This is a genomic window from Burkholderia sp. B10 (genome assembly GCF_004368385.1).
GTDB classification, from domain to species: Bacteria; Pseudomonadota; Gammaproteobacteria; order Burkholderiales; family Burkholderiaceae; genus Burkholderia; species Burkholderia vietnamiensis.
In genome coordinates this window covers 1-57,671 of sequence record NZ_PQMX01000002.1, presented here as the reverse complement: position 1 = coordinate 57,671, position 57,671 = coordinate 1, and the positions used below count along the sequence as shown (strand labels likewise).

Here is a 57,671-nt window from a genome sequence, read left to right as displayed (position 1 = left end):
GCCGATCTGATCCAGCCGAACACGCGGCTGATCTGGATCGAGGCGCCGGGCTCGGTGACGATGGAAGTGCCCGACGTGAGCGCGATCACGTCGGTGGCGCGCGCGCGCGGCATCGTCACCGCGATCGACAACACCTATTCGGCCGGGCTCGCGTTCAAGCCGTTCGAGCATGGCGTCGACATTTCCGTGCAGGCGCTGACCAAGTATCAATCGGGCGGCAGCGACGTGCTGATGGGCGCGACGATCACCGCGAACGCCGAGCTGCACGCGCAGCTGAAGCTCGCGCGGATGCGCTGCGGGATCGGCGTGTCGGTCGACGATTGTTCGCTCGTGCTGCGCAGCCTGCCGAGCCTGCAGGTGCGCTTCGACGCACACGGCAAGAGCGCGCTCGCGCTCGCGCAATGGCTGAAGACGCGCCCGGAGATCGCGACCGTCCTGCATCCGCAATTGCCCGATTGCCCGGGGCACGCGTCGTTCATGCGCGACTTCACCGGCGCCGGCGGGCTGTTCTCGGTGGTGTTCGACGAACGCTACGACAGCGCGCAGATCGATCGTTTCGTCGAAGCGCTCGAGCTGTTCGCGATCGGCTGGAGCTGGGGCGGCGCGTGCAGTCTTGCGATGCCTTACGACGTCGCGTCGATGCGCACGAACTGGCCGCATCGCGGCACGCTCGTGCGGTTCTACGTCGGCCTGGAGGACGAAGGCGATCTGCGCGCGGACATCGAGCGCGCGATGCAGACAACGCTCGGCAGCTGACGCAGCCGCAGCAACCGGCGCGGAAAACGAAACGCCGGCGCGATCGAGTATCGCGCCGGCGTTTTCGTTTCTGCCGCGTGCCGCTCAGAACAGCCGCAGCAGCCCGTCCAGCCCGACGTGATCGAACGCGACGGTCGCCGCCTCGCGCACCACGGGCTTCGCATGGAACGCAACCGACAGCCCGGCCTCGGACATCATCTTGAGGTCGTTCGACCCGTCGCCCATCGCGATCGCGCGACCGGGCTCGAGGCCGAGCGACGCGCAGGTCTCGCGCAGCAAGCGCGCCTTCACGTCGGCGTTGACGATCTCGCCGAGCACCTTGCCGGTCAGCTTGCCGTCGACGATCTCGAGCGTGTTCGCATGCGCGTAGTCGAGGCCGAGGCGCGCCTTCAGGCGTTCGGTGAAGAACGTGAAGCCGCCCGACACGAGCAACGTTTTCAGGCCCGCGGCCTTCACGCCGGCGAGCATCGTCTCGGCGCCCGGCGACAGTTGCAGCCGTTCTTCGTACACGCGCTCGAGCGCATGCGCGTCGAGCCCGGCGAGCAGCGCGACGCGGCGCGTCAGGCTCTCGTTGAAGTCGCGGATCTCGCCGCGCATCGACGCTTCGGTGATCTCCGCGACCTGCGTTTTCAGCCCGCAGAAGTCGGCGATCTCGTCGATGCATTCGATCGTGATCAGCGTCGAATCCATGTCCATCACGACGAGCCCGAAATCGCCGAGCGTGCGCCCGGCATCGACGAAGCCGAAGTCGAGCGCGTGCGTGCCGCAGTACGCGTCGATATCGAGCCGCTGCGCGGGATTCGCGTTTTCGATGCGCAGCGCGTGATCGTCGGTCTGCACGATGCGGGTGCCGCGCGACAGCGCGAGCAGCGGTTTGTGATGGGCGTCCGACAGCGGCGCGAGACTCTGGATGACGAGGTTGTGGGTCATGACGGAATGATTGAAAGCGAATGAAACGCGTGTGCGGCCGCGGCGGCGCCGGCGTGCGGCGCTGCTGCGTCGAGAACGCGCCATTGTATCCGGTTGGTATCCGGCCGGGCCGCGATCGGCTTGGGGCGCTATTCCACTATCTCCGTTCCGAGCGGTCCCAGTACGGCGGGTCGCCAAAGTGTTCGGCCAGGAACCCGATGAACGCGAGCGTCTTTAGCGGCACGTGCGCGCGGCTCGGATAGACGGCCCAGACGGCGACGTCGTCCGCGAACGGGTAGTCGTCCAGCACGGTGACGAGCGCGCCGCTCGCGAGCAGCGGGCCGACGTCCCAGGTCGACTTGATCGCGATGCCGAAGCCGTCGACGAGCGCTTCGCGGATCGCCTCGCCGTTGCTCGCGACCAGCCGCCCGCCGACACGCACGGTCAGCGGCCCTTGCGGCGTGACGAACGACCAGTCGCGCTGATCGCCGAGGATCACGCATTCGTGCTGCGCGAGCTCGGCCGGATGGCGCGGCGTGCCGCGCTCGGCCAGATACGCGGGCGAGCAGCACAGCACGCGCCGGTTCGCTGCGAGCCGGCGCGCGACCAGCGTCGAATCCTTCAGCGCGCCGAGCCGGATGGCGACGTCGTAGCCGTCGTCGACGAGGTCGACGATCTCGTCGGACAGCCGCAGGTCGAGCGACACGGACGGATAGCGGCGCAGGAACGCCGGAATCACCGGCGCCACGTGCTGACGGCCGAACGACGACGACATCGACACCTTCAGCCGCCCATACGGCTCGCTGCGCCCGTGGCCGACGCAGGCGCGCGCGGCGTCGGCGGCCGACAGCAGCGCGTCGGCGCGGGCCATGAACACCTCGCCGTCCTGCGTGAGGCTGATGCGGCGGGTCGTGCGGTGCAGCAGCCGTGCGCCGAGCTGGCGCTCCAGCTGCGCGATGCGCGCGCTTGCCACTGCCGCCGACACGCCGAATTCGCGCCCGGCGGCGCTCACGTTCGCGAGCAGCGCGGCACGCACGAACAGGCCGACGTCGAGCAGATCGAGCGGCTTGTCGGGCGCCGGGACCGGATCGGATGACATTGTTCGGATATTCCTGAAAATGTTTAAGGAAATATAGCGGTTTTCTCGAAGGATAGCGGGGTCTACGATCGTGGTCATGGGGCTGCGCCGCGGCCCGCCTGATTTCCGTGGAGGATGTTCGAGATGAAAGCCGTTGGACTGACCCGTTACCTGCCGATCGACGATCCGCAGGCCCTCGTCGACGTCGAATTGCCGCAACCGGTGCCCGGTCCGCGCGACCTCCTCGTGAAGGTCGAGGCGATTTCGGTGAACCCGGTCGACACCAAGGTGCGCGCGCCGAAACCGCAGGTCGAGGAAGCGCCGCGCGTGCTCGGCTGGGATGCGGCCGGCACCGTCGTCGCGGTGGGCGCCGACGTCACGCTGTTCCGGCCCGGCGACGCCGTGTTCTATGCGGGCAGCATCACGCGCCCGGGCGCGAACAGCGAATTCCATGCGGTCGACGAGCGGATCGCCGCGCGCAAGCCGGAGTCGCTCGATTTCGCGGCGGCCGCCGCGTTGCCGCTCACCGCGCTGACTGCCTGGGAGGCGCTGTTCGACCGGCTGCGCGTGTCGCCGCAGCGAGCGGACGCCGGCAAGTCGGTGCTGATCATCGGCGGCGCGGGCGGGGTCGGCTCGATCGCGATCCAGCTGGCGAAGACGCTCGGCGGGCTGCACGTGATCGCGACCGCGTCGCGGCCGGCGTCGGCGGAATGGGTCCGCTCGCTCGGCGCAGACGACGTGGTCGACCATTTCGGCGACCTGCCGGCACAGTTGCGCGAGATCGGCCGTCCGAACGTCGACTACGTGCTGATCTTCAACGACACCGACCGTCATTTCCCGGCCGCGGCCGAAGTCATCCGGCCGCAGGGCGGCATTTGCACGATCGTCGAAAACGCGAAGCCCATTCCGGTCGAGCTGCTGAAGGCGAAGAGCGCCGCGTTTCACTGGGAGTTCATGTTCACACGCGCGATGTTCGAGACGCCGGACATGATCGAGCAGCACAAGATCCTCAGCGAGGTCGCGCGGCTCGTCGACGGCGGCACGCTGCGCACGACGCTCGGCGAACAGCTCGGCACGATCAACGCCGCGAACCTGCGGCATGCGCACCGGATGCTCGAGGGCGGCCGCGCGATCGGCAAGCTGGTGCTCAGCGGCTTCTGAGCGATCCGCGCGCGAAGCGCGTAAGGCAAGCGGCGTCGCGAGCGCAAGCGGGGTAACACCCGATGCGTTCGCGCCGCATCGCGTGCCGCTTGGCGGTAGACTGGCAGCGCATCATGCATCGAAAACCGCGCGGCATATGCGTGCCGCCGCAAGACAAGGAGGTCAGCATGAGCCAACGCAGCTGGTCGGCCGCCGCATCGTGGTCGGCCGTGTTCGCCGTGGCGTGCGTCAGCGCGAGCGTATTCGCGGCGCCGCCGGTGAAGGGCAGCCTGACGGGCGGCGGGACGGGGCAGCTCGAATATACGGTCAAGGTCGACTCGAAGACCTTCGGCAACACGCAGGAGACCCGCAAGATCCGTTCGGGCGAAACCGACGACTTCAACTGGAAGTCGGTGCCGCCGGGCGGCGCGATCGCGATGCCGAACGGCTGCCCCAACGCCGACAACCTGCCGCGCGATGCCAACGGCGCGATGGTGCGTCAGACCCAGGTGCGGCTCGCGCCGTCGGTCGACGCGAAGGGCATCGCGAACGTTCAGCTGAGCTTCCAGGCGGCCGCGCCGAAGGGCACGCGCAATGTCAGCGCAGGCGGCAAGTCGCTGCAGTGCCCGGACGTCGTGTCGGTGAGCCAGGTCAAGTGGGTGTCGATTCCGACCAACGGCGGCTCGAAGTCCGTCACGATGAGCGACGGCACCAAGGTCACCGTATCGATCAAGCACTGAGGCCGGCCGCCGACCGGTGCGTGCGCAACCATCGCGGTTGCGCGCCGGCCGGATGGCCGCTCGCCCGCCGCACTGCATGACGTCATATGGCCGTCACGCAGCTGCGGCGCGGCGGTTCTTCTTCCCAGACGTCATTCCAACCCGATCATGCATGCGCGCGCGGCGGCCTTGCCGCGTCACGCGTCACGCGTCACGACTTGCGTTCCTCGAGCCGCGACGCAATGAAGCGATGGTCGGGCGAGAACAACCGGCGATACGTCAGCAACACGGCGCCGACGGTGCCGAGCGCGGATGCGGCCGCGATCAGGAACATGATGACGATCTGGTAGCGCACGGCCTGCAGCGGCGACTGGCCGGCGAGCACCTGACCGGTCATCATCCCCGGCAGGCTCACGACGCCGACCACCGCCATCTGGTTCAGCGTCGGCACCATGCCGGCGCGCACGGCCTGGCGCGCGGCGTCCTGCGCGGCTTCCCAACGCGTCGCGCCGAGCGCGAGCGCGGTCTCGACGCGATCGCGCCTGGCGGTCAGCTCCTCCATCATCCGCTCGACGCCGAGCGACACGCCGGTCAGCGTATTGCCGAGAATCATCCCGAGGATCGGGATCGCATATTGCGGCGTGTACCACGGATGGATGCGGATCACGACGAACAACCCGATCGCCGCGACGATCCAGCTGCTGAACCAGATCGACGCGATGCTGTCGACGCGCTGGCCGCGGTAGGCGTGCTTGCCGCGCCCGGCGCCCGCGAAGCCGGCGATCAGCGTCATCAGCGCGGTGAGCGGCAACACGACGCTCCAGTGCGGATGACCGAACACCCAGCCCAGCACGTAGCCGATGGCGAGCAACTGCACGACGGTGCGCACGGCCGCGAGCGCGAGCCGGCGGCCCAGGCCGAGCGACAGCGCCGCCGAGATCGCGCCGTTGATCGCGACGAGCCCGGCCGCGATGCCGACGTCGACGAGGCTCAGGTCCTGCAGCGTCGGGCTCATTGCGCACACTCCGTCGGGTTGGCCGCGTGCAGCACGCCGGCCTGCATCACGAGCTGGATCGTGCCGATGCGCGCGGCCTGCGCGGGATCGTGCGAGATCCACAGGTATGCGCGCGCAGCGGGCGCCGCATCGAACCACGCGGCGACGAGCGCTTCGATCGCGCGCGCGGACGCCGGGTCGAGCGCCGAAGTCGGCTCGTCGAGCAGCAGCACGTCGGGCTCGAGTTGCAGCACGCGCAGCAGCGCGACGATCTGCGCTTCGCCGCCCGACAGCTCGCTCGCACGCTTGTCGAGAAAATCCGCGCCGCGGCCGGCGCGCGCGGCGAGCGCTTCGGCGCGCGCGCGGTCGTACGCCGCGTCGCGATAGACCGCGAGCGCGTACGGATAGCGCAGCTGCGCATCGACCGTGCCGTCCATCTGCGCCGCGCGTTGACGCACATAAGCGACGCTGCGCCGGTAGCGCGGAATTGCGCCGCGCTTGATGCGCGCGCCGCGCCAGAGGAGCTGGCCGCCATCGAGCGGATCGAGCAGCGCGAGGGCGCGCAACAGCACGCTCTTGCCGGAGCCCGATGGCCCCGTGATAGCAATTCGCGATCCTGCGGCGACGCTGAGGTCGGTCGGCGCCAGCAGCGTCTTGCCGTTGGTCGCGTCGCGGCGCGTGATCTGCTGCGCGTCGATGAGAGCGGTCGGGGCGGTCATGTCGAAAATGAAAAAAAGCGTTAATGGCGCCGAAGCGTGGCGCGAGCGTGCGCCATAATACCGATTGAAAAGCCGCCGGTGTCGTGCTCTGTGCGCTCGCGCAAGTGGCCCGACATGGCGCGCCAACTCTGCAGAACAACGACGGAACCGCCATGACGCTCGCCCGCACCATCGGCAAATCGGCTGCATGGATCGTCGGTATCGTCGCGGTGATCATCGCGGCGGCCGGCATCTTCATCTTCACGTTCGACTGGAACCGCGCGAAGCCGTGGGTCAACGAACACGTGAGCGCGGCGCTCGGCCGTCCGTTCGCGATCAACGGCGATCTGAAGCTCGGCTGGCGCCGCCCGATCGGCGAAACCGGCTGGCGTGCGTGGGTGCCGTGGCCGAGCCTGTCGGCGACGCAGCTGGAGATCGGCAATCCCGACTGGGCGCAAGGCCAGAAGTTCGTCACGCTCGACGCGGCGCATTTCGATCTCGCGATTCTGCCGTTGTTCGCGCATCAGATCGTCATTCCGTCGATCGACGTGGTCAATCCCGCGGTGGACCTCGAGCGGCTCGCCGACGGCCGCAACACGTGGACCTTCCAATTCAAGCAGTCGGGGCAACCGTCGAAGTGGCAGGTGCGGCTCAAGAGCTTTGCGTTCGCCAAAGGCACGATCGTCTATCGCGACGCGATCACGAAAGCCGATCTGACGATCGCGGTCGATACGCTCGGCAAGCCGATACCGCTCGGCGACGTGCTCAAGCAGCAGGAACAGACGTCGCGCGCCGCGTCCGCGCAGCGCGTCGGCAAGCGCGGCGCCGCGCAGCTCAGCGCGAAGGCCAATGCCGATGCAGCGTCGGGGGCGAGCGGAGCGGCGGCTGCTTCGGGGGCTTCGGCTTCGTCTGCGTCAGCGGTCGTGCAGGCGTCCGGTGCGTCCGCTGCGTCCGGTGCGTCTAGTGCGAGCGCTGCCTCGGGCGCCACCGCGTCCGCGCAGTCGTCCGGGCCGACCTATGCGTTCGGGCTCAAGGTCGACGGCCGCTACAAGAGCGTGCCGGTCAGCGGTACCGGCAAGGTCGGCGGCGTGCTCGCGGTCGAGAACGCGACGCAGCCGTTTCCGCTGCAAGCCGACGTGAAGGCCGGCGACACGCGGCTCGCGATCGTCGGCACGCTGACGGACCCGATGCATCTCGCGGCGATCGATCTGCGCCTGTGGCTGCAGGGCACGTCGATGTCGCATCTCTATCAGCTCACCGGCATCACGCTGCCCGACACGCCGCCGTACGCGACCGAAGGCCGTCTGATCGGCAACTTCAAGCAACATGCGAGCACGTTCCGCTACGAGAACTTCAACGGCCGCGTCGGCGGCAGCGATCTCGGCGGCACGCTCGTGTGGGCGCAGCGCGAGCCGCGGCCGAAATTGTCCGGCGAGCTCGTGTCGAACCTGCTGCAGTTTTCCGACCTCGCGCCGGTCATTGGCGCCGACACCGCCGCGAGCAAGGCCAAGCGCGGCGACACGACGCGCCAGCCGGCCGACCGCGTGCTGCCGGTCGCGACCTTCCGCACCGAGCGCTGGAGCGCGATCGACGCCGATGTGAAGTTCACCGGCCGCAAGCTGATCAAGAGCCCGCAGTTGCCGATCACCGATCTGTACACGCACATCCTGCTGCAGGACGGCGTGCTGTCGCTCGAGCCGTTGCAGTTCGGCGTCGCGGGCGGCACGCTCGCGACCGATGCGCGGCTGGACGGCAGCCGCACGCCGCTCAAGGGCCGCTTCACGCTGGCCGCGCGGCACCTGAAGCTCAAGCAGCTGTTCCCGACGCAGAAAGTGATGCAGACCGCGCTCGGCGAGATCAACGGCGACGCGTCGCTGTCGGCGACCGGCAATTCGCCGGCCGCGCTCGCCGCGACGTCGACCGGCGAAGTGAAGGCGCTCGTCACCGACGGCCGCATCAGCCGCCTGCTGATGGAGGCGGCGGGGCTGAACGTCGCGAACGTCGTCTACGAGAAGCTGTTCGGCAATCGCGACGTCAACATCAATTGCGCGGCGATCGATTTCGTCGCGAAGGACGGCATGCTCGACCCGAAGGTGTTCGCACTCGACACCGACGACGCGCTCATCAACGTCGACGGCCCGATCAATCTGCGCGACGAGTCGATCGACCTGAAGATCCATCCGCATACGAAGGGCTTCCGGGTGTTCTCGCTGCGCTCGCCGCTGTATGCGAAGGGCACGTTCAAGAACCCGAAGGTCGGCGTCGACGCCGGCGCGCTCGCGCTGCGGGCCGGCGCGATGGTCGGGCTCGGGCTGATCAACCCGTTCGCGGCGCTGATTCCGCTGATCGCGCCGAGCAACAACCGTGACGTGCCGTGCTCGGAGCTGTTCGGGCAGATGAACGCGAAGACGGAGCAGAAGCACGCGCAGAAGGCCGGCAAGTGACGCGACGGCCGGCCGGGCGCGCGGCGCAGCGCGCCGGCTGGCGGGGCCGGAACGGTGCGGTCGGCAGTTTCGCCGACACCTGCTAAAATACACGGTTTTCCGTCGATTTCTCTCTTACGGGACCTGCCGTGCTTTCTACTGCCAACATCACGATGCAATTCGGGCCGAAGCCCTTGTTCGAGAACATCTCGGTCAAATTCGGCGAGGGCAACCGCTATGGTCTGATCGGCGCGAACGGCTGCGGTAAGTCCACCTTCATGAAGATCCTCGGCGGCGACCTCGAGCCGAGCGGCGGCAACGTCGCGCTGGAGCCGAACGTGCGCCTGGGCAAGCTGCGCCAGGACCAGTTCGCGTACGAGGACGTGCGCGTGCTCGACGTGGTGATGATGGGCCACACCGAAATGTGGGCCGCGATGACCGAGCGCGACGCGATCTACGCGAACCCCGAGGCGACCGACGACGACTACATGCACGCGGCGGAGCTCGAGGGCAAGTTCGCCGAATACGGCGGCTACGACGCCGAGGCGCGCGCGGGCGCGCTGCTGCTGGGCATCGGCATCGAGGAGAAGTTCCACAACGGCACGATGGCCGACGTCGCGCCGGGCTGGAAGCTGCGCGTGCTGCTCGCGCAGGCGCTGTTCTCGAAGCCGGACGTGCTGCTGCTCGACGAACCGACCAACAACCTCGACATCAACTCGATCCGTTGGCTCGAGCACACGCTCAACGAGTACAACTCGACGATGATCATCATCTCGCACGATCGTCACTTCTTGAACTCGGTGTGCACGCACATGGCCGACATGGACTTCGGCACGCTGAAGGTCTGGCCGGGCAACTACGACGACTACATGCTCGCATCGGCGCAGGCGCGCGAGCGTCAGGCCGCGGCGAACGCGCGCGCGAAGGAGCGCGTGGCCGAGCTGCAGGACTTCGTGCGCCGCTTCTCGGCGAACAAGTCGAAGGCGCGTCAGGCGACCAGCCGCGCGAAGCAGATCGACAAGATCAAGATCGAGGAATTCAAGCCGTCGTCGCGTCAGAACCCGTTCATTCGTTTCGAGTTCGACAAGAAGCTGCACAACGTCGCGGTGGTGGCCGAGGAGATCACGAAGAAGTACGAGCGCACGATCTTCCAGAATTTCAATCTGTCCGTGCAGCCGGGCGAGCGCATCGCGATCATCGGCGAGAACGGCGCGGGCAAGACGACGCTGCTGCGCGCGCTGCTCGGCAATCTGCCGCTCGACCACGGGACCGTGAAGTGGGCCGAGAACGCGAACGTCGGCTACATGCCGCAGGACACCTACGAGGAGTTCCCGGACGACATCACGCTGATGGACTGGATCGATCAGTACCGCAAGGACGGCGACGACGAAACGATGGTGCGCGGTACGCTCGGCCGCCTGCTGTTCTCGGCGGACGACATCAAGAAGTCGGTGAAGGTGCTGTCGGGCGGCGAGAAGGGCCGCATGATCTGGGGCAAGCTGATGCTGGGCCGCCACAACGTGCTGCTGATGGACGAGCCGACCAACCACATGGACATGGAGTCGATCGAGTCGCTGCAGATCGCGCTCGAGCAGTTCGAAGGCACGCTGATCTTCGTGTCGCACGACCGCGAGTTCGTGAGCGGGCTGGCGAACCGGATCATCGAAGTGCGTACCGACGGCACGCTGTTCGACTTCGGCGGGAATTACGAGGAGTTCCTCGCGAGCCAGGGGCAGGAGTAAGTGTCCCAAGGCACCGGTCATGTGCCCCGGATTGTCCCGTTGGGACAGTCGACTTTCCGGTGACGCTTTCTTAGCGAGCGCATAGCAGAGCACGCAAGGCGTGCTTTGTGAACTCCGAAGCCCATATTGGCAGATTGCCGGTATGGGCTTTTTCACTTTGGGCGAAGTACCTACTCGTCGGACACCCGCCGTTGGCTTCACCGGAGCGCATGCAAGGTGGTGCGCGCGGTAAGTCGCGCAAGTAGACAGTTGCCGGCGATTGCAGGCGTCGCGGCGGCTTCGGCGCGACGGATCGCGTCAGGTGTTGCGTAGCCGCAACGGCATGCAAAATTCTTTTGTCCAGCGACCAGCATTTCAGTTCGGAAGCTCGAGGATTCGTATTTTCTTGGCCGGATTTATACATTCTCAACAATCGGAATTTTGAAATTGTTGTCGCTTATCTCGAATTGAGCGCTGCTCGTCAGACCATTGGCGTCTGACCATTGTTGTTCGCTGTATTCGCCGTCAGCATCCCGCCTCAGACTGCGTGGTGCCCATCTTAATAAAATCACATCTTGTCTTTATTTGACATTTTAAAAGCGTTTTAAAAATTTAATTGGTGATGATTTTTTAAAATATCCGGTGCTAGGGAAGAGGAAAATCGATGTTTCGCGCGTCATGTATTGATCATTTCTGACAGTGTGCGGTTGTCGCTTCTGCTAGGATCGCGCGGTGGATAAGAGAGGGAGTTGCGAGCGCTGGCTCGCAATCGCGACATGCATGAGAGGCATTGTCGTTCTGACTATCCGTTCCAAGCGCGTTCAAGATCAGACGGCAAATTGTGTCCGGTCCTATCGACGTTGAATTCAAACAGGATTGCAAGCAGGGGCGCAGTGCGCGTCAACGAAGGATGAACAAGAAACGCTATCGGGTTGTATTCAATCGCGCGCGCGGCGCGATGATGGTCGTTCAGGAAAACGGTACTTCGCCGCATGCAGCCGGGAATTCTCAGGGCGTGAGCACGCCATCGGGCTTGCACGGAGGGCGTATTGTTTGGCAACCGATCGCGATGGCCGCCGCGCTGCTGTTCGGTGTGCCGCTGCCGAGCATGGCGCAGATCGTACCGACGCCGGGTACGCCAACGCACGTGATCCAGACGCAGAACGGTCTGCCGCAAGTGAATATTGCCGCACCGTCTGGCGCTGGCGTGTCCGTGAATACGTACAATCAGTTCGATGTACAGAAAAACGGTGCAATTCTCAATAATTCGCCCACGTTGGTGAACACGCAGCAAGCTGGCTACATTAACGGCAACCCGAACTTCGGCCCTAACCAGTCCGCGCGAATTATCGTCAACCAAGTCAACAGCAATGCGCCTTCTCAGCTTCGTGGTTATGTTGAGGTAGGAGGAAATCGCGCCGAAGTAATACTGTCAAATAGCGCTGGTATTCTGGTTGATGGTGGTGGGTTTATCAATACATCACGCGCGACACTGACGACTGGTACGCCGTATTACGGTGCTGACGGATCACTTTCTGGATTTAATGTATCGCGCGGCCTGATTGCAGTGAGCGGAGGAGGTCTGAATACATCGAACGTCGATCAAGTCGATCTGATTGCCCGCGCCGTACAGGCGAACGCAGCCATTTATGCCAAGAATCTGAACGTAATCGCCGGGGCGAACCAGGTTAATCACGACACACTTGCGGCAACGCCGATTGCCGGTGACGGTACCGCGCCTGCCATTGCGATCGACGTAGCCCAATTAGGCGGCATGTACGCCAATCGCGTCTTTCTCGTAAGCAACGAGTTCGGGGTAGGTGTTTCGAATGCTGGAACAATTGCAGCGCAAGCAGGCGACCTGACGCTGCAATCGAACGGCCAGCTTGTACTCGCAGGCAAGACGACTGCGAGCGGGAATCTTGCCGCAACCGCGAACAGCATTCAAAACACCGGCACGACGTATACGCAACAGAGCGCAAACGTTTCAGCAGTTGGTACGTTGTCGAACAGCGGCACGCTGGCCGCGCAGCAAAATACCACGGTCACCGCAGGCAGCATCAATTCCACCGGGACGCTCGGCGCAGGTGTGAATAACGACGGTTCTGTCGGGAAAAGCGGTGACCTGAATCTTTCGAGCAGCGGCCAACTGACGGCAACCGGTCAGAACGTTGCAGGTGGTAACGCGTCGATTTCTGGTGGCGCAATCAATCTCGCAGGTAGCCAGACGGCTGCGAACGGCAATCTGTCGCTGAACGCGAACGCCGGGGACGTGAACCTTTCTAATGCGACGACGAGTGCGCAGGGCGCTCTCAATGCGAACGCAGCGGGTGCGTTGATCAACGATCACGGCACGCTGTCGAGCCAAGGCAACGCAACGTTGACCGCAGGCAGCATTTCGAATCAAGGCGGCAAGGTATCGGCGCAAGGCCCGCTGAACGTGCAGTCGAACGGCGCAATCGCGAATCAGGGTGGCACGCTGGTTTCCGAAAATGCGATGCAGGTGCGCGGCGGTGCGATCGCGAACAACCAAGGCACGATCCAGAGCGCGGCCGGAATGAATATTTCGGGAAACTCGTTGGAAAATTCGGCCGGTCGCGTTACATCGTTGAACGGTGACGGTTTGTCGATCGCGACGACCGGGCAATTGGTCAATGCCGCAGGAGCGACCGCAGCGGGTGCGCAGGGCGGTGTGATCGGTGGAAATGGCAGCGTCAATGTGCAAGCCGGAACCGTTGCTAACCACGGTGCGATTACCGCGCAGACGGACCTGCAAGTCGGTGCGCAGTCTGTCGATAACGGCAGCGGTGCGATGTCCGCCGGTCGAAATGCGACGATCAATGCCGGTGCGCAGTTGACGAATGGGTCGGGTAGCATCGCGGCCGGACAATCCGCGACGGTGAATGCCGCGTCGCTGAGAAATGATGCGGGTTCGGTGCAGGCAGCACAGTTGTCGCTCGGGGCGACGAATTTGTCGAACCACGGCGGCTCGATTACACAAACCGGGACCGGCGCAATGAATATTGCCGTCTCGAACACGCTCGATAATTCGAGCAGCGGCGTTATTCAGACCAACAGCACGGACCTGAACCTGACGCCCGCGACGCTGATCAACGACCACGGAAAAATTACTCACGCAGGCAGCGGTACGTTGTCGATCGCGACCGGTGCGATGTCGAATCAGGGCGGTACGATCGCGACAAATGGCGCGTTGAGCCTGAAGGCGGCTGCTGTTTCGAACAGCGCCGGGACGCTGGCCGCGCAGCGACAGGCGGCGCTCGACGTGCAGTCGCTCGATAACCCTGCGGGCGGCTACGTCGGTGCGGACAGCATTACGCTGAAGGCTCAAGGCGCTGTCGATAACCGTGCGGGCACGCTCGAAGCGAACAATGGCGTTTCTGTAGCGGCCGATAGTCTCGCGAATGATGGAGGCTCACTTAAAAACGTGGGCGCGAGCACGTTGTCCGTCACGACGACAAACGCGCTGACGAATACAGCGGGCGGCACCATTGGCGGCAACGGGGACGTCTCGGTGTCGGCAGGCAGCGTCGATAATTCGAATGGATCGCTGTTGGCGGCGCAATCGCTGTCCGTGCAGTCGAACGGTCAAATTGCGAATGCCGCTGGTCTTGTTCAGGCGAACGGGAATCTGTCGCTGCGCGCGCAAGGTGCCGTGATTAATAGCTCCGGCCAAATTGAAGCGAACGGCGCAACATCCACGCTCGCCGTCTCGGGTTCCAGCGTTGACAACAGCGACGGACGTATCGCGAATATCGGCAGCGGTGCAACGACGATCGATGGCGGCGCGTCGATCACGAACACCGACGCGTCAGGTAAGGCGGGTGCGGGTACGATTGGCGGAAACGGCGATGTCACGCTGACCGCGCAAACGCTCACGAATGCGCAAGGCGGTCAGACGCTTTCGGGGCATGACCTGACGCTTAAAGTAAGTAACAACGTAAACAACGCCGGTGGCGTGCTGTCGGCGGCAAATAATCTGACGTTGAACGGTGCGAATGCAGCCCTTTCGAATCAGGGCGGCTCCGTTCGTGCAAACGGCGCGCTGTCGTTGAACACCGCATCGATCGACGATACTTCGGGCAAAATTGGTAATGACGCAGGCAGCGGCGGCAGCGTATCGATTCAGACGGGCACCCTTGCGAACCAGAATGGCGCGATCGGTAGCGATCAGGACCTGACGCTGAGCACCGGCACGCTGTCCGGCGACGGTTCGATTATCGCCGGTCGCAACGGCTCGATCACGCTCGGGAGCGATTACACGCAGACGGCCACGAACAGACTGCATGCGAACGGCAACGTGAATTTCACCACGTCGGGCAAGCTGACGAACCAAGGCGTGCTGGATGCCAATGGCGCGCTCACGGTGAACGCGGCGAACGTCGACAACCAGAGCGGCGCGGATTTGAATTCCGCGACGACGACGGTCAACGCAAATGGCGGCACGATCGACAACGCAGGCCGGATCGAAGGCGATACCGTCGTGACCAACAGCGCGACGTTGAACAACACGGGCACCGTGATCGGTGCCAACGTCACTTCGAACGCCAACACGATTACGAACACCGGGGCCGCTGCTGTCTTCGCCGCAGCTAACCAATTGAACCTGTACGCAACGAGTCAGTTGTCGAATACGGGCGGCGCGAACCTGTTTAGCGTCGGCGATATCAATATCGCGGCGAACGGTCAGCGCGACGCAAACGGCTTGCTTGCGAACCGCACGCAGAGTGTACTGAACGATCAATCCACGATCGAAGCACAGGGGAATGTCGAACTTGCGGCCGGCACGTTCACCAATTCGCGCCCTGCGCCGACGGTCACGACTGTAACGACCGGGACGACCACCTCGCACCAAACCAAGCGGCAGAAATACATCGTGTGCGCGACGATGAACGCGGACCCGAACGGCGGCTGTTCGCAAGCGATGTGGGTGAACGGTTATAAAACGGCACTCACTTCAAGCTATAGCCCTGCGCAGGTTGTATCGGAAACGTCCGGACCGAACGCGACCGACAAGGTGCTGGTCGTGAACGTGAACGGCAAGCAGCAGACGATTTACTACAACACACTGACGACCAACGCAGACGGGTCGGTTACGGTCAACTATTGGGACGCATACGACCCGCACGTCAACTACGTCCCGGATACGGAATACAAGACGCGCAGCGACGGTCACAACGGCTATCAGCGTGTCGAAATCTGGCGCGATACCACGTCCACGACGCAGCAAGACACGGTAACGAGCCAGGCGCAACAAGCGCAGCTCGTCGCGGGCGGCAGTATCACGATGGCGAACGTCGGCACGATCAATAACGACTACAGCGCGATCACGGCCGGCAAGTCGATTCAAATCGGCAGCACGCAACAGAACGGCTCTGTGGGTAGCGGCAGTTATGGCGACACGATCGTGAACAACGTCGGTCGGACGCTGTATCAATATCAGACCGACAACATCGTGTCGATGTACGCATGGAACGAAGATACGACGCAGGATCGCGGCACAGTTGTCGAACCGCCGGTTGTCTACACGCCGGTCGCGATCGGTGGCACGGGCGGCACGATCATCGCGAATCAGTCGGTATCGATCACCGGCCGGAGCGTCAATAACCAGAACGTCGCCGCGCAAAATTCGGCGACGGGTGCGACGGGAGGCACGCTTGGCAACAACGCGGCCAATCAAGGTGTATCGGGCAGCAATCCGTCCAAGGTCGGCGCGGCCAGCGGATCGACCTCGGTCCCGGCCCTGCAATCGGTCGCAAGCCCGACCGGCGCTTTGTCGATCACGTTGCCGACCAGCGGCATGTACTCGATTCATTCCGCGCCAGGACAACCGTATTTGATCGTCACCGATCCGCGGTTGACGAGCTATACGAATTTCATTTCGAGCGACTACATGCTCGGCCAGTTGAACCTGAACCCGGCGAGCATCGAAAAGCGCTTGGGCGACGGGATGTATGAGCAGCAGATGGTGCGCAATCAGATTACGCAACTGACGGGGCGCACCTTCCTGCCGGGTTACGCGAGCGCGGAGGACGAGTATCGGGCGCTGATGACGAACGGCGCGAACTACGCGAAGGAATTTGGCTTGGTGCCCGGTATGGCGCTGACGGCCGCACAAATGGACGCGCTGACGAGCGATATCGTTTGGCTCGTTGATCAGACCGTGACCTTGCCTGACGGCAGCACGACGCACGTGTTGGTCCCGGTCGTCTACATGGCGCAAACGCACGCGAACGACCTGCAACCCACCGGTGCATTGATCGCAGCGGACGACGTCGAGATTCACACGACGGGCAGCACGACCAACACGGGTGTCATCAAGGGCGGCACAAAAACCGTGCTGACTGCGACGGATATTTTGAATCGTGGCGGTACGATTTCGAGCAGCGGCAAGAACGGCACGACGGTCGTTTCGGCGAGCAACGATGTGGTCAATGCGTCCGGTCAAATTACCGGCAATCGGGTGGCCGTGCTGGCGGGCCGCGATATCGTCAATACGACGCTGGTTGATTCGGTGGGCGCGACCGGTGCATCGGGCGCAAGCAAAGTCAGCACGAGCCTGCTCGGTCAACAAGGCACGATTGCATCGACGGGCGACATGATGGTAAGCGCCGGTCACGATCTGAATGTGCACGGTGCGAATATCACGGCAGGCGGCAACGCGCAGATCACGGCAGGCCACGATATCAACGTCGATACGGTTCAGGCGAACACTTCGCAATCCGTGACGAAGAATGCGAATCACCATTGGGAAGAAAACAGCACGACCAACGAGACGAGTGCAATTTCCGCGAATGGCAATCTTGGGATTCAAAGCGGCAACGATGCGACATTCAAGGGCGCAGACGTAACGGCCGGAAATGCCCTGAGCGTTATTGCTGGCGGCAATCTTGCGGCAACGACCGTGACCGACACCGCACGCTACAACAACGTCGCGACCGACGACAAGACGCGTAAGGAAGTCGATCGCACTTACGATGAGCGTGCGATCGGCACGACTTTCTCGTCCGGAGGGAATGCCACACTCGCAGCAGTGAGCACCGACGCGAACAAGGGCAATGTGACGTTGACCGGCTCGTCGTTGACGGCAGGTGTCACGAACGGAAAGGATAACGGCACGGGCGCGGCCAGCATCGCGGCGACAGGCAATGCCATCGTTAACGAAGGTCGCGAAGAGCACGATAGTTTCGTTCAGACGCAAGCCAAACGCGGCAGCTTCGTTTCCGGTTCCACCACGGACACGATGCAGAACACGCACGCGAATATCGGCGTTGGCAGTACGATTTCCGGCGACACCGTGAACATCAAATCAGGCAAGGATTTGACGGTGCAGGGAAGCAACGTCGTGGGTACGAACGACGTGAATCTGAGCGCCGCGCACAATGTGACGATTACAACGTCGCAGGACACACAAACGTCGGAAAGCTATTATTCGAAGCGCGAATATGGGTTTCTCTCTGGCCTGAATCCGCTGAACCAGCTTGACGGCGGGTTGCAGGGTTACACCATCGGCGTGCGCAAAGCGACTGACGCACAGCAAGCCACGCAGGTCACGAATAGCGGTAGCGTGATTGGCTCGCTAAATGGCAATCTGAACGTCAGCGCGGGCAACGATTTGCACGTGACGGGCAGCACGCTCCACGCCGGGAACGACATTAATCTTGGAGCCACGAAGATCACGATTGACGAGGCGCGAAATACTGCCACGCAGAACGAGCAGCAGTCGTTCAGCCAGACGGCAATTTCCGCCGGTTTGGTCGATCCGGTGATTTCCGCCGTGCAGACGGCGAACACCATTCGCAAGGATGCGGGTAAGGCAAAGGGCGATGGGCGGCTTGAAGCGTTGACCGCCGCAACCGCCGTGCTCGGAGCGAAGAATATCTACGATTCCGTCACGGGCAATTCCGCATCGCCGGGCGAAACCGGTATCACCGTTTCAATTGGCACGAGCCACAGCAACAGCAGTTCGTCGGCGTCGTCCAATACGGCAGTCGGCAGTACGGTATCCGCAGGCCACAACCTGAATATTCTTGCAACCGGTGCCGGAGCCGACAGCGATATCAACGTGGTCGGCAGCACGCTCAGCGCGGGCCATAACGCGGCGTTGAACGCGCAGGGCGACATTAACCTGCAAGCGGCGCAGAACACGGACAGTCAGCACAGCACGAGCAGCGGATCGAGCGCGAGTATCGGTGCGACGCTCGGTGTCGGTCAGCAAAATGGCCTGTCGTTCCAACTCGGTGTTTCGGGCAACAAGGGCCACGGCAACGGAAGCGATACGACGTACACCAACACGCACGTGACGGCGGGCGACAAACTGACGCTCACTTCCGGCAACGATACGAACCTTGTCGGCGCGGTTGCATCCGGCAAGCAGGTCGTCGCCGACGTGGGCGGCAACCTGAACGTTCAAAGCCTGCAAGACACGAGCAAATACGACTCGAAGCAGCAAAGCGCTGGCGTATCCGTGTCTGTGTGCGTTCCGCCTATATGCGGCGGCACGTCTACCGGTTCGGTGAGCATCAGTCAGCAGAAGATGAACAGCGACTACGCGGCGGTGGGCGAACAGTCGGGCCTCAAAGCGGGCGACGACGGCTTTCAGGTCAACGTGAAAGGAAATACTGACCTGAAGGGCGGTGTGATCGCGAGCAGCGACAAAGCCGCGCAGTCTGGCGCAAATAGCCTCACGACCGGTACGCTCACATCGAGCGATATCGACAATCATGCGACGTACAGCGCCGCGCAAGCCGGGTTCTCTGGCGGCTATGGTTCGAACGGTTGGGCCGCAAGTCCGCCGGTCGTCATGGGTGCGTCCGGCGATGCCAGTTCGACCACGCGCAGTGGTGTGAGCGGCGGCGCGTTGACGATCACCGACAGCGCGAAACAGCAGCAGTTGACCGGAAAAACGGCGGATGAAACGGTCGCAAGCACCAACCGCGACACGTCGAACACGGGCGGGGCGCTCGCGCCGATCTTCGATAAGGACAAGATTCAGGCCGGGTTCGATATCACTGGCGACTTCATCAATCAGGCGAGCACGTTCATTTCGAACCGTGCGGCGGAAGCTGACCGTGCTCGTGCAGCGCTCGATGCCGAACGAGCGAAGCCTGTCGATCAGCAGGACACAGCGAAGATCGCGCAGTTGACGCAGATCATTCAGGACAATGCGACTTGGGCAGAGGGCGGCACCGGGCGTCGAGTATTGACGGCTATCACTGCTGCAGCTGGCGGTAACGTGGCTGGTGCTGCTGGTTCCATGATGCAGAGTGCTGCAGCCTACTACTTGCAGAGTCTCGCGACCGAGCAAGTAAAGGGCATCGCCGATCTGCTCGATAGCGAGAAAGCGCGTACGGCGCTTCAAAGCCTCGTTGGTTGCGCGGGCGCTGCTGCTGCAGGTGGTAATTGTGGAGCGGGCGCAGCCGGTGCGGCAGCAAGCGTGGTGCTGAATGACCTGATTGATAGCCTGAGTGGCACACAGGCATCGACGTTGACGGATCAAGACAAGCTCGACCGCGAACGACTCGTGCAATCCATTGTGGCCGGTACGACTTCCGCGTTGGGCGGTGACGCGTCAACAGCGTCGATTGCTGCTTTGATCGAATCGGAGAATAATGCGGCGAATTTCGTGAAGGGCACAACGCCGCGCGTTCAGGCGGCAGCGACGAGCGTTGCCGATGCGTTGAGAAAGCCGAAGGGTGCGCTGACGCGAGCTGATATTGACGCGCAGCTCGCAGTGCTGAACCAGTTGGAAGGACAGGGCAATCTGTCGAATCAGGAGGCGATGAACCTCGGTTCCCTGTGGATGGCCGTCGTGGAACGCGCGTCAGCCGAGAACCTGATGACGCCGCAGGAAGTTGTCGGCAGCAAGCAGGCGATGCAAGTTGCCTTGGCGTCGATGATGTTCAGCGGTGGCGGCGATGCGCCGATGGGACTCGGTAAGGGCACGTCGGGTCCGCAATTGCCGAGCACGACGGGAAATCGGACTGGATATCTTACATCTGGCGGGACGGCTGATTACAATTCGGCAATAGGTCTTCGCGGTCAGTTGAATCAAGCGAATCTAGCTGCTATAGCAGCGCAAGACGCTCGATTGGCGAAGGCGATCATGGGCGATGGCACCGGCAATCCGAATTTTTCGATTGGTACTGGTACCTATGCAGACGCCGCACGTCTCGGCGAAATTTGGGTCGGCGATGGGGCACGTCCTATGAGCGGCGTTCCGGGAGGGCTTGTAAGTGCTGACGGTACCCGCACGTATCGGCCACCGACGCCGAAAGATAGTCCCTTTGCGATCACTGGGACGCAGGCGAACTTCCAACAACTCAAAAATGGGCAGATGGTCAGCAACGGCCATTTGAATGTACATCAATGAAAGCAAAAGTGAAGTCCGTGGACCTTGGTGGCACGGTTGACGTTTTCGAATATGTGCCGGAGGATCGGCATTGCTTCGGTCTATGGATGACCTTTGTTATTGGCAGAATCGATAGTGATGGTGGCGATTGTTTCCGCATCATGATTTGTACGCCGGAATGGCTAAAGAAAAATCTTGCCTATATGTCATGGGGCCGCCACATGCTGATAGTCAATGATGGCTACGACCCGCAAAGCATCGTTGACCACGTTAGTGAATTTGTTGCCTCGTTAGACGAGAAGGATTGGTCTGATTTGGCAGCAAAGATTTCTCGAGTGATGCAGTGGGAGTTCGAAGACTATAGACAGTGACTGGCATTGCGTCTTGTGCAGATCGGTACATGATCATTCTGATCGGGAAACCGTTTCAGCTAAGCTTCGGTATGATCGAGGCGGATGAGTACGTTCCATCTATGCGGATGCAAGTGTTGGTTCACGCGCAGCAATTTGGACAGACGACTGATTGTCAAAGTAGTGTATGGTTTGCCTGCTCTACGTTGGGTGAATTCGTTACCGGTCTCAACGATCTTGGTTCGGATCATGTTGCGAGGGGGCAAAAAGTGAAAAAAGAAATTTTCGTGGAAAAATGTATGTTTGGAGAAATGTTGGAAAAGCTATGCAGTATCGCGGCTCATTAAATATAAATTGAAAGAAATGCAAGAGACCAAAAAATTTCCGCTCGTCGTTGATCTCGATGGCACGTTGACGGTTTCGGATACGCTGATGGAATCTGTGATACGTGTCGTCAAGCATAAGCCTGCAAACCTACTGCGCCTGCCTTTCTGGCTCGCGAGCGGTCGCGCTGTGTTCAAGGCCAAGATTGCGGAGCACGCCGATTTTCGAGCGGAAATGCTCCCGTATCGCGAATCGCTTATCGACTACCTCGTCCACGAACGCGAGTGTGGTCGCAAGATCGTCCTCGCAACTGCCGCGCATCGTTCGATTGCTGAGCGAGTGAATTCGCATCTTGGCCTGTTCGATCTTGTCATCGCCACCTGCGACGAGACGAACCTCAAGGGAGAGGCCAAGCTGGCAGCCATTCGACAACAGATCGGCGGCGACTTTGTCTACGCGGGCGACAGCAAAGCCGATTTACCGGTTTGGGCGGGTGCGAACGGGGCAGTTCTAGCTGGCGTTTCTCACGATGTCGCTGCAAACGTCCGGAGCAGTATTCCTGTGGAACAGGAGTTTTCGAATGCTCGCGCCAACTTGGTGACATGGTGCAAAGCGCTACGTGTCCACCAATGGTTGAAAAACCTGTTGCTATTCGTCCCATTGCTGACGGCCTTCGCATTCTTCGATATCGAAAAGGTCGTTATGCTTGCGCTTGCGTTTTTGTCAATGTCGCTTGGCGCATCTGCTACCTATATTGGCAACGATCTTTGGGACTTGGACAACGATCGCAGACATCCGCGCAAGCGTAATCGCCCCTTTGCGAGCGGAGCATTGTCGATTACGGAAGGCGTTGGCTGCGCGGCGCTGCTGCTGACATTGGCGTTTGCGCTGGCGTTTGCGGTGTCCGTTGAGTTCGCTGGAATGTTCGTGCTCTATCTCGTGCTCACGACATCGTACAGTTGGCGCTTGAAGTCGGTCGTGTTGCTCGACGTGGTCGTATTGTCATTGCTGTACACATATCGAATCATCGCGGGCGCTGTTGCGGCGGGAATCCCGGTGAGTCACTGGCTCCTCGCATTCTCCGTCTTGGCTTTTCTCAGTCTTGCGCTTGTGAAACGTTGCTCCGAGTTGGTGTTTTTGCGTCAGAGCGACAAGAGCATGGTCGCCGGTCGGGATTATCGCGTGAGTGATCTTGAAGTACTCTGGCCGTTTGGTATCGGAGCTTCACTCGCTGCGGTGGTCGTATTTGGCCTGTTCATTAATGCCCCGGAAACAGCGGCCCGTTACGCAATTCCTCACTTGCTCTGGTTGGTTCAGATCGGCTTGATCTACCTGTTCGGCCGCCTATGGATTGCAACCGTGCGCGGCGCGATGCACGATGATCCGATCGTTCATATTCTCGAAAACCGCGGTAGCTTTGGCATGCTCTGCATAATGGTAGCGATTGTGCTGGCCGCTCACTTCTTGCCCGCTCTGTGAGCGGCACATTACCTATGACGGAAAAGAACCGAAACCGCGTGCGTGCGTTTTGCCGCTTCGCCATCGTCTACGTACTGCTATTCGTGTGCGCGGGAAACATCACGAACAGCATGTTGCTGAAGTGGGGGTTCCGCGACGATCAGAAGGGCAACTTTGCAACAAGCTACAGCCTCGTCGGCATGATGAACGGCGATGCGCCGAAGCCATATGTGTTCCGCTCGTCGTTTCCACGAGCCGCGAAATGGATTGTCGAACATCTTGGGCAAGAAAAACAGGACAAGCTGTTCAAATCAATCAAGCGACATGATTCGCTGCGTAACGCCTACTTCACGAGTGTGCCCGATGAATACTGGACACCGACCGTGGCGCTCGTCTATCACCTCACGTACATTGCGATCGTGCTGTCGAGCCTGTTTGCCCTGTTGCTGGTCTACAAGCTAGCCCGATTGCATGGACTGAGCTTCGGACATTCCGTCGGCTTTCTGGCCGCGTTCAGTTTCGTCTATCCACTCACGTTTCAGCAGGGAGGTTACTACTATGACTTCTTCGAACTGCTTGGTGTGCTCGGTGCGTGCTACTTCCTGCTGAAGAAACGAATGGCGGCATGCACGTTGATGATTTCCATCTTCTCCCTGAACAAAGAAACGTTCTTTCTTGTTCCGCTCGCGCTATTTTCCCTGCACGAGCGCGACGTTCCGGTATTGAAACGAGTCGGTTGGTTGGTGCTGCAGCTTGTGATCTGCGCGGGCACGCGCCATTTCATCATGAGTGGCTATGAGGCAAATGCGGGCGGCTTCGTCGAATTTCACGTGTGGGACAACCTGAAATTCTGGCTCAATCCGATGTCCTACCTGTCGTTCTACAACCTGATCGGAAAAGGCATCTTTACACCGAGTCTCGAAAATCCGTTGATGCTCGTGCCGCTTGCGTTGTTCTTCGGCTCGGCGTGGCGCGCAACGCCACGTCGATACCGTATCTACTTTTTTGCGGCATTCCTGCCGGTGCTGGTGCTGTTCTTCTTCTTCGGCTACCGCGATGAGGCGCGAAACTTTTCGGTCGTATTTCCCGCCATCGTACTGATTGCTCTACATGGCGCGAACCGGTTCAACGCGATTTTCGGTGAGGATGCGAGCGCGTCCGATGACGCCCGCATAAACGCCAGTCCGCGGTCCGATCTAGCGGTAGTAGCGGAGGCTGCACGGTGAACTGGCTGATCGTTGTCGCAAGTGGTCTTTTCGGTGGTCTCGCGAGCATATTGCTCCGAGTTGCTGCCCTCAAGGGACTCACACTTGGTGAGTCGAGCATATTGCCGTGGATCGCCCGTGGGGCAGCTGTCGGTGCCTACGGCGTCGGGTTTCTCCTTTACGCCATCGCGCTGCGCAAAACAACGCTTGGCGTCGCGTATCCGACGATGGTGGCGATTTCTATGCTCGTGGTGTTGTCGTTCACGGCGCTACACGAATCCCTGTTGCGGCCGATGCAAGTCGTCGGTGCTGTCGTCATCTTGATCGGGGTTTGGATGGTCACGCGATACGCGTAATCGAGAGAAGCAAATACATGAAGAAGAAAATCCGAGGGGGTAGTTTTTTTGCCGGATCGCTGCTTATTGCGTCAACCTGCGCGATGGCACAGTCGGTCCAGCCGGTTGGCAACGATCAACAGGCTCGTCAGCAGGAGGAAGTACGCGAGCGTGAACGAACCGTTTCCGCGCCGGGAGTCCGTTCGAGTATCGAAGCACGTGCAGGCTATCCAACGCTGCCGAGCGAACAGCCATGCTTCCACATTGATCATTTCATGGTCAGCGTGCCCGATTCGCTTCCTGATGGCGTGAAAGCGCAGGGTGCATCTGCGCTGCCGATGGATCGCTTCGCGTTCGCTCGTGAATGGCTCGAACACTACACGGGGCAGTGCGTAGGCAAGCAAGGGTTGGATGTACTCGTCAAGGCATTGTCGCAAGACATCTTGTCGCGTGGGTACATCACGACACGCGTATTGCTGCCGGAACAGGATTTGTCGTCCGGTACGTTGAAAGTCTCGCTGATTCCCGGTGTGATTCGTCACGTGCGTTTCGCTGATGAAAAACTGCGCGGCACATGGAAAACCGCGTTTCCAACACGCGACGGCGAACTGTTGAACCTGCGCGACCTTGAGCAAGGTTTGGAGCAGATGAAGCGCGTACAGAGCCAAGACGTATCGATGCAGATTGTTCCGGGTGACGTACCGGGCGAAAGCGATGTCGTGCTCGATGTGAAGCGTGGCAAGCCGTGGACAGTCGTTGCATCGATCGACAACTCAGGCACACGCGCGACCGGCAAGTTACAGGGCAACCTGTCGCTCGGTATCGATAACCCGCTCGGCCTGAATGACATCTTCAACGTCGGCGTGAGCCAAGACCTTGAACTCGGTGACAAGCGCCTTGGTTCCCACGGCTGGAACGGTTTTTATTTGATCCCGTGGGGCTACTGGACCGCAACGTTATCGGCCTACACGAACACGTACTACCAGCAAATCGCGGGCGTGAATCAAACGTTCGTCGCGAGCGGCAATTCGAAGACGATCGATTTCAAGCTTGCCCGAGTGCTTGCCCGCAGTCAGAACGACGTGTTCGGCGGCTATGTCCGCTTGTCCCGTCGCTTCGGTCAGAGCTTCATCGAAGATACGGAAATCCCGCAGCAGCGTCGTAACAACACGTTCTTTGAATTCGGTCTGACCGACCGTCACTATTTCGACGGGGCGCAGTTCGACGGTACGCTTGCGTTCCGAGAGGGCGTCGGGGGCTTGGGTGCGCGGGACGACATTCTTGCTGCCGGTGGAGGTCCGACTTACCGTTTCAAGATGGCGGTACTCGATGCGAACCTGTCGGTGCCTTTCGCGATCGCGAAGCAGCCGTTCCGATACGTGACGAGCATCCACGGCCAATATACCGGGAACTCGCTGTACTACATCGATGACTTGACGATCGGCAGTCGCTACACAGTTCGCGGTTTCGACGGCGAAACGATGCTGGCGGCGGCGCGCGGCTTCTACTGGCGCAACGAACTGCAGATGCCGATCGGACAGACCGGACAGGCGATTTATGCGGGATTGGATTACGGCCGCGTTTGGGGGCCGCAGCCGGTTGCGTTGGTCGGTACGCAGTTGGCCGGGGCGGTGATCGGCGTCAAAGGCAGTGTATCGACACATTTCGGCGGCTACGGCTATGACCTGTTCGCCGGTGCGCCGGTCTACAAGCCGTCGGGATTTCCCACTGCGCGTGTGACGGTCGGGTTTCAGGTGACGGCGCAATTCTAGAGCATCGATACAAGGACGGACACGATGGCGCAGACGTACGGGAGCCAGATATTTGGACCGCTTTACGACGTGGTGGGTTGGGTCGCGGCGGTAGGCATTTTTTTCTACTTCGCCCTTGGCGCTCAGGGACTGAGTATCGCGCAACGTGAGCGGGTGCCGCGTTGGTTGCTCAACAAGAAAATTTGTTTTTCGTTGGCTTTGTTCAGTGCAGTGATGGCCGTAGCGAAATTCGCTCACTGGATTTGACGAGTGTTGACGAGAGGACGTCCGGATTTCCGACAGCACGTTGGACGGTCGGATTTCAGGTCACGGTGCAGCTTTGAGTGGTCGCGGTGAGCAGCGCAATTTGTATGTTGACAATGAAGACCTCTCGACAACATTCAACGCAGGAAGATCGTGAACTGACCGCATTTCTGCAGCGGCATATCGATGCGTTGGTGTCGTCAAATTCGGAGCCGCGTCCGCCGTGTTTCCATTGCGGCTCCGTACATGTCGGCATTCAAGGATACCGAAACGCGTTGAGCGGTCAGCGAATTCCGCGCTTCTTGTGCAGGACGTGCAATCGCGAATTCACGCGGTTGCACGGTACGCCGTTGTACGGGCGTCATGCACAGAAGATGGAGGCGTTGATCCCGCTTCTATCGCAGCCGATCAGTCGTGCGGACGTGACTGAGATGCTCGGGACCGAGTCCATGAATATTGCGACAAAGGTGAAAGAGCTACGTGCGTGGCTGCTCGAACTCGACCCAACGGGCAAATGGGAAGCGCGGGTGAAGCTCGGCGGCTTGCCGACGGCGATCCTTCCTGCGCAGTGGCATTTCGAAGAAGCAGGTGCGCGTGAGGACCTTGAACTGACGCGACGGCTCACCGCAGAGTTTGACGAGATTCATTCGACAACGGGCCGAGCACCCGCGTGTCCATACTGAGCTTCCCCTGAAATTTCGCCTTCCATCGAGTCATGTATAAACTCGACGGAAAGGAAGGGAATCAGGGATGTTCAAGGTACCGAAACAATCGTACACGCCGGAATTCAAGGTTGCAGCCGTGCAGCGGGTCAAGGACGGCCAGGGCTTTGCTGTGGTGGCCCAGGAACTGGGCATGTCGGAGCAGACGCTGCGCCACTGGGTAAAGGCCGAGGCGTCGGGCAAGCTGAATGGAGCTGGAGCGAAGCCAGTTACGCCGGAGCAGATGGAGCTTTCGCGCATGCGCGCCGAGATCAAGCGCCTGCAAATGGAACTTGAGATCGCAAAAAAAGCGGCAGCATACTTCGCGAAGGACCTGCTGTGAGGTATGCCTGGATCGACCAGCAGGTCGGGCAGTATCCGCTGTCGTCGCTGTGCGGGGTGTTGTCGGTCAGCGCGAACGGTTATCGCGCGTGGAAGCGCGGCGGCAAGTCGGGGCGAACGCGACTGACGGACACGCAATTGCTGACGCTGATCTGGACGGTGCACGCCGAGGTCAAAGGAGCATACGGTTCGCCGCGCATGACTGAGGAAATCCGTGATCGAGGCTTTCCGGCCAGCAAGGAGCGCGTGGAACGGCTGATGCGTGAGCATGGCATCCGGGCGCGGCACAAGCGCCGTTACCGGGTGACGACCGATTCGAAACACAAGCTGCCGGTCGCGCCAAACCTGTTGAACCGCGAGTTCACGCCCGCCGCGCCGAATCAGGTGTTCAGCTCGGACATCACATATATCTGGACCGACGAGGGCTGGCTGTACCTGGCCGTGGTGCTCGACCTGTTCAACCGGGAGGTGGTGGGCTGGTCGATCAAGCCGCGCATGACGGCGGGTCTCGTGACGGACGCGCTGACGATGGCTTGGTTCCGCCGCCGTCCCGCGCCGGGTGCACTGTGCCATTCGGATAGAGGCAGCCAATACGCGAGTCACGAGTTCCAGCGCAAGCTGAGCGCCTACGGCATGCGCTGCTCAATGAGTCGCAAGGGAAACTGTTGGGATACTCAGTTCAGAATACGCCTCGAACGTCGGATCGATCTGACCCGTGCTGGGATTGGCCGAGTTGCCTTGGCATTGACCTGTCGATCGAGCTCCGGCGTTCCCCGAGCGTTGCCGGGCCCAGCGTTTGTGACCTGATAGGAGCTTTGTCCTGCACCGTGAGTGTCCTGTCCAGCGAGTGGGATTGGCGATGCGTCCACCACGACGGAAACACGCATGGAACAACACGAAGTCATCCTGGGCGTCGACACGCATCTCGATACACATGTCGGAGCAGTAATCAGCGAAACAGGAAAACTCCTTGGAACCCTTTCGGTGCCGGCCGAGACCGCGGGATATCTCAAGCTGCTGACCTGGGCGAATTCTCTCGGTCACCTGCGTCGGGCTGGCGTTGAAGGTACCGGCACCTATGGCGCAGGCCTTGCCCGCGTGTTGCGCGATCACGAGATTGAGGTGCTGGAGGTCAATCGTCCGGATCGGGCTGCGCGTCGATCGCGCGGAAAGTCCGATCCGACCGATGCAGAAAACGCCGCGCGTGCGGTCCTCGCCGGGAAGGCAACTGCGATTCCCAAAGAGCAATCTGGGGCGGCCGAAGCAATGCGAGCTGTTTCCGTTGCTCGTCGCAGCGCCGTCAAAGCCAAGACGCAGGCGATCAATCAGTTGCGAGCCTTGCTGGTGAGCGCGCCGCAGGACATCCGCGAACGCCTTCTGAAGACAAAGACCGCCGAATGCGTTGCCAACTGCTCACGGCTGCGCTCGTTGGGTAACACGCCGATGTTGCAGACTCTGGCCACCACGCTGCGCTTGTTGGCAAAGCGCTATCTCGCGCTGGCGGAAGAACTCACGACGCTCGATGCGATGCTCGAACAACTAACCCTCAAGCATGCCAGACGGCTTCGGGAACGATTCGGTGTTGGGCCTCAAACGGCGGCAGTGCTTGTTGCCGTTGCAGGCGACAATCCGGAACGGTTGAAAAGCGATGCCGCGCTCGCCGCGCTTTGTGGCACGAGTCCATTGCAAGCATCTTCCGGAAAAACGGTCCGACATCGCCTGAATCGAGGCGGCGACCGCGCTGCGAACAACGCCTTGTGGACCATTGCCATGGTGCGAATGCGCAGTGACCCGAGAACCCGCGCATACGTCGAGCGACGGACCAAGGAAGGAATGTCGAACAAGGAAATTCATCGCTGTCTGAAGCGTTATATCGTCAGGGAGATGTACCCGCTCATTCTTGCCGACTTAGCCGATTCAGCCCGTACCACTTGACATAGGAGCGTCATTGCTCCAACGGAAAGCTTCTTCAACAGCTTGAAGAACGAACGGGTTCACGCCACGCGCTACCGGACGCATCAGGACGCGAAGGCCGATCTGTTCGAATACATCGAAGTGTTTTACAACCGCACTCGTCGTCATTCGTCGCTCGGCTTTGTGTCTCCGGAAAGGTATCTTCAGGACTGGATCAACGCTCAGCAGACAAGAATGCGGCTGCATAACTCAGGACCGTTGGAAGGCGAAAAACCGAGGGAAGCTCACGTTGAGATATGCGAGCACGGCGGCCATGAATCGTGAACCGCTAACCGTTAGCCCCCCTCAGCCCGAAAAATCCGTCACCACCGTCACTCCGGCGCCTTCGAACCGATCCATGTTCATCAGCGCGTCGATCGACTCGCCGAGACTGATTTCCTTGCCGATCAGGCGCTCCGGCGCGAGCTTGCCGGCATGCACCATGTCGAGCATCGCGCCGTAGCGATGCGCCTGCATCCCGTGGCTGCCGAGAATCTCGAGTTCGTGCGCGATCACCTTGCTCATCGGCACGGCCGGCGTCGCGTGTTCGCCGAGCATCAGCCCGACCTGCACGTGCTTGCCGCGCCGGCGCAGGTTGCTGATCGAGTTGAAGCAGGTGGTCGGATGGCCGAGCGCATCGAGCGAGACGTGTGCGCCGCCGCGCGTGATCTCCTTCACCGCGTCGACGACGTCCGTCACCTGCGACGCATCGACGGTCGCCGCCGCGCCGAGCGCGCGCGCGAGCGTTAGGGCACGCTCGGAAATGTCGATCGCGACGACGTTCGCGCCGATCGCGTTCGCGATCATGATCGCCGACAGGCCGACGCCGCCGCAGCCGTGCACGGCCACCCACTGGCCGGCCGACGTGCGCCCCTGGTCGACGACCGCGCGAAACGACGTCACGAACCGGCAGCCGAGGCTCGCCGCGGTCGGGAAGTCGAGCGCATCGGGCAGCCGCACGAGGTTCAGGTCCGCGTGGTGGATGCCGACGTATTGCGCGAACGAGCCCCAGTGCGTGAAGCCGGGCTGAAACTGGCGCTCGCAGACCTGCTGATTGCCCGAGTGGCATTCCGGGCAATGGCCGCAGCCGCCGACGAACGGCACCGTCACGCGGTCGCCGGCCTTCCAGCGCGTGACCGCCGCGCCCGCCGCGACCACCACGCCCGCCAGTTCGTGGCCCGGCACATGCGGCAGCACGATATCCGGATCGTGTCCCATCCAGCCGTGCCAGTCGCTGCGGCACACGCCGGTCGCCTTCACCTCGATCACGACGCCGTCGGGTGCCGGCCTCGGATCGTCCACGTCCATCAGCCGCGGCGCCGCGCCGAACGCTTCATAAACGACTGCTTTCACGATCTCCTCCTGGGTCGAATGACTCTTTCAATATAGCGCGGCAATGGTGGATTGTTCTTTCGTCTTGCGATTGAGAAGCGCACGATTCTGAGATAGCCTTGCGACGATCGTGCGATTGCCGCAAGGAGCTTTCATGGAGCAGCTGGACAGGATCGATCGCGGCATGCTGGACATGCTGCAGCAGGACGGGCGCGTGTCGAACGCGCGCCTGGCGGAAGCGTTCTCGCTGAGCGAGACGTCGTGCTGGCGCCGGCTGCGCCGGCTCGAGGAAGCGGGGCTGATCGCCGGCTATCACGCGCGGCTCGATCGCAGAAAGCTGGGGTTCGGCGTGATGGCGTTCGTGCAGATCGTCTGCACGCAGCACAGCGAGGCGGTGACCGCGGAGTTCGAGCGCCTGATCCAGGCGAGCCCGAACGTGCTCGCCTGCGACAACACGACCGGCGAAGCGGATTTCCTGCTGCAGGTCGTGGCAGCCGATCTCGACGACTACAGCCATTTCGTCGAAAGGGTGTTGCGCAAGCTGCCGGGCGTGCTGAGCATTCGCTCGAACCTGTCGCTGCGGCAGCTGAAATCGACGCAGCGGCTGCCGATCGCGTGACGCGCACGGCGGCGCTCAGTCGGCGAGCCGTTTGTCGGCGAGCGCCTTGCAGCAGTCTTCGTACACGCGCTGCACGAGTTTCGCGCGGTAGTCGAGATCGTCGGTATCGACGATCTCCTCGACGGCGTCGCGCGCCCAGGACGCGTCGACGAAGCTCGCGTGCCGTTTCGCGATGTCCTGCGCGAGCGCGGCCAGCTTCGCGAGCGCGAGCCAGTCGGACTGCCGGCGATGGCGGTCGAGCCAGCGGTGCGCGGCCTGAACCTGGAACGCCGCGTCCGGCCAGCATTCATTCAGATAAAACGCGCCGAGATTGCCGCAGGTGAGCCAGCACAGCAGCTCGAGGCGGTCTTGCGAGCCGAGGGTACGGGATGCGTCGGTCATGGCAGCGCTCACGAAAGGCATCGATTCCGGGTGGCGCGGCGTGCAGCGGCCGGCGCCGATACTAAAAACATAGCACGATGCGCGCCACCTGGCGCACCGGCGTCGCGGGCTCGGCTCGGAAGGTCGAACCCGGGGCCGGCGGCGCGCGCACCGCAGCCCCACCGCGCGCCCGCAGCGGGTCGGCCGCGTCGGCTTCCCACGCGTCGCCGCACCCGTCGCACCGTCGTTAGAATGGCCGTTTTCCGGGAGACAGGAAGCGATGAAAATCTACGATCAGTTCTACATCGACGGCGCATGGTGCAAACCGGCCGGAGCCGGCACCATCGACGTGATCGACTCCGCCACCGAGGCGGTGCTCGGCCGGATTCCCGAAGGTGCGGCGACGGACGCACGGCACGCGGTCCGCGCGGCGCGCGCCGCCTTCGACGCGTGGGCCGCGACGCCGCCCGCGACGCGCGCCGGCTACCTGCGCAGGATCGTCGAGCGCTTGCAGACCCGCAGCGAGGAGCTCGCCCAATCGATCACCGGCGAGGTCGGGATGCCGATCAAGCTGTCGCGCGCGATCCAGGTCGGCGCGCCGGTCTACAACTGGAAGGTATACGCCAAACTCGCCGAGTCGTTCGAATTCGAGGCGAAGGTCGGCAATTCGCTGGTGGTGCGCGAGCCCGTGGGTGTCGTCGCGGCCATCACGCCGTGGAACTATCCGCTCAACCAGATCACGCTGAAAGTCGCGCCGGCGCTCGCGGCCGGCTGCACGGTCGTCCTGAAGCCGTCCGAGGTCGCGCCGCTCAATGCGTTCATGCTCGCCGAGGCGATCCACGAAGCCGGGTTGCCGGCCGGCGTGTTCAACCTCGTGTGCGGATACGGCCCGGTGGTCGGCGAGGTGCTGGCCACCGATCCCGAGGTCGACATGGTGTCGTTTACCGGTTCGACGCGCGCCGGCAAGCGCGTGGCCGAATTGGCGGCGGCGACCGTCAAGCGCGTCGCGCTGGAGCTCGGCGGCAAGTCGGCAGCAGTGATCCTCGACGATGCCGATTTCCCGGCGGCGGTGAAGGGCACGGTCAACGCGTGCTTCCTCAACGCAGGCCAGACCTGTTCCGCGCACACGCGCATGCTGGTGCCGCACGCGCGCTACGACGACGCGCGCGCACTCGCGAAGGCGGCCGCCGAAGCCTATCTCGCGGGCGACCCGCGCCAGGAGACGACGCGCCTCGGCGCGCTCGCGTCGGCCGTGCAGCAGCAGCGCGTGCAGGCCTACATCCAGCGCGGCATCGACGACGGCGCCGAACTCGTGACGGGCGGCACGGGCCTGCCCGACGGGCTGACGAAGGGCTTCTTCGTGAAGCCCACGGTGTTCGGCCGCGTCGACCCGACGTCGGCGATCGCGCAGGAGGAAATCTTCGGGCCGGTGCTGTCGATCATCACGTATCGCGACGAAGACGAAGCGGTGCGCATCGCGAACGACACGCCGTACGGGCTGGGCGGCGCGGTATGGGCGGGCAGCGACGAGCGGGCGCTGCGCGTCGCGCGCCGGCTCCGCACCGGGCAGGTCGACATCAACGGCGGCAGCTGGAACAGCGCCGCGCCGTTCGGCGGCTACAAGCAGTCGGGCTACGGCCGCGAGAACGGCGTGTACGGGCTCGAGGAGTACCTGGAATACAAGTCGATGCAGCTCAGGCCGGCGAATCCGTCCTGACGCGTTTCACGCCGCATCGCTCGCCACGGCACGCTCGCGTGCCGTTTTTTTGTTGACGGCCATCAAGATGCACACCGGTGGATCGTCGATCATCGCTGTTCCGATGTTTCGACGAGGCTCCAGATGACCGTACCCACTCCCTTCCCGCCGCTCACGATTCGCGGGCGCACGCTACTGCCGGTGGTGCAGGGCGGCATGGGCGTAGGCGTGTCCGCGCACCGCCTTGCGGGCACCGTCGCGCGCGAGGGCGCGCTCGGCACGATCGCGAGCATCGACCTGCGTCATCACCACGCGGATCTGCTCGCGCGCTGTCGCGCGCATCCCGACCGGGCGACGCTCGAGGCCGCGAACCTCGAGGCGCTCGCGCGCGAGGTTCGCCTCGCGAAGACTTACAGCGAAGGGCGCGGGATGATCGCCGTCAACGTGATGAAGGCGGTGAGCGCCCATGCGGACTACGTGCGCGTCGCGTGCGACGCGGGCGCGGACGCGATCGTGATGGGCGCGGGCCTGCCGCTCGATCTGCCCGATCTCACCCAGGGCCACGACATCGCGCTGATTCCGATTCTGTCGGACAGCCGCGGAATCGCGCTGGTGCTGAAGAAATGGATGAAGAAGGGCCGGCTGCCCGACGCGATCGTGATCGAGCATCCGGCCTATGCGGGCGGCCACCTCGGCGTCACGCAGATCGACGACATGCACGACGCCCGATTCGATTTTGCGCGCGTGCTCGACGAGACGGCGCAGGTGATGGCCACGCTAGGACTCGAGCGGGACACGATCCCGCTGATCGTTGCGGGCGGGATCGGCAGCCACGACGCGGTGCGCGCGGCGCTCGCGGCCGGCGCGAACGGCGTGCAGATCGGGACGCCGTTCGCGGTGACGGAAGAAGGCGATGCGCATCCGAACTTCAAGCGCGTGCTGGCCGATGCGGTGCCCGACGACATCGTCGAATTCGTCAGCGTGACGGGGCTGCCGGCGCGCGCGGTCCGAACTCCCTGGCTCGATCGATACCTGCGTAACGAGGCGCGCATCCGCAGCAAGCTCGGTGCGTTCAAGCAACGCTGTCCGACCGCGCTCGAATGCCTGAGCGTATGCGGGTTGCGCGACGGCATCGAGAAGTTCGGGCACTTCTGCATCGACACGCGGCTCGCGGCCGCGTTGCGCGGCGACGTTGCGAACGGGCTGTTCTTCCGCGGGCGCGAAGCGCTGCCGTTCGGCACGGCGATCCGCAGCGTGCGCGATCTGCTCGAGCTGTTGCTGACGGGCCGTGTCGCAGAGCCTGCGGCAAACCGCCCCATGTTTACGCTCGCTTGATCGATATCAAGATGAAAAAAAGACCCTATTGGGAGAATGGTATCCATTCTTTGGGGGTCCGTACCATGCATAAAGCGATTCAAACATTTGTCACCACCACCGCCGTCGCGGCCAGCCTTATCGCGATGCCTTCGCTGTCCCACGCGGCTTCCGCGGGCGACGGTATCAATCAGGGTGACGTCCTGGTGCGGTTGCGCGCGATCAGCATTCAGCCGAACGAGCGCGGCAGCGACACGCTGGGCGCGATCAACACCGGCGTGAACAACGCGATCGTGCCTGAACTCGACTTCACGTACATGATCCGCGACTACCTGGGGGTCGAGCTGATCCTCGGCACGTCGCGCCATCAGGTCACGTCGAGCCTGGGCAATCTCGGCGGCGTGGGCGTGCTGCCGCCGACGCTGCTGCTGCAATACCACTTCAATCACGCCGGCAAGGTGCGTCCGTATGTCGGTGCGGGTCTGAACTACACGTACTTCTACAACAACGGTCTGAATGTCGGCGGTCAGGGCGTGTCGATCAACAAGAGCAGCTTCGGTCCGGCGCTGCAGTTCGGCGTCGACGTGCAACTCACCAAGAAGGTGTTCATGAACGTCGACTTGAAGAAGATCTGGATGAGCACCGACGCGACGCTCGGCGACAAGGGCATCGGCACGCTGCACATCGATCCGCTGATCGTCGGTATCGGCGTCGGGATGAAGTTCTAAGCGAGCAGAGCAACAAACTGAGTTGGGGTTGGCGGCATGGCAGTCGGCATGCCGCTCTTTTTTTATGCAGCGCCGTTGCAGGTGGGGCCGGAGCGCGCGGCGGCAAGCGGGACGCGTACGTCGCGCTGCCGGAACACGCTGGCGTCGCGATTAACCGGCAGCGGCGTTGCCGTTCACGGGCCGCGCGAGCGGTACGTATCGACGCGCGTCGTCTTACAGCTTGTCGTACTGGAAGCGCATCGCGGTGCCGTCGCGCGTGATGCGTTCCCACACGGCGCGCTTTTCTTCGTCGCTGAGGAACACCCAGTTCGATACCTCGGCGGCCGTACGGCCGCACCCCTTGCACACTTCGTCGAACAGGGTCGAGCACACGCCGATGCAGGGGCTGTCGGGCAGGTCGTGGAGATTGGAGGCCATCTGAAGGGTTCGCGCGGTGGAGTCGACGGGGCGTCATTTTAATGCATCGGCATGGCTCGACCCGGGCGAGCCGCCATCCGGGCGCACGGCGCGTCGCCCGACCGCGCGTGCGGCTGACCGGGCGCCGATCCACATCGGCCGTCCAGCACGGCACGGCATGCGGCGACGTCACCCACTGAGCGCCTACGCGCTCGCGACCCGATCGCAACCTTGGCGTGCCCTGCGCGCCCGCAAGCACGACTCGCACGCCGATTCACCGCCGCCTTGTTTTCCCCATGGACAGACGCCGATTACCCGATAGAATTCCCCGGGATGCGTTGCTGCGCGCGCCGCCTGAGCGGCCGGTGGCGGCAATGTGTTCCGTTTGCGCGACACGGGCATGATTTTTTTGTGACCGGGCGCGAATGATGATAGCGTTCGGGGTTTTCGGGGGGCGGCGCGCCCAACTGCGCCGCCATGATGAGGCAGACGGCAGCCGGACAAACAGTCCGGTCGGAGGGAGAGCGGGATGAAAGCAAAAGTAGTGGGCCGGTTCGCAGCGCTCGCGCTGTGCGTGGGTGCATCGGCGGCGGCGGCGAAGGATACGCAGCTCAATGTCTATAACTGGTCGGACTACATTGCGAAGGACACGATCCCGAACTTCGAGAAGCAGACGGGCGTCAAGGTCCGCTACGACAACTACGACAGCGACGACACGCTGCAGGCGAAGCTGCTCACCGGCAGCTCGGGCTACGACATCGTCGTGCCGACCAGCAACTACGCAGGCAAGCAGATCGCGGCCGGCATCTTCGCGCCGCTCGACAAGTCGAAGCTTCCCAACCTCAAGTACCTCGATCCGCAGCTGATGGCGCTGGTCGCCGGCGCCGATCCGGGCAACAAGTATTCGGTGCCGTGGGCATACGGCACGACCGGTCTCGCGTACAACCTGACGAAGGCGCAGCAGGCGCTCGGCAAGGTGCCGCTCGACAACTGGGACATTCTGTTCAAGCCGGAAAACATCTCGAAGCTGAAGACCTGCGGCGTGTCGGTGCTCGACGCGCCGGACCAGATGTTCGCGGCGGCGCTGCACTACATCGGCAAGGATCCGATGAGCACGAACCCGGCCGACTACAAGGCCGCGATGGACGTGCTGAAGAAGATCCGTCCGTACATCACGCAGTTCAACTCGTCGGGCTACATCAACGACCTGGTCGGCGGCGACATCTGCTTCGCGTTCGGCTGGTCGGGCGACGTCGTAATCGCGAAGCATCGCGCGGTCGAAGCGAAGAAGCCGTACAAGGTCGAGTACTACATCCCGAAGGGCGGCGCGCCCGTGTGGTTCGACGTGATGGCAATCCCGAAGGACGCGAAGAACAAGGACGCCGCGCTGCAATGGATCAACTACATCGAGGATCCGAAGGTGCACGCGGCGATCACCAACGCCGTGTACTACCCGAGCGCGAACGCCGAAGCGCGCAAGTACGTGCGCCCGGACGTCGCGAACGACCCGGCCGTCTATCCGCCGGCCGACGTCGTGAAGACGCTGTTCCTGCTCAAGCCGCTGCCGCCTGAAATCCAGCGTCTGCAGACCCGTCTGTGGACCGAGCTGAAATCGGGCCGCTGACGCGCGCCGCGGTGAGCCAGCAGTCATGAAGCCCCTGGTGTCCCCGGGGGCTTTGTTCGTCAAACGCAGGAGAGAAGCAGCACATCATGAATAGCCAGTCGGGCGCGCCGGTCGCGGGTGCGCCGTCCTTCGTTCCTTCTTCCGGCGCCGCGTCGCGCGCGGAGAACTTTGTCCAGATCGTCGACGTCGTCAAGAAGTTCGGCGAAACCGAAGTGGTCCGCAATGTGAACCTCACGGTGCGCCAGGGCGAGCTGTTCGCGCTGCTGGGCAGCTCGGGTTCCGGCAAGTCGACTCTGCTGCGGATGCTCGCCGGCCTCGAGACGGTCACGTCGGGCAAGATCCTGATCGACGGCGAAGACCTCGCGCAAATGCCGCCGTACAAGCGGCCCGTGAACATGATGTTCCAGTCGTATGCGCTGTTCCCGCACATGTCGGTCGAGGCGAACGTCGCGTACGGCCTGAAGCAGGAAGGCACGCCGAAGGCCGAGCTGAAGGAGCGCGTGGCCGCCGCGCTCGAGCTCGTGCAGATGAGCAAGTACGCGAAGCGCAAGCCGCATCAGTTATCGGGCGGCCAGCAGCAGCGCGTCGCGCTCGCACGCTCGCTGGTCAAGCGTCCGAAGGTGCTGCTGCTCGACGAGCCGATGTCGGCGCTCGACAAGCAGATCCGCCAGCGTACGCAGATCGAGCTCGTCAACATCCTGCAGAAGGTCGGCGTCACCTGCATCATGGTCACGCACGACCAGGAAGAGGCGATGACGATGGCCAACCGGCTCGCGGTGATGAGCGAAGGGCAGATCGTGCAGATCGGCTCGCCGAGCGAGGTCTACGAATATCCGAACAGCCGCTTCTCGGCCGAGTTCATCGGCTCGACGAACCTGTTCGAGGGCATCACCGTCGAGGACGAACCCGACTACGTGTACATCGAATCGCCCGAGCTGCCGAGCCGGCTGTACGTGAGCCACGGCATCACCGGCCCGCTCGGGATGCCGGTCACGGTGTCGGTGCGCCCCGAGCGCATCGCGCTGACCCGCAAGCCGCCCGAAGGCGCGTTCAACTGGGCGCACGGCCGGATCGCCAACGTCGCGTACATGGGCGGCTATTCGCTGTATCACGTGAAGCTCGACGCGGGCAAGACGGTGATCGCGAACGTGTCGAGCCTCGCGATCAGCGAGCTCGAAACGCCCGCGCTCGGCGACGAGATCTACGTGCGCTGGAGCGCGACCGCCGGCGTGGTGCTGACGTCATGAACGCGCTCAAGTCGATGTTCTCGTGGCCCGTGCGGCGCTTCAACCTGACGGGCGCCACGGCGGTCGTCGCGGGGCCGTACACGTGGCTCGTGCTGTTCTTCCTCGTGCCGTTCGTGCTGGTCGTGAAGATCAGCTTCGCGGAGCTGCAGCTCGGCATCCCGCCGTACACGGAGCTCGCGTCGTATACGGACGGCGTGTTGCACATCGCGCTGAACCTGTCGCACTACGCGTTCCTGCTCACCGACAGCCTGTACTTCGCGACCTACGTGAACTCGGTCGTGGTGGCCGCGATCACGACGCTGCTGTGCCTGCTGATCGGCTATCCGATGGCGTACTACATCGCCCGCTCGAACCCGGCCACGCGCAACCTGCTGATGATGGGCGTGATGCTGCCGTTCTGGACGTCGTTCCTGATCCGCGTGTACGCGTGGATCGGGATCCTCAAGAACAACGGCTTGCTGAACAACTTCCTGATGTGGGTCGGCCTGACGCACACGCCGATCGAGCTGTACCGCACCAACTACGCGGTCTATATCGGCATGGTGTATTCGTATCTGCCGTTCCTCGTGATGCCGCTGTACGCGCACCTCGTGAAGATGGACCTGCGCCTGCTCGAGGCGGCGTACGACCTCGGCGCGCGGCCGTGGAAGGCGTTCGTGCAGATCACGCTGCCGCTGTCGAAGAACGGGATCATCGCGGGCTGCCTGCTGGTGTTCATCCCGGCGGTCGGCGAGTACGTGATTCCGGAGCTGCTCGGCGGCGCGAACACGCTGATGATCGGCCGCGTGATGTGGAATGAGTTCTTCAACAACGCAGACTGGCCGATGGCGTCGGCCGTGACCTGCGCGATGGTGCTGCTGCTGCTCGTGCCGATGGCGATGTTCCAGCACTTCCAGGCGAAGGAGCAGGAGGGCCGCCGTCGATGAAGCCGAATCGTTTCCTGCAGTTCGCGGCGCTGTTCGCCGGCTTCGCGTTCCTCTACATCCCGATCGTCAGCCTGATCGTCTACTCGTTCAACGAGTCGAAGCTCGTCACCGTGTGGTCGGGCTTCTCGTTGCGCTGGTACGCGGCGCTCGTGCAGGACGACGAGCTGCTCGCGGCCGCGTGGCTGTCGCTGAAGATCGGCGTGCTGACCGCGTTCGCGTCGGTGTTCATCGGCACCTGGGCCGGCTTCGTGCTCGCGCGGATGGGGCGCTTCCGCGGCTTCGCGCTGTTCAGCGGGATGATCAACGCGCCGCTCGTGATCCCCGAGGTGATCCAGGGCATCTCGCTGCTGCTGCTGTTCATCGAGCTCGCGAAGTGGATCGGCTGGCCGGCCGAGCGCGGCGTGTTCACGATCTGGCTCGGCCACGTGATGCTGTGCATCTCGTACGTCGCGATCATCGTGCAGTCGCGCGTGCGCGAGCTGAACCCGTCGCTCGAGGAAGCCGCGCTCGATCTCGGCGCGACGCCGCTGAAAGTGTTCTTCACGATCACGCTGCCGCTGATTTCGCAGGCGCTGGTGGCCGGCTGGCTGCTGTCGTTCACGCTGTCGATCGACGACCTCGTGCTGTCGGCGTTCCTGTCGGGCCCCGGCTCGACGACGCTGCCGCTCGTCGTGTTCTCGCGCGTGCGCCTCGGCCTGAATCCGGAGATGAACGCGCTCGCGACGCTGTTCATCGTCGCGGTGACGGCCGGCGTCGTGATCGCGAACGTCGTGATGCTGCGCCAGCAACGCAAGCGGATGGCGGGCTTCGCGGCCTGAGCGCCGCCTGACGCGCCGGTTGCCGCGCAACCGGCAACAACAAAACGCCCGGCACCGACGATGAGTCGGACCGGGCGTTTTTGTCGCCAGCGCAGGCTGCGCGCGGCTTATGCGCTGAACGCGGCCTTCGCGAGCAGGCCGAGCGCCACGCACACGAGCACGATCGCGAAGCCGGCCTGCACGTGGCGCGCGGACAGGTGCCGCGACGCGGCGCGCCCGACTACCATGCCGAGCGCCGTCGCGACGGTGAACCACAGCATCATGTCGAGCGGCGCGCGCGTGCCCGCCACGAAGGTCGCGAGCACGCCGCCGGTGCCGACCAGCGCGATCACCATCAGCGACGTCGCGACCACGCCGTGCATCGACACGTTCGTGAACTTGCGCAGCATCGGCACGATCACGAAGCCGCCGCCGACGCCGAGCAGCCCCGTCATCAGGCCCGTCACCGCGCCGGTGGACGCGAGCGCGAACCCGACCGGCCACGACCACACGAGGCGGCCGGTGTCTGGATTCACGCGGCCGACGCACAGGCGCGACTCGTCGTGCTCGCCGGCGCCCTGGCGCAGTGCCTGCCGCAGCAGACGGGCCGCGACGATCAGCATCGTCAGCGCGAACAGCGCGAGCAGCACGCGTTGCGGCAGCACGTGCGCGAGCCGCACGCCGAGCGTGGTGAGCGGCACGCCCGCGAGCGCCATCAACAGCGCCGCGCGGTAGCGCACGAGCCCGCGGCGAAACCCTTCGAGCGCGCCGAGCGCGGCGCTGCCGGCCACCGCGACGAGCGCGACCGGCGTGGCCTGCTGCATCGGCCAGCCCATTCCGACGACGAGCGCCGGGACCGCGAGAATGCCGCCGCCCGCGCCGGTGAGGCCGAGCACGGCGCCGACGAAGCCGCCGAGTACCAGAGAAATCAGCATGGTGTCATCGGCTTCCGGTCAACGTGCGATCGCGGGCTTCGCGAGCCATTCGCGGCCCTTGAGCATCCCCTTCCAGTACAGCGGCGGCAGCAGGCGCTCCTTGAGCAGCCACGCGAGCCGCGACGGACGCCGGCCGTCGATCAGCCACGCGGGGAAGGTCGGCGCGACCTTGCCGCCGTACAGGAATTCGGCGAGCACGATCTTGCCGCGCTCGACCGTGAGCGGACACGAGCCGTAGCCGTCGTACGCGGCGTCGCCCTGCACGCGGCCGAGCGCCGCCAGCACGTTGTGCGCGACCACGGGCGCCTGCTTGCGCGCGGCCGCGGCGGTTTTCGCGTTGGTGGTGTTGGCGACGTCGCCGAGCGCGAAGATGTCCGGGAAGCGCTTGTGCCGCAGCGTCGCCGGGTCGACGTCGATCCAGCCGGCAGCATCGGCGAGCGGGCTCGCGCGCACGAAGTCGGGCGCCTTCTGCGGCGGCACGACGTGGATCATGTCGAAGTTGCGCTGGACGGTCTCCGTGCTGCCGTCGGGCAGCGTGCGCCGGAACGTCGCGCGCCGCGCCGGCCCGTCGATCGCGATCAGGTTGTGGCCGAACGACAGCGCGATGTCGTAGCGCTCGACGTATTCCATCAGCGCGGGCACGTAGTCGGCGACGCCGAACAGCACGGCGCCCGCATTCAGGAATTCGACGTTCGCCGCGCCCAGGCGGCCGTTGCGCCGCCAGTGATCGCACGACATGTACATCGCCTTCTGCGGCGCGCCCGCGCACTTGATCGGCATCGGCGGCTGCGTGAACAGCGCATTGCCGCCGCGGAACGCCTGCACCAGCTGCCACGTGTACGGCGCGAGATCGTAGCGATAGTTGGACGTGACGCCGTTGTGGCCGAGCGTGTCGGCGAGGCCCTCGATCGCGTCCCAGTCGAGCTTCAGGCCCGGGCACACGATCAGCTTGCGATAGCCGATGCGGCGGCAGCCGTCGAGCACGACCGCGTGCGCGTCGGGCTCGAAGCCGGCGACGGCCGCCTGGATGCGCTTCACGCCGCGCGGCAGCACGTCGACGATGCGGCGCGCGGTCGTCTCGGGCCGGAACACGCCCGCGCCGACCATCGTCCAGCCCGGCTGGTAGTAATGGATCTCGGCCGGGTCGATCACCGCGATGTCGAGCGAGCCGTCGCGCGCGAGCAGGCTCGACGCGACCGCGACGCCGGCCGCGCCCGCGCCGACGATCACGATGTCGTGCTGCGCGTCGACGGCCGGTGCGCTCTGCGCCGCGCCGCGTGCGAGCCGCGACGCGACTGCCGCGAGATCGTAGCCGGCCTTGGCCGCCGTCGCGACGATCTCGTCGATCGGACGCGAGCCGGCCTGCGACAGCGCCCACAGCGTCGCCGAGCGCATGCCGCTGCGGCAGTACGCGTGCACCGGGCCGGCGAGCGACGCGACCAGCACGCCGAACTGCGTGGCCTGCTCGTCGGTGACCTTGCCCGTGTCGACCGGCAGGTAGTGCACGGCGATGCCGAGCGGCGCGGCGGCGGCGCGGATCTCGGCGACGGTCGGCTGGTCCGAGCCTTCGCCGTCCGGCCGGTTGCAGACGATCGCGCGGACTCCTGCCGCTTGCAGCGCGGGGAGGTCGGTCGCGGCGATCTGGGGGGAGACCGATAGCGTGTCGGTCAGCTTGCGAATGTTCATGTCGGGGGTTCTCCGGTCGGGCGGCGGCTCGGCTTCAGATCGTCAGATCGCGTTCAGCGGGATCTTGAGGTAGCGCACGCCATTGTTTTCGGGTTCGGGCAGGTGGCCGGCGCGCATGTTGACCTGCACCGACGGCAGCATCAGCACCGGCATGTCGAGCGTCGCGTCGCGCGCGGTGCGCATGGCGACGAAATCGTCCTCGCTCACGCCGTCCTTCACGTGGACGTTCGCCTGACGCTGCTCGGCCACCGTCGTCACGAACTGCACGTCGCGGCCGCCGGGCTGGTAGTCGTGGCACAGGTACAGGCGCGTATCGGCCGGCAGCGCCAGCACGCGCGCGATCGAGCGGTACAGCGTGCGCGCGTCGCCGCCGGGGAAGTCGCAGCGCGCGGTGCCGTAGTCGGGCATGAACAGCGTGTCGCCGACGAAGGCCGCGCGCTGGGTCGCGTCGTCGACGCAGTAGGTCATGCACGCCGGCGTATGGCCCGGTGTGTGCATCGCGCGGATCGTCAGCGCGCCGAGCGCGAGCGTGTCGCCGTCGTCGAGCAGGCGGTCGAACTGGCTGCCGTCGTGCGCGAAGCCGGGGCCGGCATTGAACAGCGTGCCGAACACGTCCTGCACGCGGCGCACGTGCGAGCCGATCGCGATCTGGCCGCCGACGTGCGCCTTCAGGTACGGCGCAGCCGACAGGTGGTCGGCGTGCACGTGCGTCTCGAGCAGCCAGTGCACGGTCGCGCCGAGTTCGGCGACGCGCGCGATCAGCCGGTCGGCGCTGTCCGTGCGCGTGCGGCCGGATTTCGGATCGTAGTCGAGCACGCTGTCGATCAACGCGCAGGCGCGGCTGCCGGTATCGAGCAACAGGTAGCTGACGGTATGGGTCGCCGGGTCGAAGAAGCCTTCGACCGACAATTGGGGGGCATGGCTCACGTTATGTCCTCGCTGGGGTTCTGCATCTGCAATTGCGTATCCCATGTTCAAGAAGCGTGCCAATCGACGCGGTAATCGGGGTCAATGTGACAAGTGCTTGATTGGGATCGGGTTTCAGGTGGGGCGGCGGTGCGTCATGCGGCGTCGCGCGCGGCTGCGGGCCGATCGGCACTGCCATGTGCGGCAGTGTCGTGGCAGAATTGGCAGTCGGCCTGGCAGTCCGTCGGGCGACCGTGACCGAGCTTCCCCATGAATCAACACGACATCATTCCGATCGTTCCCGCCCAGCCGCGGGACGTGACGCCCGACGTGCGCGCGCTGATCGCGTATCTGGAGCAGGACCCGCAGCCGATGATCGTCGTCGATCCCGACTACCGGATCCTCGCGGCGAACGGCGCGTACCGGCGGCAATTCGGCGTGGCCGGCGTCGAGCACGTGGGGCGCCATTGCTTCGAGGTGTCGCATCACTACGCCGTGCCGTGCGACCAGGCGGGCGAGCACTGCCCGATGAAGCAGGCGATCGAATCGCGCAGCCTGAATCGCGTGCTGCACATCCACCATACGCCGCGCGGCCCCGAGCACGTCGACGTCGAGTTGCGGCCGATCTTCGATGCGCGCGGCGACGTGACCGCGTTCGTCGAGCGGCTGACCACGGTGCGCAGCGCGTCCGCGCAGCCGAGCGCGGAAGGGCTGGTCGGCGGCGCCGACGCGTTCAATGCGGCACTGGGCGCGCTGCAGCGCGTCGCGCCGTCGATGCTGCCGGTGCTGCTGCTCGGCGAGTCGGGCACCGGCAAGGAGCTGTTCGCGCGCGCGCTGCACGAGGCGAGCGAACGCGCGATGGGCCCGTTCGTGGTGGTCGACTGTTCGGGGATCGCCGAGACGCTGTTCGAGAGCGAGCTGTTCGGCTACGAGAAGGGCGCGTTTACCGGCGCCAATCAGCGCAAGCCCGGGCTGGTCGAGACCGCACAGGGCGGCACGCTGTTCCTCGACGAAATCGGCGACGTGCCGCTGCCGATGCAGGTGAAGCTGCTGCGGCTGATCGAGTCGGGGACGTTTCGCCGGGTCGGCGGCGTCGAGGCGCTGCGCGCCGATTTCCGGCTGGTCGCAGCGACCCACAAGCCGCTGCGCGAGATGATCGACGACGGCCGGTTCCGTCAGGACCTGTACTACCGCATCAGCGCATTTCCGATCCAGCTGCCGGCGCTGCGCGAGCGCCGCGGCGACGTCGCGCTGCTCGCCGAATCGATCCTGCGGCGCATCGCCAATACGCGCGCCGGCAGCGGCGACGCAGGCGCGCGGCCGTTCGTGCTCACCGACGCGGCGCGCGCGTGCCTCGATGCGTATGCGTGGCCCGGCAACATCCGCGAGCTGCGCAACGTGCTCGAACGCGCGTGCCTGTTCGCCGACGACGGCGTGATCCGCGTCGAGCATCTGCCTGCCGAACTCGTCGCGGCGTCGGCATTGCCGCACGACGCGCAGCGTGCGGCCAGCCCACCGAGCGACGCGGAACTGCTGCGGATCGCGAGCGGCTTCGTCGGGACGCGCAAGGCGCTGGCCGAGCGCACGGGGCTCAGCGAGCGCACGCTGTACCGGCGGCTGAAGGCGCTGGGGCTCGGCGCGCGCGGCGACGATTGACGGTGCCGCGTCGCGCGGCCGTCGCGTTGCCGCCGCCGTCGGTCAATGCCGGGCCGTCTGCAACTGCGCCATCGCGTCCCGCATGAAGCCGAGCAGCGTCTCGTCGGTCCACGCGTTCTTCAGCAGCGCGGGCTCGGTCGCCATCGCGTGGCGGAACTTCGCGTGCGTGGCCGGATCGGTGCCCGCGTAGCCGCAGAACAGCTCGAGCCAGCGTCGCGCGAGCGCGCGGCCTTCCGGCGAAGCGGGCGTCTTGCCGGCGTCGATCGCATCGCGCACGTCGGCGATCAGCTGCGGCCATTCCATCGCGCGCTCGCCATAGTGCGCGCGCATGAAGCGGATCTCGTCCGGCGCGAGGTACTTCTCGAACACGCGCATCTTGGTTTCGGCCATCGCCTTCAGCACGTAGTCGCGCAGCGCGGTCGAGATGCCGATCTTCGACTGCATCGACGGCTCGCGCTCGTGCATCAGGTTCAGCTTCGCGAGCAGCCGCGGATCGTTGTTCGTGTCGCGCACCAGCAGCGTCATCCAGCGCTCGGCGAGCGCGCGCGCCCGTTCGTCCTCGGGCGGCACGCCCGCGTCGTGCAGCGCACGCAGGTCGGCGACGAGCGCGACCCATTCCGCGTCGCCCGTCTGGCTCTTGCGGTACATCGGCATGCGCGCGAGTTCTTCCTCGGAAAAGTATTTGTCGTACACGGTCATCAACTCCAGTGTGGTGAGCCAATCGGCCAGTTCCGGCTCCGTGCCCGCGGCAAGTTGCGCGTGCAACTGCACGAGCCGCTCGCGCAGCTGCGCCGCCTGCGCGAGCTGGCGCTCGAGCGACGCGATCTGCTTCGCAACGAGCTCGACGAGCGGCGTGCCGGGCTGGTTCAGGTAGTCGCCGATCTCGGCAAGCGACAGCCCGAAGCGGCGCAGCGCCTGGATCTGGTGGAGCCGGGCGATGTCGTCGCGGTCGTACAGCCGGTAGCCGTTGTCGGCGCGCGCCGAAGGAGCCAGCAGGCCGATCGCGTGATAGTGATGAAGCGTGCGGACGGTCAGCCCGCTGCGTTTCGCCAGTTCTCCCACTTTCAGCCGCATGATGTCCTCCGTTCGGTACGCACACTGGAGTCTCGAACGTTACGCTACGTGAGGGTCAAGCGGAAGATTGCGGCGCGGCGCGGCGCGCGCGGTGGTGCGCGCGCCGGGTGCGTGCCGCGCCGGTGGCGTCAGTTCTGCCGGGGCGCGGTGTCGGGCGGAGTGTCGGGCGCGGCGGCGCCCGCGCCGTTGCCGGTGTCGCTGGGCGCGGCGCGGCCGGCGTTCGCGGCCGTGTCCGTTCGCGCGGCGCCGTCGGCCGGCGGCGTGCCCATCGCCTGATAGAGACGCGCGGTATCCGCGAAGCGCGCGCCGGTGGCGCGGATCTCGTCGAGCCGCGCGTTGCGGTACTGCAGCTCGCTCGCGCGCGCGGCCGACGGCGGCAACGCGCCGAGCCGCACGCGGGCGGCCGCGTCGTCATACGCGCCTTGCGCGGACAGCGCCGCGTGCGATGACGCCTGCAGCGCCTGCGCATCGTGCTCGAGCGCGGCGAGCGAATCGGCGACGTTCTGGAACGCGGCCAGCACGGTCTGCCGGTACTGATCGACGGCCGCCTCGTAGCTGGCCTTCGCCGCCCGGCGCTGCGCGAGCAGCGCGCCGCCGTGGAACAGCGGCTGGCTCAGCGATGCGCCGACGTTCCAGATCGCGCCGCCGCCCGACAGCATCGCCGGCCAGCTGAAGCCGCCCTGGCCGATCGCCGCCGACAGCGACAGCTGCGGGAACAGCTGCGCGGTCGCGACGCCGACTTCGGCCGCGGCGGCCCGCAGCCCGGCTTCGGCGGCCTGGATGTCGGGCCGGCTGTGCAGCAGGCCCGACGGCACGACCACCGGCACCTCGTCGGGCAGATGCAGATCGGCGAGCGTCAGGTCGGCCGGCGGCCGGTCGGGCGTGCGGCCGATCAGCACCGCGAGCGCATGGCGCGCCGTGTCGCGTTGCTGGCGCAGGGCCGGCAGGCTCGCGGCGAAGGTGTCCGCGCTTTGCTGCGCGTTCAGCGCATCGCTGCGCGACACCGAGCCGAGCGCGTAACGACGTTGCGCGTCGTGCGCCTGATCGTTGGCGAGCGCGACGAGCCGTTCGGTGGTCGCGATCTGCGCGTTGAGCACCGACACCGTGATCGACGCGGTGACGATGTTCGCGGCGAGCGCGCGGCGCGCCGACTCGAGCTGGAACGCGCTGACGTCCACGCGCTTGGCGAGCGCGCGGTTCGCGAAGCGCGCCGCGCCGAACAGGTCGAGCGTATAGCTCGCCTGCAGCTGGCCGACGAAGGTGTCGTACAGCAGCGTGGGCGCGCCGAGCGCGGGGATCGGCACGCCGAGCGCGCGCTGCCGCACGGCCTGGCCGCCCGCATCGATCGACGGCAGCATCGAGCTGCCGATCTGCGCGCGCAATTGCTCGCGCGCGGCATCGAGCGAATGCGCGGCCGCGCTCAGCGTGGGGCTGTTGCGCAGCCCTTCGTCGACGAGCGCGTTCAGCGCAGCGCAGCGGTATTGCGTCCACCAGTCGGGCACGGGCTGCGCGCCGACGTCGAAGCGTTGCGCGACGCCCTGCGCGGCGACCGTCTGCTGCACTTGCGGTGCGGCGCCGTAATGCGCGGGCGACGGCATCGCGGGCGGCTCGCCGCTCGGCGCGAACCAGGCGCAGCCGGCGAGCGGGCCGGCGAGGGCCGCGGCCGACAGCGCGCGGGCGAGGGTCGTTTTCATATCCATCGACGGTTTCATGATCAGGCTCCCGACGGTGCGGCTGCGGCGCCGCCGTCGTGCGGCGGCCCGTCGCGCGGGTCGCGTTCGTCGCGCTTGACGCGGAACCACGTGGCATACAGCGCGGGCAGGTAGAACAGCGTCAGCACGGTCGCGCTCGTGATGCCGCCCATCAGCGCGGTCGCCATCGGCCCGAAGAAGTTCGAGCGCAGCAGCGGAATCAGCGCGAGCACGGCGGCGGCGGCCGTCAGCGTGATCGGGCGGAAGCGCCGCACCGTCGCGCCGACGATCGCGTCGAAGCGTCCGTGGCCGGCGGCGATGTCCTGCTCGATCTGGTCGACCAGGATCACCGAGTTGCGCATGATGATCCCGAACATCGCGATCACGCCGAGCATCGCGACGAAGCCGAACGGCTGGCCGAACAGCAGCAGCGTGCCGACCACGCCGATCAAGCCCAGTGGCGCGGTGAGCACGACCATCAGCACGCGCGAGAAGCTCTGCAGCTGGATCATCAGTAGCGTGAACACGGCGATCGCCATCAACGGCATCTGCGCGTTGATCGAGCTCTGCGCCTTCGCGCTTTCCTCGACCGAGCCGCCGATGTTGATCTGATAGCCGACCGGCAATTGCGCGCGCAGCGCGTCGAGCTTGCCGTCGATCGCATGCGTGACGTCGATGCCCTGGGCGCCGGCCTGCACGTCGGACTGCACGGTGATGGTCGGCTGGCGGTCGCGCTCCCATACCACGCCGTATTCGAGCGTCGGCGTGAAGCGGCCGAGCGAGCCGAGCGGCACCGGGCCGTTCGGCGTCGGCAGCGCGAGGCCCGCGAGCTTCGCCGGATCGACGCGATCGGCGCGCGGCGCGCGCAGGTCGACCGCGATCAGCTTGTCGCGCTCGCGGTACTGCGTGACGGTCGTGCCGGACAGCGTCATCGCGAGGAAGCTCGACACGTCCTGCGACGTCACGTTCAGCTCGCGCGCCTTCTTCTGGTCGAGCTCGAAGCGCACCGAGCGCTCGGCCGGCTCGTCCCAGTCGAACTGCACGTGCACCGTGCGCGCGTCGCCGCGCATCGTCGCCGCGACCTTCTCGGCGATCGCGCGCACCGTCGCGATGTCGCTGCCGCTCACGCGGAACTGCACCGGGTAGCCGACCGGCGGCCCGTTCTCGAGGCGCGACAGACGCCAGCGCACGCTCGGGAACTGGTCGCGCAGCGTCGTCTCGAGCCAGTTCGCGAGCTTCTCGCGCGCCTCGACCGATTTCGCGGTGACGACGAACTGCGCGAAGTTCGGCAACTGCAACTGCTGGTCGAGCGGCAGGTAGAAGCGCGGCGCGCCGCTGCCGACGAAGTTCACCGCATGGTCGATCTCGGGCCGCTTGTCGAGCACCTTCTCGAGGCGCTGCGTCTCGCGCAGCGTCGCCGCGAACGACGCGCCTTCGGGCAGCCGCAGATCGATCAGCAGCTCGGGGCGATCGGAGCTCGGGAAGAACTGCTGCGGCACCAGCGTGAAGCCCATCAGCGCGACGACGAACAGCACGCCGGTGATCAGCAGCACGACGAAGCGCCGCTCGATGCACCAGTCGATCCAGCCGCGCAGCCGCGCGTAGAAGCGCGTGTCGTAGATGTCGTGCTCGTGATCGTCAGGCAGATGCGCTTCGTGCGCGTGCTTCTTGCGCTCGGGCAGCAGGTGATAGCCGAGCAGCGGAATCAGCACGACGGCCGCGAACCACGACGCGATCAGCGCGATCGCCGACACCTCGAAGATCGAGCGCGTGTACTCGCCGGTGCTCGACTTCGCGAGCGCGATCGGCAGGAAGCCCGACACCGTGACGAGCGTGCCCGTCAGCATCGGAAACGCGGTGCTGGTGTACGCGAACGCGGCGGCGCGCGCGCGGCTGTAGCCCTGTTCGAGCTTCACCGCCATCATCTCGACCGCGATGATCGCGTCGTCGACCAGCAGCCCGAGCGCGAGCACGAGCGTGCCGAGCGACACCTTGTGCAGGCCGATGTCGAACAGGTACATGAACAGCGCCGTCACCGCGAGCACGACCGGGATCGAGATCACGACGACCATCCCGGTGCGCAGCCCGAGCGACACGAGGCTCACGACCAGCACGATCGCCACGGCTTCGGCGACGGCCTCGAGAAAGTCGTCGACCGAATGCGAGACCGCCTGCGGCATGCTCGACACCTCGGTGAGCTTCAGCCCCGCGGGCAGTTGCGCCTGCAACTGTTTAGATTCCGCGTCTAGCGCGCGGCCGAGCCGGATCACGTCGCCGCCCGGCTGCATCGTCACGCCGATGCCGAGCACCGCGCGGCCGTTCGCGCGCATCTGCGTGACCTGCGGATCGTCGTAGCCGCGCGTGACGGTCGCGAGATCGCCGAGGCGGAACGTGCGGCCGTTGATGCGCACCAGCGTGTCGGCGATCGCGGCGACGTTGTCGAACTGGCCGCTCGGACGCACGAACACGCGATCGTCGGCGGTCGTCAGCACGCCGCTCGACGAGATGTCGTTCTGCGCGTTGAGCGCCTGCCCGAGCTGCTGCGGCGAGATGCCCAGGCGCGTGAGCTGCGCGTTGTTCACCTCGATGAAGATGCGCTGGTCCGGGTCGCCGAAGTAGTCGACCTTGCCGACGCCCGGCACGCGCAGCAGCACGGTGCGCAGCTGGTCCGCATAGTCGTGCAGCTGCGCGGGCGTGAAGCCGTCGCCTTCGAGCGTCCAGATGTTGGTGTAGACGTCGCCGAACTCGTCGTTGAAGAACGGCCCCTGCACGCCGGGCGGCAGCGTATAGCCGATGTCGCCGATCTTCTTGCGGATCTGGTACCAGGTCTCGGGCACGTCCTTCACGGGCGCCGAGTCCTTCATCGTGAAGAACAGCAGCGATTCGCCGGGGCGCGAGTAGCTGCGCAGGAAGTCGATGGCCGGCGTTTCCTGCAGCTTGCGGCCGATCCGGTCGGTCACCTGTTCCTGCACCTGCCGCGCGCTCGCGCCGGGCCAGAACGTGCGGATCACCATCACGCGGAACGTGAACGGCGGGTCTTCCGATTGCGCGAGCCGCGTGTAGGCGAGGATGCCCGCGAGCGTCGCGAGCGCGATCAGGTAGACCACCAGCGCCTGATGGCGCAGCGCCCATGCCGACAGGTTGAAGCGGCCTTCTTCGCGAGGGCCGCTCATGATGCGAAGTCCTCCGCGTGCAGCGGCGCGACCGGCCGCACCTTCTCGCCGGCGCTGACCGTATGCACGCCTTGCACGACGACGCGCTCGCCCGGCTGCAGCCCGCGCGACACGGTGACGGTGCGCTCGCCGAAGCGCGCGACGTCGACGTGGCGCAGCTCGAGCGTGTCGTTGCCGCTGCGCACGACCCACACGGCCGGCCGCGGGCCGTCATGGAACAGCGCGGTCGCGGGCAGCGTGACGGTCGGCGCGCCCGAGGCAGCCGGCGCGCCGTCGAACGCGACGTTCGCGGTCATGCCGAGGCGCACGGCCGGATCGGGCGACGCGAGCGTGAGCTTCACGCGGTAGGTGCGGCTTTGCGGATCGGCGGCCGGCGCGATCTCGCGCACCTTCGCGGTGAAGCTGCGGCCGGGCAGCGACGGCAGCGTGACGCTCGCCGCATGGCCCGGTGCGAGCGAGGCGAGCGCGGTTTCGGGCACGTCGCTGACGACGTCGACGTCGCCCGACCATGCGAGCTGGTAGACGGCCTGGCCGGCCGACACGTTCTGGCCGGTGTCGGCCTGCTCGGCGGTGATGGTGCCCGCGTGATCGGCGGCGAGCGTCGCATAGCGCAGCTGGTTCTTCGCGAGGGCGAGCTGCTGCTGCGCCTGATCGCGCTGCGCGAGCGCCGACGCATAGCTGTTCTCGGTCTGCTCGAGCTGCGCGGTCGCGATCAGGTTCTCGCGCGCCTGCGCGCGATCGCGGTCGAGCTGCTGCTTCGCGAACGCGTACGTGTGCGACGTCGCATCGAGCTGCGCCTGCGCGCTGGCGACGTTCTTCTCGACGTCGGACGGATCGAGCAGCGCGACGATCTGGCCGGCCTTCACCATATCGCCGAGCCGCACCTTGCGCTCGATGATCTTGCCGGCGATGCGGAACGACAGCGGCGTCGCATAGCGCGGCTGGATTTCGCCGGGCAGCGTGGCGGCGACGGCCGCGCCGTCGGCGTGCGCGGTCAGCGTGACGACCGGGCGCGGCGCGGGCGCGGCGGCTTCCTTTGGATGACAGGCGGCGAGGACGAGCGCGGCGCCGACGAGCAGCGCGGCGCGGGAACCGGAGCGAATCACGAAACCCCCAGAGCAGGTGACAGCGGAACGAGGCCGGCAAGCGCGGCGCGCTTGCCCCGAGTGGCGCCGGCATAGGCGCGCACGGACAACGGCGAACGAGGTCGTTCGGAGACTGTCGCGGATTCTAATACACAGTTGTATCTGAATGCAAAGCTGAATCCGAACGGGGGTTGGTGCTAGACTTCGCGCCATGAAACCACAGCGCTTAACTCGCGAGCAGAGCAGGGATCAGACGCGCGAGCGTCTGCTGACTGCCGCGCACCGGATTTTTCAGAAGAAAGGCTATGTCGCCGCGAGCGTCGAGGACATCGCGGCGGCGGCCGGCTACACGCGCGGCGCGTTCTATTCGAATTTCCGCAGCAAGTCGGATCTGCTGCTCGAGTTGCTCGAACGCGATCACGATTCGGTGCGCGCCGATTTCGAGGCGATCTTCGACGAAGGCGGGCCGCGCGAGCAGATGGAATCGATGGCGCTCGCGTACTACCGGACGCTCTTTCGCGACGACGAGTATTCGCTGCTGTGGGGCGAGGCGAAGCTGCAGGCGGCGCGCGACGCGAAGTTTCGCGTGCGCTTCAACCAGTTCCTGCACGGCAAGCGGCTGCAGATGGCCGAATTCATCCAGCGCTTCGCCGAGCGCGCGGGCACGCCGCTGCTGCTGCCCGCCGAGACGCTCGCGTTCGGGCTGATGTGTCTGTGCGACGGCGTGCAGTCGTATTACACGGCCGATCCGCAGCACGTGTCGGCCGATGCGGCCGAAGCGGTGCTGGGCGGCTTCTTCGCGAGAGTCGTGCTGGGGCGCGCGCCGGACTGATGGGGCCGGAGGCGGCTCGCTGGGGCGGGATCTGGCTTGATGTGCTTCGAGGCTTCGGCGATCCGTTCGAGTCACGGCTCGAGCGACAGGCCGGCGTGAAGGGCTCGAGCGGGCTGCTGGACAGCGCGGATAACCCGGATGGCTCGCATGGCCGGGCACAGCGGCGCTCGCCGCGCGCACCCCGCCGCGCCGGTCAGCGCTCGCCGGTCATCCGCCGGTACGCGTCGAGCAGCGACGTCTTGTAGACCACCCCGGCGAGCAGCGGCTCGGCCTCGCTCTCGATCACCGGCAACCGTTCGCCCTTGAACGCCATGAAGCGTTCGAGCGCCGTCGCGAGCGGCATGTCCGGCGTGAGCAGTGGAAACGGCGTATGCGCGTAGTGGGCGGCCGTCTTGTCGGTCGTGTCGCGCTTCTCGAGCAGGTCGGACGTGATGTCCTTCAGCGCGACCGCGCCGCGAAAGCGCCCGGCGTCGTCGGTCACGTACAGGTACTTCACCGGATATTCGAGGAACACGCGCGTCATGTCGGCGACGCTCGCGGTGAGCGGCACGACCGTCTGCGCGGGCTGGATCAGCTCGCGCATCTGCGTGGTGCGCAGCCGCAGCCGTTCCTGTGCGTCCTGATGATGGCGCAGCGTGATTTCGTACATCGACGTCGTGCCGGTCGCGCGCGCGACGAAGTACGCGAACACGCACGACACCAGCAGCGGCAGCACGACCTGATAGCTCAGCGTCATCTCGAAGATCATCAGGATCGCCATCAGCGGCGCCTGCGTCGCGCCGGCCAGGAACGCGCCCATGCCGACCATCGCATAGGCGAAATACGCGGACGTGTGGCCCGGCCACAGCCCGTTCATCGCGAGCCCGAACAGCGAGCCGAACACCGCGCCGACGAACAGCGTCGGCGTGAACACGCCGCCGACCGCGCCCGAGCCGGCGGTCGCGGCTGTCGCGACCACCTTGAACACCAGCACCGCGACGAGCGCCTGCCAGGTCCACGGCGAATGGAGGATGTGGTTCACGACGCTGTAGCCGTTGCCCCACACGTCGGGAATCCACACCGAGATCACGCCGACCACGAGCCCGCCGAGCGCGAGCCGCACCGGCAGCGGCACGGGCATCCGCTTGAACTGGCGCTTCGACGCGTCGAGCAGATGCAGGAACTGCGGCGCGAGCACGCCGCACAGCGAGCCGAGCACCACGAACAGCAGCACCTCGGGGCCGGTCACGGCCGGGAACACCGGCATCTCGTACGGCGGCCGGTAGCCGGCGAATTCGCGCATCACGATGTTCGCGACCACCGAGGCGACCACCATCGGCCCGAAGCTCTCCATCGCGATCGTGCCGAGCACGATTTCGGAGATGAAGAACGCGCCGGCGATCGGCGCATTGTATGCGGACGTGATGCCGGCCGCCGCGCCGCAGGCGACCAGCAGGCGCAGGCGCGGCGGGTCGAAGTGCACGAAGCGGCCGACCAGCGACGCGGCGAGCGCGGCGAGCTGCACCATCGGGCCTTCGCGGCCGATCGAGCCGCCGCTGCCGATCGTCAGCAGCGACGACACGCTGCGCCACAGGCTCTGGCGCACCGGCACGACGCCGTCGCCGAGCGCGACGGCCTCCATGTAGTCGGTGTTGCCGGCCTTGCGGTCGCTGCGCGTCGCGAGCAGCAGCACGCAGCCGGCGAGGAAGCCGCCCGCCGCCGGCATCCAGAAACGCACGTACCACGGCAGGCTGCGTGCCATCTGCACGAAGCTGCCGCTGTGCCCGGCGATCAAGCGTTGCATCAGGTCGATGCCTTCGCGGAAGGCCATCGTCGCAAATGCGCCGCCGACGCCGACGATGGCCGACCAGATCAGCATCGTATGAGCGTCGGACAGGCGAAACAGCTTCTGCGCGCGCGTGCGCAGTTTCAGCAGGAACGAGAGCACGGCTGAAAGACGGAGAGGAAGAGGAGGAAGGAAAACGACGCGAAGCATAGCACTGCGCCGCGCCCGCGGGTTCCCCCGGCGGGCGCGGCGCAGTGCGCGGCGGCGTGGACGCGGATCAGCCAAGCCAGTGCTGCACGGCCCACGTGATGCCGTAACCGCCGACGATCAGCCACACGTAGAGGATCAGGCCGGTGGTCAGCGCCCGCGGGCCGGCCTCGCGGATCTGCGACACGCGCGTCTCGATGCCGAGCGCGGTCATCGCCATCGTCAGCGCGAAGGTGTCGAGCACGTTCAGCGTGTGGGTGGCGCTCGCGGGCAGCACGTTCAGCGAGTTGACGATCACGAAGCCGAGGAAGCCGAGCGCGAACCACGGCACGGCCACCTTGCGCTTGCCGTGGGCGCCGTCGCTCGCGCGGGCCGAACGTGCCGAGCGGGCCAGCCACCAGCCGAGCGCGAGCAGCACGGGCACCAGCAGCATCACGCGGGTCATCTTGACGATGGTCGCGACGTGCGTGACTTCCGGGCTGATGTCGCTGGCCGCGCCGACCACCTGCGCGACCTCGTGGATCGTGCCGCCGAAGAACAGGCCGAGGCCGGCCGGGTCGAGGTTCAGCAAGCCGGCGTGGTACGCGAGCGGGTACAGGAACATCGACAGCGTGCCGAACAGCACGACGCTGCCGACGGCCATCGCGCTCTGGTGCGGCTTCGACTGCAGCGTCGATTCGAACGCGAGCACCGCGGCCGCGCCGCAGATCGCGCTGCCGGCGGCGGTCAGCAGCGCGGCGTCGCGATCGAGCTTCATCACCTTCATGCCGACCCAGGTGCCGATCGCGAGCGTGCTGACGACGACCAGCACCGACACCGTCAGCCCCGGCAGGCCGACCTGCGCGATTTCCTGCAGGCTCACGCGCAGGCCGAAGAACGCGACCGCGATGCGCAGCAGCTTGCGCGCGGAAAAATTGACGCCGGCCGCCCAGCTCGCGGGCATGCCGTCGCGCAGCGCGTTGCCATACAGGGCACCGGCGACGATGCCGACGATCAGCGGCGACAGGCCGAGCGACGCGATCGTCGGCAGTTCGGCGAGGCTCGTGACGGCGGCGGCGAACAGCGCGACGAACAGCACGCCGTTCAACTGGCCGCGCATCGTCGGCGCGGCGTGGGACACAGGGGAATGCGTGGCAGTCGACATGAGGCACCGGCAGCAACTGATTACGATGGCCTAATCCTAGTTTGGTTATATCGATATGAAAAATTGTGATTTGTGACATAAACTATCTGGAGAGCCGATAATTCACGTCCATGACCCCGGATCAACTGATAACTTTCGCGGCCGTCGCCGAGCATCTGAACATCAGCCGCGCGGCCGTCGCGCTGCATCTGTCGCAGCCTGCGGTGTCGGGGCAGTTGCGCGTGCTGCAGGACGAATTCGGCGAGCCGCTGTACCAGCGCGACGGCCGCGGCATCCGCCTGACGCCGGTGGGCGAGCAGCTCGCGCAGTACGCGAACGCGCAGCGCGACACGTTCGCGCAGGCGCGCGCGTTTCGCGACGCGGTGCGCGGGCTCGACGCCGGCACGCTGCGCATCGGCGCGAGCACGACGCCCGCGAGCTATCTGCTGCCGTATCTGATCGCCGCGTTCCAGCCGCGCGCGCCGCGCGTCGCGATCCACACGATGAGCGGCAACACGGCGGACGTGGTGGCCGCGCTCGCGTCGCTCGACATCGCGATGATCGAGGGGCCGCCCGGCGACGCGCTGCCGCCCGGCACCGCCATGCACGCGTGGCAGGAGGACGAGATCGTCGCGGTGGTGCCGGCCGGTCATCCGCTGGCGGCCGCCGCGTACGACGATGGCGTGCCGCTCGCGGCGCTCGCCGCCCATCCGCTCGTGCTGCGCGAGGAGGGCTCGGGCGTGCGGCAACTGGTCGAACGCGCGTTCGCGCAAAGCGGCGCGCCGATGCGCGTCGCGTTCGAGATCGCGGGCGTCGAGGCCGTCAAGGAGGCCGTGCGCGCGGGAATGGGCGTCGGCTTCGTCTCCGCGATGTCGTTGCGGCACGAGGATGCGGCGCTGGTGCCGCGCTCACTCGCGCCCGCGCCGCTCACGCGGCATTTCTCGATCCTGGTGCCGCACGGCGCCGCGCCGTCGCGCGTGGCCGGCCGGTTTCTCGAGATGTGCATCGG

42 protein-coding genes and 2 pseudogenes (1 of these 44 running past the window's edge) are annotated in these 57,671 nt (G+C 64.9%); 28 read left to right on the top strand and 16 right to left on the bottom strand.

Annotated elements, in window-relative coordinates:
* Positions 1–756 carry the 3' portion of a cystathionine beta-lyase gene (locus tag C3Y15_RS01420; protein WP_124260194.1) on the top strand. It extends 429 nt beyond the left edge of the window, so the window shows 756 of its 1,185 coding nt (coding positions 430–1,185); the start codon falls outside the window, past its left edge; its stop codon occupies positions 754–756.
* 84 nt (positions 757–840) lie between these two features.
* Here C3Y15_RS01420 and serB read toward each other — a convergent pair whose 3' ends face one another.
* Both serB and C3Y15_RS01410 read right to left on the bottom strand, forming a co-directional pair.
* Positions 841–1,686 (bottom strand): phosphoserine phosphatase SerB, encoded by an 846-nt coding sequence (gene serB / locus C3Y15_RS01415; RefSeq protein ID WP_014723085.1) that lies wholly within the window; start codon positions 1,684–1,686, stop codon positions 841–843.
* Between the two features lie 136 nt (positions 1,687–1,822).
* Complete coding sequence (locus tag C3Y15_RS01410) at positions 1,823–2,764, bottom strand: LysR family transcriptional regulator (protein WP_014723084.1); 942 nt, start codon at positions 2,762–2,764, stop codon at positions 1,823–1,825.
* 123 nt (positions 2,765–2,887) lie between these two features.
* On the opposite strand from C3Y15_RS01410, the gene C3Y15_RS01405 reads away from it, so the two are divergent.
* The gene (locus C3Y15_RS01405; protein WP_034193202.1) at positions 2,888–3,904 is read left to right on the top strand and encodes a zinc-binding alcohol dehydrogenase family protein; all 1,017 of its coding nucleotides are present in this window, start codon (positions 2,888–2,890) and stop codon (positions 3,902–3,904) included.
* 167 nt (positions 3,905–4,071) lie between these two features.
* Positions 4,072–4,623: a DUF6013 family protein gene (locus tag C3Y15_RS01400; protein WP_014723082.1), complete on the top strand. Its 552-nt coding sequence runs from the start codon at positions 4,072–4,074 to the stop codon at positions 4,621–4,623.
* A gap of 190 nt (positions 4,624–4,813) precedes the next feature.
* On the opposite strand, the gene fetB is transcribed toward C3Y15_RS01400, so the two are convergent.
* Together fetB and C3Y15_RS01390 are read right to left on the bottom strand one after the other, a co-directional pair.
* Positions 4,814–5,617 carry an iron export ABC transporter permease subunit FetB gene (gene fetB / locus C3Y15_RS01395; RefSeq protein WP_011884935.1) on the bottom strand — a complete coding sequence of 268 codons (804 nt, stop codon included), beginning with the start codon at positions 5,615–5,617 and terminating at the stop codon, positions 4,814–4,816.
* Positions 5,614–6,315 carry an ATP-binding cassette domain-containing protein gene (locus C3Y15_RS01390; protein ID WP_011884934.1) on the bottom strand — a complete coding sequence of 234 codons (702 nt, stop codon included), beginning with the start codon at positions 6,313–6,315 and terminating at the stop codon, positions 5,614–5,616. Before C3Y15_RS01390 ends, fetB begins: the two co-directional genes overlap by 4 nt.
* A gap of 152 nt (positions 6,316–6,467) precedes the next feature.
* On the opposite strand from C3Y15_RS01390, the gene C3Y15_RS01385 reads away from it, so the two are divergent.
* The 14 genes and pseudogenes from C3Y15_RS01385 to C3Y15_RS01320 all read left to right on the top strand — a co-directional run.
* Complete coding sequence (locus tag C3Y15_RS01385) at positions 6,468–8,738, top strand: AsmA family protein (RefSeq protein ID WP_124260195.1); 2,271 nt, start codon at positions 6,468–6,470, stop codon at positions 8,736–8,738.
* A gap of 128 nt (positions 8,739–8,866) precedes the next feature.
* Positions 8,867–10,459, top strand: a complete 1,593-nt coding sequence (locus C3Y15_RS01380) for an ABC-F family ATPase (RefSeq protein ID WP_014723081.1) — start codon at positions 8,867–8,869, stop codon at positions 10,457–10,459.
* 889 nt (positions 10,460–11,348) lie between these two features.
* Positions 11,349–20,828 (top strand): hemagglutinin repeat-containing protein, encoded by a 9,480-nt coding sequence (locus C3Y15_RS01375; RefSeq protein WP_124260196.1) that lies wholly within the window; start codon positions 11,349–11,351, stop codon positions 20,826–20,828.
* Positions 20,825–21,178 carry an Imm8 family immunity protein gene (locus C3Y15_RS01370; RefSeq protein WP_059461770.1) on the top strand — a complete coding sequence of 118 codons (354 nt, stop codon included), beginning with the start codon at positions 20,825–20,827 and terminating at the stop codon, positions 21,176–21,178. Before C3Y15_RS01375 ends, C3Y15_RS01370 begins: the two co-directional genes overlap by 4 nt.
* A gap of 29 nt (positions 21,179–21,207) precedes the next feature.
* Positions 21,208–21,504: a hypothetical protein gene (locus C3Y15_RS01365; RefSeq protein ID WP_124260197.1), complete on the top strand. Its 297-nt coding sequence runs from the start codon at positions 21,208–21,210 to the stop codon at positions 21,502–21,504.
* Positions 21,505–21,520: 16 nt separating this feature from the next.
* A complete protein-coding gene (locus C3Y15_RS01360) occupies positions 21,521–22,960 on the top strand; it encodes a UbiA family prenyltransferase (protein ID WP_059461769.1) in 1,440 nt (479 codons plus the stop codon).
* Positions 22,961–22,974: 14 nt separating this feature from the next.
* Positions 22,975–24,165: a hypothetical protein gene (locus C3Y15_RS01355; protein ID WP_124260198.1), complete on the top strand. Its 1,191-nt coding sequence runs from the start codon at positions 22,975–22,977 to the stop codon at positions 24,163–24,165.
* Entirely contained in the window at positions 24,162–24,500 is a 339-nt protein-coding gene (locus C3Y15_RS01350) for a small multidrug resistance protein (RefSeq protein WP_059461767.1), read from the top strand. The genes C3Y15_RS01355 and C3Y15_RS01350 overlap by 4 nt, the downstream gene beginning before the upstream one ends.
* 83 nt (positions 24,501–24,583) lie before the next feature.
* Entirely contained in the window at positions 24,584–26,251 is a 1,668-nt protein-coding gene (locus C3Y15_RS01345; RefSeq protein WP_224020218.1) for a ShlB/FhaC/HecB family hemolysin secretion/activation protein, read from the top strand.
* 24 nt (positions 26,252–26,275) lie between these two features.
* Positions 26,276–26,497 carry a hypothetical protein gene (locus tag C3Y15_RS01340; protein WP_034193163.1) on the top strand — a complete coding sequence of 74 codons (222 nt, stop codon included), beginning with the start codon at positions 26,276–26,278 and terminating at the stop codon, positions 26,495–26,497.
* A 104-nt stretch (positions 26,498–26,601) separates the two neighbouring features.
* Positions 26,602–27,177: a DUF746 domain-containing protein gene (locus C3Y15_RS32115; protein WP_224020216.1), complete on the top strand. Its 576-nt coding sequence runs from the start codon at positions 26,602–26,604 to the stop codon at positions 27,175–27,177.
* A gap of 67 nt (positions 27,178–27,244) precedes the next feature.
* Positions 27,245–28,209: pseudogene (locus C3Y15_RS01330) on the top strand (IS3 family transposase); the annotation flags it as partial.
* Between the two features lie 213 nt (positions 28,210–28,422).
* Entirely contained in the window at positions 28,423–29,472 is a 1,050-nt protein-coding gene (locus tag C3Y15_RS01325) for an IS110 family transposase (RefSeq protein WP_041493840.1), read from the top strand.
* A 15-nt stretch (positions 29,473–29,487) separates the two neighbouring features.
* A pseudogene (locus tag C3Y15_RS01320) lies at positions 29,488–29,679 on the top strand (IS3 family transposase); the annotation flags it as partial.
* Positions 29,680–29,796: 117 nt separating this feature from the next.
* Here the strand turns inward: C3Y15_RS01320 and C3Y15_RS01315 are convergent.
* Complete coding sequence (locus C3Y15_RS01315) at positions 29,797–30,843, bottom strand: zinc-dependent alcohol dehydrogenase family protein (RefSeq protein WP_034193160.1); 1,047 nt, start codon at positions 30,841–30,843, stop codon at positions 29,797–29,799.
* Between the two features lie 133 nt (positions 30,844–30,976).
* Here C3Y15_RS01315 and C3Y15_RS01310 point away from each other — a divergent pair, with 133 nt between their 5' ends.
* Positions 30,977–31,441, top strand: coding sequence for an Lrp/AsnC family transcriptional regulator (locus C3Y15_RS01310; RefSeq protein WP_011884930.1), 465 nt, complete (start codon positions 30,977–30,979; stop codon positions 31,439–31,441).
* A 15-nt stretch (positions 31,442–31,456) separates the two neighbouring features.
* Here the strand turns inward: C3Y15_RS01310 and C3Y15_RS01305 are convergent, their stop codons facing one another.
* Positions 31,457–31,822: a hypothetical protein gene (locus C3Y15_RS01305; RefSeq protein WP_011884929.1), complete on the bottom strand. Its 366-nt coding sequence runs from the start codon at positions 31,820–31,822 to the stop codon at positions 31,457–31,459.
* Between the two features lie 259 nt (positions 31,823–32,081).
* Between C3Y15_RS01305 and C3Y15_RS01300 the strand changes: the two genes are divergently transcribed.
* From C3Y15_RS01300 to C3Y15_RS01290, 3 genes are all read left to right on the top strand, one after another.
* A complete protein-coding gene (locus C3Y15_RS01300) occupies positions 32,082–33,518 on the top strand; it encodes an aldehyde dehydrogenase family protein (RefSeq protein WP_059461766.1) in 1,437 nt (478 codons plus the stop codon).
* A gap of 123 nt (positions 33,519–33,641) precedes the next feature.
* On the top strand, positions 33,642–34,832 hold the full coding sequence (locus tag C3Y15_RS01295) for a nitronate monooxygenase family protein (protein ID WP_011884927.1): 1,191 nt from the start codon (positions 33,642–33,644) through the stop codon (positions 34,830–34,832).
* A gap of 65 nt (positions 34,833–34,897) precedes the next feature.
* Entirely contained in the window at positions 34,898–35,539 is a 642-nt protein-coding gene (locus C3Y15_RS01290; RefSeq protein ID WP_011884926.1) for an OmpW family outer membrane protein, read from the top strand.
* A gap of 213 nt (positions 35,540–35,752) precedes the next feature.
* Here C3Y15_RS01290 and C3Y15_RS01285 read toward each other — a convergent pair whose 3' ends face one another.
* Positions 35,753–35,956, bottom strand: a complete 204-nt coding sequence (locus C3Y15_RS01285) for a DUF1289 domain-containing protein (protein ID WP_011884925.1) — start codon at positions 35,954–35,956, stop codon at positions 35,753–35,755.
* 508 nt (positions 35,957–36,464) lie between these two features.
* Between C3Y15_RS01285 and C3Y15_RS01280 the strand changes: the two genes are divergently transcribed.
* The 4 genes from C3Y15_RS01280 (at position 36,465) to C3Y15_RS01265 (ending at position 40,550) form a co-directional block, all read left to right on the top strand.
* Entirely contained in the window at positions 36,465–37,559 is a 1,095-nt protein-coding gene (locus C3Y15_RS01280) for a polyamine ABC transporter substrate-binding protein (protein ID WP_011884924.1), read from the top strand.
* An 86-nt stretch (positions 37,560–37,645) separates the two neighbouring features.
* Positions 37,646–38,806, top strand: coding sequence for a polyamine ABC transporter ATP-binding protein (gene potA, locus C3Y15_RS01275; RefSeq protein WP_011884923.1), 1,161 nt, complete (start codon positions 37,646–37,648; stop codon positions 38,804–38,806).
* The gene (locus tag C3Y15_RS01270) at positions 38,803–39,732 is read left to right on the top strand and encodes an ABC transporter permease subunit (protein ID WP_041493835.1); all 930 of its coding nucleotides are present in this window, start codon (positions 38,803–38,805) and stop codon (positions 39,730–39,732) included. The genes potA and C3Y15_RS01270 overlap by 4 nt, the downstream gene beginning before the upstream one ends.
* The gene (locus C3Y15_RS01265; RefSeq protein ID WP_011884921.1) at positions 39,729–40,550 is read left to right on the top strand and encodes an ABC transporter permease subunit; all 822 of its coding nucleotides are present in this window, start codon (positions 39,729–39,731) and stop codon (positions 40,548–40,550) included. The genes C3Y15_RS01270 and C3Y15_RS01265 overlap by 4 nt, the downstream gene beginning before the upstream one ends.
* Before the next feature lie 107 nt (positions 40,551–40,657).
* Here the strand turns inward: C3Y15_RS01265 and C3Y15_RS01260 are convergent, their stop codons facing one another.
* From C3Y15_RS01260 to C3Y15_RS01250, 3 genes are read right to left on the bottom strand one after another with little or no spacing between them, the layout of a single operon-like run.
* The gene (locus C3Y15_RS01260; protein WP_011884920.1) at positions 40,658–41,464 is read right to left on the bottom strand and encodes a sulfite exporter TauE/SafE family protein; all 807 of its coding nucleotides are present in this window, start codon (positions 41,462–41,464) and stop codon (positions 40,658–40,660) included.
* Positions 41,465–41,482: 18 nt separating this feature from the next.
* Positions 41,483–43,150 carry a bifunctional protein tyrosine phosphatase family protein/NAD(P)/FAD-dependent oxidoreductase gene (locus tag C3Y15_RS01255; protein WP_059461764.1) on the bottom strand — a complete coding sequence of 556 codons (1,668 nt, stop codon included), beginning with the start codon at positions 43,148–43,150 and terminating at the stop codon, positions 41,483–41,485.
* Between the two features lie 42 nt (positions 43,151–43,192).
* Positions 43,193–44,077 carry an MBL fold metallo-hydrolase gene (locus tag C3Y15_RS01250; RefSeq protein ID WP_034193156.1) on the bottom strand — a complete coding sequence of 295 codons (885 nt, stop codon included), beginning with the start codon at positions 44,075–44,077 and terminating at the stop codon, positions 43,193–43,195.
* 249 nt (positions 44,078–44,326) lie between these two features.
* Between C3Y15_RS01250 and C3Y15_RS01245 the strand changes: the two genes are divergently transcribed.
* The gene (locus tag C3Y15_RS01245; protein WP_059474840.1) at positions 44,327–45,712 is read left to right on the top strand and encodes a sigma 54-interacting transcriptional regulator; all 1,386 of its coding nucleotides are present in this window, start codon (positions 44,327–44,329) and stop codon (positions 45,710–45,712) included.
* 42 nt (positions 45,713–45,754) lie between these two features.
* Here the strand turns inward: C3Y15_RS01245 and C3Y15_RS01240 are convergent, their stop codons facing one another.
* The 4 genes from C3Y15_RS01240 to C3Y15_RS01225 form a co-directional block, all read right to left on the bottom strand.
* Positions 45,755–46,786, bottom strand: a complete 1,032-nt coding sequence (locus C3Y15_RS01240; protein WP_124260199.1) for a MerR family transcriptional regulator — start codon at positions 46,784–46,786, stop codon at positions 45,755–45,757.
* Between the two features lie 128 nt (positions 46,787–46,914).
* Positions 46,915–48,498 carry an efflux transporter outer membrane subunit gene (locus C3Y15_RS01235; protein WP_124260200.1) on the bottom strand — a complete coding sequence of 528 codons (1,584 nt, stop codon included), beginning with the start codon at positions 48,496–48,498 and terminating at the stop codon, positions 46,915–46,917.
* Between the two features lie 2 nt (positions 48,499–48,500).
* Entirely contained in the window at positions 48,501–51,650 is a 3,150-nt protein-coding gene (locus tag C3Y15_RS01230) for an efflux RND transporter permease subunit (RefSeq protein WP_011884914.1), read from the bottom strand.
* A complete protein-coding gene (locus C3Y15_RS01225; protein ID WP_014723073.1) occupies positions 51,647–52,756 on the bottom strand; it encodes an efflux RND transporter periplasmic adaptor subunit in 1,110 nt (369 codons plus the stop codon). The genes C3Y15_RS01230 and C3Y15_RS01225 overlap by 4 nt, the downstream gene beginning before the upstream one ends.
* A 190-nt stretch (positions 52,757–52,946) precedes the next feature.
* Between C3Y15_RS01225 and C3Y15_RS01220 the strand changes: the two genes are divergently transcribed.
* Positions 52,947–53,567 (top strand): TetR/AcrR family transcriptional regulator, encoded by a 621-nt coding sequence (locus C3Y15_RS01220; protein ID WP_011884912.1) that lies wholly within the window; start codon positions 52,947–52,949, stop codon positions 53,565–53,567.
* A gap of 193 nt (positions 53,568–53,760) precedes the next feature.
* Here C3Y15_RS01220 and C3Y15_RS01215 read toward each other — a convergent pair whose 3' ends face one another.
* Positions 53,761–55,494, bottom strand: a complete 1,734-nt coding sequence (locus C3Y15_RS01215; protein WP_034193153.1) for a ClcB-like voltage-gated chloride channel protein — start codon at positions 55,492–55,494, stop codon at positions 53,761–53,763.
* Between the two features lie 115 nt (positions 55,495–55,609).
* The gene (locus C3Y15_RS01210; protein ID WP_011884910.1) at positions 55,610–56,683 is read right to left on the bottom strand and encodes a YeiH family protein; all 1,074 of its coding nucleotides are present in this window, start codon (positions 56,681–56,683) and stop codon (positions 55,610–55,612) included.
* 110 nt (positions 56,684–56,793) lie between these two features.
* Between C3Y15_RS01210 and C3Y15_RS01205 the strand changes: the two genes are divergently transcribed.
* A partial coding sequence (locus tag C3Y15_RS01205) for a LysR family transcriptional regulator (protein ID WP_134206800.1) occupies positions 56,794–57,671 on the top strand: 878 nt, incomplete at its 3' end.

Coding starts and splice junctions, on each gene's coding strand:
- C3Y15_RS01385 (WP_124260195.1), top strand. CDS start 6,468: ATGACGCTCGCCCGCACCATCGGCAAATCGGCTGCATGGATCGTCGGT.
- C3Y15_RS01390 (WP_011884934.1), bottom strand. CDS start 6,315: ATGACCGCCCCGACCGCTCTCATCGACGCGCAGCAGATCACGCGCCGC.
- C3Y15_RS01355 (WP_124260198.1), top strand. CDS start 22,975: ATGACGGAAAAGAACCGAAACCGCGTGCGTGCGTTTTGCCGCTTCGCC.
- C3Y15_RS01290 (WP_011884926.1), top strand. CDS start 34,898: ATGCATAAAGCGATTCAAACATTTGTCACCACCACCGCCGTCGCGGCC.
- C3Y15_RS01370 (WP_059461770.1), top strand. CDS start 20,825: ATGAAAGCAAAAGTGAAGTCCGTGGACCTTGGTGGCACGGTTGACGTT.
- C3Y15_RS01295 (WP_011884927.1), top strand. CDS start 33,642: ATGACCGTACCCACTCCCTTCCCGCCGCTCACGATTCGCGGGCGCACG.
- C3Y15_RS32115 (WP_224020216.1), top strand. CDS start 26,602: ATGTTGACAATGAAGACCTCTCGACAACATTCAACGCAGGAAGATCGT.
- potA (WP_011884923.1), top strand. CDS start 37,646: ATGAATAGCCAGTCGGGCGCGCCGGTCGCGGGTGCGCCGTCCTTCGTT.
- C3Y15_RS01240 (WP_124260199.1), bottom strand. CDS start 46,786: ATGCGGCTGAAAGTGGGAGAACTGGCGAAACGCAGCGGGCTGACCGTC.
- C3Y15_RS01400 (WP_014723082.1), top strand. CDS start 4,072: ATGAGCCAACGCAGCTGGTCGGCCGCCGCATCGTGGTCGGCCGTGTTC.
- fetB (WP_011884935.1), bottom strand. CDS start 5,617: ATGAGCCCGACGCTGCAGGACCTGAGCCTCGTCGACGTCGGCATCGCG.
- C3Y15_RS01410 (WP_014723084.1), bottom strand. CDS start 2,764: ATGTCATCCGATCCGGTCCCGGCGCCCGACAAGCCGCTCGATCTGCTC.
- C3Y15_RS01255 (WP_059461764.1), bottom strand. CDS start 43,150: ATGAACATTCGCAAGCTGACCGACACGCTATCGGTCTCCCCCCAGATC.
- C3Y15_RS01245 (WP_059474840.1), top strand. CDS start 44,327: ATGAATCAACACGACATCATTCCGATCGTTCCCGCCCAGCCGCGGGAC.
- C3Y15_RS01345 (WP_224020218.1), top strand. CDS start 24,584: ATGGCACAGTCGGTCCAGCCGGTTGGCAACGATCAACAGGCTCGTCAG.
- C3Y15_RS01405 (WP_034193202.1), top strand. CDS start 2,888: ATGAAAGCCGTTGGACTGACCCGTTACCTGCCGATCGACGATCCGCAG.
- C3Y15_RS01365 (WP_124260197.1), top strand. CDS start 21,208: ATGATCATTCTGATCGGGAAACCGTTTCAGCTAAGCTTCGGTATGATC.
- C3Y15_RS01230 (WP_011884914.1), bottom strand. CDS start 51,650: ATGAGCGGCCCTCGCGAAGAAGGCCGCTTCAACCTGTCGGCATGGGCG.
- C3Y15_RS01375 (WP_124260196.1), top strand. CDS start 11,349: ATGAACAAGAAACGCTATCGGGTTGTATTCAATCGCGCGCGCGGCGCG.
- C3Y15_RS01280 (WP_011884924.1), top strand. CDS start 36,465: ATGAAAGCAAAAGTAGTGGGCCGGTTCGCAGCGCTCGCGCTGTGCGTG.
- C3Y15_RS01300 (WP_059461766.1), top strand. CDS start 32,082: ATGAAAATCTACGATCAGTTCTACATCGACGGCGCATGGTGCAAACCG.
- serB (WP_014723085.1), bottom strand. CDS start 1,686: ATGACCCACAACCTCGTCATCCAGAGTCTCGCGCCGCTGTCGGACGCC.
- C3Y15_RS01270 (WP_041493835.1), top strand. CDS start 38,803: ATGAACGCGCTCAAGTCGATGTTCTCGTGGCCCGTGCGGCGCTTCAAC.
- C3Y15_RS01325 (WP_041493840.1), top strand. CDS start 28,423: ATGGAACAACACGAAGTCATCCTGGGCGTCGACACGCATCTCGATACA.
- C3Y15_RS01360 (WP_059461769.1), top strand. CDS start 21,521: ATGCAAGAGACCAAAAAATTTCCGCTCGTCGTTGATCTCGATGGCACG.
- C3Y15_RS01210 (WP_011884910.1), bottom strand. CDS start 56,683: ATGTCGACTGCCACGCATTCCCCTGTGTCCCACGCCGCGCCGACGATG.
- C3Y15_RS01285 (WP_011884925.1), bottom strand. CDS start 35,956: ATGGCCTCCAATCTCCACGACCTGCCCGACAGCCCCTGCATCGGCGTG.
- C3Y15_RS01340 (WP_034193163.1), top strand. CDS start 26,276: ATGGCGCAGACGTACGGGAGCCAGATATTTGGACCGCTTTACGACGTG.
- C3Y15_RS01305 (WP_011884929.1), bottom strand. CDS start 31,822: ATGACCGACGCATCCCGTACCCTCGGCTCGCAAGACCGCCTCGAGCTG.
- C3Y15_RS01265 (WP_011884921.1), top strand. CDS start 39,729: ATGAAGCCGAATCGTTTCCTGCAGTTCGCGGCGCTGTTCGCCGGCTTC.
- C3Y15_RS01260 (WP_011884920.1), bottom strand. CDS start 41,464: ATGCTGATTTCTCTGGTACTCGGCGGCTTCGTCGGCGCCGTGCTCGGC.
- C3Y15_RS01310 (WP_011884930.1), top strand. CDS start 30,977: ATGGAGCAGCTGGACAGGATCGATCGCGGCATGCTGGACATGCTGCAG.
- C3Y15_RS01220 (WP_011884912.1), top strand. CDS start 52,947: ATGAAACCACAGCGCTTAACTCGCGAGCAGAGCAGGGATCAGACGCGC.
- C3Y15_RS01235 (WP_124260200.1), bottom strand. CDS start 48,498: ATGAAACCGTCGATGGATATGAAAACGACCCTCGCCCGCGCGCTGTCG.